Origin of the sequence: Cedecea sp. NFIX57 (assembly GCF_900177785.1) — a bacterium.
Lineage (GTDB): Bacteria > Pseudomonadota > Gammaproteobacteria > Enterobacterales > Enterobacteriaceae > Cedecea > Cedecea neteri_C.
Genome location: NZ_FXAS01000009.1, coordinates 1 through 56744, shown reverse-complemented (window position 1 = coordinate 56744; position 56744 = coordinate 1). Strand labels below are relative to the sequence as shown.

Genomic DNA, 56744 nt, shown 5'->3' with positions numbered 1-56744 from the left:
AGTAGCTCTGGAAAAGTCGTTTTCGAAGCTAACCCTGACCAAAAACCTTACATAGTTTTTGACGATCATCGAGATTCGCCTGTTGGTTTCGGTGTGAAGGTCAGTTTGACGAAAAAAACCTATGTAATCCAGCGAAGAGTAGCCTCGTCAGATCGTAATGTCAGTGAGGGTAAGAAGCCAAGCTCTGTCTTGAAAGTAAAGGTTGGAAATGTGTCTGATTTTCCAAGTATCGATCAAGCCCGTGAGGCAGCTCGGCAGCTGGTTCAGACAATGATTGCAACAAAGAGAAATCCCAACAAGATTAAAAGGGAACTCGATCTGGCTGAATTGACTGTGAGTGAAGCTTTTGCCCAATACAGGAGTCACTTACTTGGCAGAACCAAACCTGCTAAACCAAACACTCTCAATGTGTTAGACAAAGCTGAGAGTCGGTTAAAAGAATGGCAGAACCTTCGAATCAAGGATCTTACTGGTAATGAAATCCTTCGGAAGTTTGACGAGATTGCTTCAAGAGCCAGAACAGCAGCAGAACAGACTTTTAGGTGGGCCAATGTTGCTGTAAAACACGCAATCGAGATAGAAGCTGGGAATGCTCAGACCCAGCAACGACAACCTTCGTTGTCCTATAATCCTTTTTCAATTTTAAAGGTACAGAAGAAGTTCAGAACACGATCTGAGCTGGAAGATAGCTATCGTGCCAAGGGCGTACGAAATCCATTGTCCCCCAAAGATACTTTGGGACGGTTTCTAGGTGCATTACACAATAAGCGAGGTTTTAATCGCTTGGGTTGTGATTATCTGTTGCTGACCATTTTGACAGGAGCCAGGAAAGAAGAGACAGCAACACTGTGCTGGCGAGAGGCCCTGACAGAAGAGGAAGTCAGAACGACAAGCTATGTCGATCTCGAAAACCGGGTTATTCGCTTTTACGACACGAAAAATCGTAACGACCATGAGCTTCCAATCTGTGATGCTACAAAGAGAATTCTGGAAGACCGACGAGATATCGTCAACGATACCGAAATACGGGCAGATAAACGCAAATGGGTTTTTCCGGCTCGTTCATCACGAAGCAAGGTTGGACATTATTCTGACAGTAAAAGCTTGCGCGAGTATATCTGCCAGGAAGCTGGAATAATGAAGCTGGGAATGCACGATCTAAGAAGAACCTTTGGTCGAGTTGCAGAAGGGCTTACTTCGTATGCAGTGGTGAAAAGATTGCTTAACCACCGTAATACCACAGACCCTACTGAAAGATATGCTGAGCCTGATAAAGAGCGGGTATTTGAAGCTCTTCAACTGATTGAGCTACATATGCTGATGACGTCACCAGAATTGTATAATACACTTTTGGCTTCGGCGAAGTACCCACCATTGCCAGAAAATCAGGAGAATAAGGAATGAGTACTATTGATACTTTAAGGGAATACGCCGAAGTATGGCGGCTATTTGGTAGTATGCCAGATGATGCAACCCTGAGTGCTGAAGTTTCGGCCCTTTATCTTGGTGTAAGTGTCAAAACATTGGCTCGTTATCGCCAGACTGGTAATGGCCCTGCTTATATTCAATACCAGGCAGAAGACAGCAAGGCAAGGAATCAACGAGTAAATTATCTTTTAGGTGATTTAAGAACATGGCGGGATCATCATAAAGTGAACAGCACAATGGAAGCAGCACAGATCCGTGGGTTGGCTTTTGCTTCTTTGACTGATTTTACCAAGCCAGAGCCTTTCTGGACTATTGATAATAAAATCTATTCTCATGCTCTTACTGTATCTGACGAAGTATTCAAGGAGCTATTAAATACCTCTCGCGCAGAAGTTATTTGGATCTCTCTTGAAAAAGTGTTGTTTGAGAACTGGCATACTTCGAGAGAGCGTCAGAAATGGAATGACGTTTTTGTTAGAGTACTAAGTGGGATGATTAAATCATGTGAAGTTGAACAAGAACGTCATATACTTAATGATATCTTATGATTAGTTTTATTCCCAATATAAAGTTGAATTTGTATTGGGAAATCATTATCTGCGGAAGTGTAAATTTTCAACAGCATTGTTTATTATTTCAATCAAATGGAATTCCGTCTTCAGGATATCTTCTTCTGGATTTTTTAACCGGCTTTGTTTTACTCCCGGCACGATAAAAATTAAAAGAATTGGCAAAGTCTTCTGTCTCCAGTCTGGATTTTCTGAATTTATCCATCAGATCTTCATTGAAACGACGAGGAATTCCCTTAACGCACAAGTTTGAATTCAGATATACCTGATTATCTATGGTGTCACGAATAAGTATTTTCCTACCAAATAACTCTTTGAATGCACGTGAAACATTTGATTTATTCAGTCCAAGCTCTTTAGCAGTACGTGACTGTGAAAAATCAGGAATAATATTACCGTAATCAATGGCTGAGAAGAGATAAAGCACAATTTTAAATGCTGTGGGCGTCAAATCCATTCTGGCGAGTGTCGCCATATTACCTTTAAAGATCATTGAGAAATCGTCCCTGAAGGACGTCTTTTTATAGCTGGTTGCTTTAATTTTTATCTCTTCCAGATCTTCGGGCATAACCTCTAATGCTTCTGCAATAATGGATTTCTGTTCTTTGGTTAATACAACACTTGTGATTGACATAATGGCTCCTTTTTTATTTTTGTAATTACAGATATGGCATGTTTAATTCATTTGTCAACTTGGTTAGTGATATTATTTTAATTATATTTACTTTTAAATTTTAAGTTTATTATTTAGTAGGGGGTAATGGGTTATCAGATTTAAAACAAGGGGTACTAAATTTCTCCATCACCTGGTATGTAATTAATAATTTTTGGTGCTGAAATTAACAACAGCAGAATTTGCGTAATGATATGATTTTATTGATTAATTTCCTATTTTGATCTGCAAGATAAAAGAGTGATAAAGAAATAAGAAACCACAGTTTTACATTAGATCGACACTCAAGGCCTTGGTGTACCTGATGAAAATACTTTTATTGTTGTTTTTCTTACATAATATCATTTCTGAAATGAAGCCTGCGCAACTGTATGTTGCGCCATTGGGCTTCAGAACATTACTACAGTATTTTCTGAAAGTATAAATACGCTTCGCGCAAAAAAATCAGGAGTCTGAGTTGATCGGGAAAGCGAACACAGATACATGATTTTACCCTTCTGCTGACTACGGCTCACGCCGGGACCCTTCGGAAAAATCCTTTCTGCTTCAGCGAGTGAGTGCTGTGGGCACTCAGCGGCGCTGCCAGGGAGACAAAATTACGATTTTTCAACTGTTTGGTAAAAATAATTAACATTTATCGGTAGTAGGGGCGTAAGCCAGTGCGTAGCACGCTCTCAAAAAATATTCCTGTGGGTTTCTTATCAGCAATAGGGAAATAACTCTGATAATTGAAATATGAAATAGTAATACAGTCGGGAAGACACACCATAGTACAGTAAAAGCTATTTTTACTTATGGGGGGGTAAAATATATATCAATAATAAAATATTTTAATTTTACTATTGATTTTAATTTTTAAGATGATAGTACTTAATTATAAAAACAAAAGAATGGAGGAAATCATGAGTGCTATTAATGTTTTATCACAGGAGGAAAAATTTATACATGTTGTTGATAAATTTATAACCCATCATCACAACAGCGTTAATAACAATGCCTTTTATAAAAAACTTTATGTTCTCTTCGCAGGGTATCATCTGAAGTATTTTTATTCACGGGCGCAGTACCGTAATTCATGTTATCACGTAGATAATATTATGCAGATGTTTACAGGAGTCGTTTCGACTCTGAACACAACGCTGCTCAGGAAGCTTGCAAATAGCGACACGTTGCTGCATTGCCTGAATTCACTTGTGAATTATATTTCAGGCAATCTGGACGAAGCAGAGCATATTTATGCTGATTTGCTGGCTCAGTATGAAAAGAAACGCATTGCAGGCTCTCTGGCTTATACTCCGCCAGTCTCAGTGATCAGGAAAAGACTTTGATAGCGGCAGCAGCGTGTACAAGGAATGGGATGCTGAATGGTGGAGAGAAATGGAGCTGGCGTTTCCGGCAGGTCGTAAGCGAGTATTAAAAAGGCAGGAGCCACCCAGTTGGCGTCCCGCCTGTCGTGATGGCTTTAAGGTGGGTTTACTTATCAACGACCTGCCAGCCATCATCCGTTTTGACAAGGGTTACAGCAGCAGTACGCTTTTCGTTATCGACAATAGCCGTCACATTGCATTTATAGCTTTTATCAGAGACTTCTACGCAGTCATGCTTTTTGACTGATTTTAATTCGCGCAGTGCGTCTTTCGGGACATCTTTACCTGCTATGGATTTAACGATGGCATTCGTCTGCTCCACGACCTTATTCATCGCAGTGTAAATATCCTGCTCAGACGGTTCACCGGTACAGCCACTCAGCAAAAAAATGGACGCAATGAGTGTGGTAAATGCATATGTTTTCATAAAATAATCCCAGACTGTAGAGTACGTTATTGAATAAGACCGGTTTTCATCTTGCTGCTGTTTTTAGAGAACGTCCAATTGCTGACCGTTTCGCCTTTAAATTCGATTTCCAGCGTTTTGGCCTGCGTCTGTGAACCCCCTGTCAGCAGTCCAATCACGGGAATGAATGTAGTGGTATCAAACTGATTGTTATCCATCGAATAAATCCATTCCTCATTGCCACTATCAAGTGTGGTTCTGGTTTCGGGCTCACCTAATGCGGTAATGATTTCTGATTTCGTTGTTTTATTTTTGATGATTTTAGACTGCAGACTTTGTGATGTTTCTTTTTTCAGTTGCTGATTGCCTGATATTGAACAACCAGAAATAAGGAAAGAAGAAATAAAAAACACAGAAATCATGAATCTGTTCATAAGTTATCTCATATTAGTTTTTTATGTTTGCGGTGGTGTAAAATTAATATCACCGTATAAAAATAACTCTGTCTGCATATTTCTTTTTAATAATGCAGATAAGAATAATGACGCTGGCAAAAAACGTAATGACTGAGACAGGAGTGCTGCCGGTTAATGAAAATACTAACCAGGCGATAGCTAATGCCACGAATTGAAACAAGAATGCCACACTGAGCGGGCTTTCACCATAGGCCACTTTTGCATGACAGCCTTTGCAAACCCGCACACCATGTGGGCTTTGTGTAAAGCAGAAGGGGCAGCTAATCGTTTTATTATCCATCGTGACTCCAAGGACTGATTTAAGATGATGTATTTTTGAACATTTTCGATGAATGACCCGCTTTAGTAAAATTGCTTGTACCGATCGATGATTACTTCGTGATAGCTCATGACTATCATAATTGCATTATCGATCTATACAAACGATCAATAATTTATTGACTATCATTTCGTTATGGACTATCACACCTTATGGTGTGTGGTGCTGGTTATTCCTAACTGATTGTTCCTGAGGAGAATGACTGGCTGTGAAAGGAACGGGCGCTAACAGGTGCAGATGAAGAATCTTGCGGAAAGGATGTGTTGTGGCATGCAGCAGTGACATTCCCCTGCGCCTTAGAAGTACAACAATTTGGTTGAGTAATAAAAGCCACACCTTCAGGCGACGCTGGCGGGGTATCTGGCGGGTTGTATTGTACAGTTTGCTCCTGAGTTGAATGACACTGACTGTTTCCATTTGTCTTTCCAGACGAATTTTTTCATCAAGCTGATGGATTTTCTCCAGAATCGTTTTCCGGTTTGCAGCCTGTTCTTCAGACTCGCATGATGGCACTGGCACTGGCACTGGCACTGGCACTGGCACTGGCACTGGCACTGGCACTGGCACTGGCGCAATTTTAGGTTCTGTCGGCTTTTGTGCTTCTTTCAGTACAGTAAGATGCTCTGGCGTAAAATCAATCAGTGCTTGCAGGGAAGGCCAGCCATATTTTTTACCCAATTGAGAGGCTTTAAAGGCGATGCCCTGGTACTGAAATGAAAATCCATTCATTTTACCCGTTGTGGCGATATTGGGTTTGCAGCTCACTCCCTCCTGTTCCAGTAATCGAACAAAGGATAGTAAATCGGGACGGGGGGTTAATGCATTGTCGATAAGGGCCTGCAACTGTGACTTAGGGCAGGGAGCTGCTGTGCGTTCTGCCATCATCAGTTCATTACGGGAAGGCTTCCTATTATCCTGGCGGTGACTACCCGTTACACTCGTAGTTTCGGTGAGACCGTGTACTCTCTCCAGCTCACTGATAATCCGCGTGCTGATAAGATTTTCATTTTTCCCCAGGTAGAGTTTTCCACCGACCATGTTAATACGACTTGCAATGATATGAATATGCTGCCCATCCGGATCATCGTGCATGATATAGCAGCGAAGATGGGTGTCAGTGAAGCCCATTCGGGCCATATAATCGTCAGCGAATGCTGCCCACTGTCTGTTTGACAGATTCTCACCCTTTGGCAGGCGAAGCGAATTATGCCAGACAGGTTTGGCGACATCGGGACGCAGCAGTCGGGTGCCTTCAAATTCACTTATAAGCTCAGCAGCAGTGCTGCCCGTCATGTTGCCACCGATGACATAAGGCGTGATTTTGTGGTGAGAACCTGACTTCAGGCTATAAATAACCACACCTGTGAATTGTTTACCCCTTTTTATTTTCTGCATGCCTTTCATCGGTCTGGCTCCAGAAAGGTTGTAGGAATAAGGTGATCGCGAAGAGTTTTTATTTGTCTGCGCAGGGCAAAGAGTTCTGTACGGGTCAGTTCGCTGTCAGGGCTTTTGCTGTCGAGATGGTTCAGCAGGTGGTTTAAATCCTGCGAAAGGTTGCCGAGTTTAACCCATGCTTCACGATTAATTTCAGGCAGAACCGGTGGGAGTTTATTCAGAGATGCCATTCTAAGCCATTCTCCTTTTTTATACTGGCCTCTCTTACTGTCGAGAATAATTAACTCTTCCTCATTTAATCTGACACTGATGCAGTGAGTTCGTATTTCATTATCAGGAAGTTTGTCAGTATGGAATTTACCGCGTTTTGATACTCTGGTTATATCATCATCATTACTCATGTCACTGTTCATAGTTATCCTTTTATTGCATGTTTATTACTACAGATAACTGATGAGGTGAATAAGTCAAGTTGTTGTGGGGTAAATATTTTAATTGGCTGGATTAAGAAAGGTATACCATTTAACAAATAGTATACCCAAGAGGACTTATAAACTGAGTTATCATGAAATAAAACCTTTCAGACTTAGAAGAAGGGTGTTCACTTCTGAATTTTAGAGTCTTTTTCGCACAGGCGCACGGGGGAACTCTGGCTTCATTTCTTTTAACAGATCTTTTTTCTCTCTTCCTGCGATATAAGAAAAAATCTTATCGGAGTCAGAACGCTGTCTGAGTATATCGTCGTCCATTCGGATACCATTTCGGATAAACCATTTCACTCTCTCTATGCCGGTGTAGATACCAATATGCTCATTGCGACAATTATAAAACTGTGTGTGCTTTATTTCGATATGTTGTTTTATTTCGTTAAAGATTGATCTCATGTCTTTAACATATAATTCAACTGTACAATGCTCTGCAAGCATGAAATTAACACCATTTTGTTTGAGGAATTTAATAAGCTCTAAAGAGTTATAGGTGATATGTCTGATTAAAACAGGTGTGCTATCGATTTTATCTATATGACGGATAAGAGCACCGACGTTTGATTTGTAATGCCACTTTCCATTGTCCACAGACAAATCGAGTACTGATTTACCATTATGATCAGTGTGATTAATATTACAGCCTTTTTTTATCCAGTAATCAAAAATATCCTCGAAGTAGAGATTATACAGAATGGTCTGGCCTTTATTATCGATACTGTGAATATCTACTCCTGAGTTAAAAAGGATCTCCGCGCACTTTATATCATTGCGCTTCGTGTGAAGGCAGGATTGACCTTTATTATTCTTATGCTGAATATTAATGCCTGAATGGATTAACAATTCCAGAATTTTGGGGTTAGTGTTACAGAACAGTGCGTTATTACCATAACGGTCTGTGAGGTTTATTTCTATGCCTGCTTCAATCATTGCTTTTACAGCGTCCACATGATTACAAAAGAAAAGAGCATTACGACCATCTTCATTTAATGAATTAATGTCGATTCCTGCTTTGATACAATCATGGACGTTCTCTCTGGTCCAACTGCAAAACAAATTATCTATTGTATACATTGTCATGGCTATTCTCCTTTATTAAGCTGCGAATTTGTTATAAATTTCATTGTTAGCACTATACTCTTTGATTTTGACGATATCGTCATAGATCCGTGAGAATGAAAACCATGAGATCTCTTTAACTTCTCTTTTCTTGTTTTGATAAATGATATTGCACCCGCGAAACTGGAATGCATTGTTGAAGGCGTCATGGTTTGCGTTTCTGAGAAAATGAACAAATGATTTAATTGTCTCTTTCTTGCTTATGTTGTAAGAGAGAAAAGTATGAATAGAAAAGAGGGTTAAGATATTTCTCTGAGTAATCATATGTCTGGAGAAGTAACAAAAATAAAAATCCTGCTCTTCACTTACTGTTTTTCCGAATACAGAAAATTGTGGGTTATATAATCTATAGAGATCTACATTCTTTTTGGTTTTGGCAAGATAGTTTGTCAGTGTTGGGTAATTGTGTTTTTTCATTTTTATTCTCCTTTATTGTTTTGGTTAAATGAATATATATTATTAAATAAGTATAAATCAAATTTATTTTTAATATAGAAAAATTACGCAAGCGTTTTCTTTTTATTATATTAATTTAATTTGATGTTTTATATAAGAAAAATAACATTTATCAAAAAGTGCTATTTTGAATTGTTTTATTTCTATTGGATGGTATTAGTTTCGATAAATCGATAATTCTGACAATCTTATTTTTTACGATTGCAATGCATATAAATGAAGGATTCGGTTTTTTAATTATTTTCTATTTGCGCGAATTTTTTTTTCGAGGTATGATAAGCTTAACTTCTGGTTACCGGATTTTTCAAAATGGCTGTTGGGTTGAATAAGAAAGAAATTGATGGGCCTGCTTCTCAGAGAGCAGTTGCATGTGATTTAGAACCCGCACTCCCTCCCATTGGCGCACGGGTTACTCTCAACTATCCAGGTAAAATGGATGAGTCAATCATTCTGCAAAAGAAAGATACAAAATATCTAAGAGTTGGAAGTGATTTTGCTAAAGAAAGTTCTCTGATTTTACCTAATAGTTTTATCTGGTCTGATAATTCGCTTGCTTTAAATCGTCTCATGGTAGAAGGGAAAAAAGCGAAACTTATTTATCTTGATCCTCCTTATGCCACAGGGATGGGGTTTTCAAGTAGATCAAATGAACATGCCTACGATGATTGTTTGACCGAAGCTGCCTATTTGGAGTTCATGCGTAGAAGATTGATTTTGATGAGAGAAATTTTGGACGATGATGGTACTATTTATGTCCATATAGGTCATCAAATGTTGGGAGAGTTAAAATGTCTCTTAGATGAGATTTTTGGTAGAGAAAGATTTATTAATCTAATCACTCGCCGAAAATGTAGTAGTAAGAATTCAACAAAAAATAATTTTGCAAATTTAAATGATTATATTCTTTGCTACAGTAAAGGGAAAAAATATATATGGAATCGTCCCCTCAAGAAACCAGATGCTGAATGGCTTGCCAAAGAATACCCTAAAACTGATAGCAAAGGACAATTTAAACTTGTTCCTATCCATGCTCCAGGAGTTCGCCATGGTGCAACTGGTGGTGAGTGGAAGGGAATGCTACCTCCACCAGGAAAACATTGGCAATATACACCTGAAAAACTCGATATTTTAGATGCCTCAGGTGATATTCATTGGTCAAAGACTGGAAATCCTCGGCGTAAAGTTTATTTAACTGACGATAAATCAATTGGTTATACTGATTATTGGGAAGAGTTTCGTGATGCTCATCATCAATCAATTCTAGTGACTGGTTATCCGACTGAAAAAAACTTTAACATGATGAAGTTGATTGTTGGAGCAAGTAGTAATCCAGGAGATTTAGTTATTGATCCTTTTTGTGGTTCTGGATCAACACTACACGCTGCAAGTTTATTGCAACGTAAATGGATTGGGATTGATGAGTCACTTTTTGCTGCTAAAACAGTTATGAAAAGATTTGCTATTGGTCGCGCTCCAATGGGGGATTATGTGAACACATCCTTGAATAAGCAAACGGAGCTGCCGTTGTCACTTAACGAAACAGCCCGTCATGAATATGTATCAAATGACTTTAATATTTATGTGGATGAATTAACCGCTTCGGTGTCTAAAAATGAATTGGCGGAAATTCAGAAGGCGTATCGAGACCTAAAAGCCAATCAGCAGTAATTCGATAAGGTGCGGTTTTGAGTGTAGTGACTCTTACCGCTCCATCCCAAGAATTATCTAATCTGCAAGCCTCAGTCCATGTGTCATTATGAGCCAACCCAGGACCATCAGAAAGGAATATAATTCTGAACCGGTGTCCATATGTAGCACAAAATTGAGAAGCTTTTGATACCTTATCGGCATTTCCTCCGGTACGATCATCAGACTGTGCACCACCTCTCGTCGCATCGTATCGAGCAAATCCGATCGCGCAAACATTATTATTATTATCAGTGATTACAAAGTCACAAGGGAAATCTCCCTCATAAGTATCATACAATGTCCTGAGTTCAATATCTCTGCCTGCACCACGAGGGCCACTTATACTGAATTGGCCTGAAAACGTTTGGTTAAACCAATCAAAAAACCAGCCAGTAAGTATGTATCCTGATTGTCCACGTGTATCATATTCACCTACTAAAGCAGCTAATGCCGCTTTATGTGCGGGGGAAAAATTATTGAACTGATTTTGCACAATTGTGATATCTTTGAAATATTCACCATAATTTAATACAAGAGTTGCTGTAGCGACTTTGAGTTTTTTCGCCATCTCCGTATCAACAATTGGACAAACACACCTGCGAAATATTTTTAACAAAGTCATCCTTTGCTTCGCATTGAATCCACTTTCCCTGATATATTTGAGTAATTCATGGCTACTTGAAGAATTGTTAGCTAATTGTCTGAATAAATCAATTTCTGTATTATATCTACTAATTGAAATATCAAGAACTTCAGGGAATCTTGTTGCTAAATCAATTGGAGTAATGACTCTATGGCGATCATTTGAATACTGAGATAGATTAAATGTATTGTTTTGCATCCATACCTCCCATATAAGATGCTATAGAATAGCAAGCAAATTGTAGTATGTACATACAAAGAATTGATATAAATCAGTATTTTAATTAGTGGTGATTAGAGGTGGCTCGTTCTTTGAGTAAGTTTTCATCTTGATATAATTACTCTGTTATCTCCCCGCCAGATGGCGAGTATTGCATGATCAATAAAATATGAGAGTATTTAAATTTCATGGCTTTTAATCAGAGGTATGTCTTCCTCTAATTTTGGTAGTGAATAGTATATTTGTGATTACACCCTTAATTATTGAATATACATGATATTTAAGCAGCATGAGTTCATGCTGCTCACAGTGAAAATATTCATTACTGACCAACAAAAAGCTGAACTTGAACCTTTTCATTATTCCAGTCGTGGCAATAAGTCAGATATCGTATGAAAGCCATTATTCTGGCTTCAGAGGCTGAAGTTCGGACATGATTGCTCTGGCTTTGCACCTCCATCAGATGACCGTTGACCATCATATCAGCGAGTTTCTGAATAAAGGCAAGTCAAAGCCTGAAAATGGCGGATCGGACAGTAATCTGAGTGCTGAGAAAACGGCTCTGTTAATCAGTAAGTTAACCGATGATTTATATCGCTATGACCTTGATTTTATTGAGTTTGTCGCCAAATCATGGAACATTGTTTTCAGTGTTCCGGTAATGATTAATTGGCGGAAATTATAACGGGTTCAACTATAAAAAGCGTAAGGTTCAGCTTGAATTAACGATGTGAAAATTGGAATAATAATTACGAATCGCATGAATAAATGCAGGTTCGGTTTTACTCTGTAATAGTTAATTTTATTAAAGCTTGACGAGTAGGCTTGGTTTTCCTTTTCTAACCGAAGGGCAGAAAAGCAAGGGGAACTCGAAGAAGCAAGCGCAGCGGCTTCGCAGGGTTAGCCCTTGCTTCAGTTATAATAAAGAAAAAATAATGTAGCAGTTGTGTTTTCAAAAATGCTGAAAGCTTCGCTTGTAATGTTTTTAAAAGCTTCTCCTGTAGTGCAGGCGAAGTGCTGAAATTTCTGCTTCGATTGTGTGCATTACGAGCAAAAAAAACATTTATATATGATATCTGGATCAGGGTGTAAAACCAAAGGAGGCTATCCATATGAGATTATACCTCAATTAAGATTTTGTATTTCATGTCTGTAATAATGAAAAGATTTATAAATTTTTTATTGTTTTATACTTGACATTTAAAATATATCCTCTATCTAATGTTTGGCAAAAATGAAAATAAAAGGAGCGCCATGATGGGTAAATATGAAAAAGCATTCAATGAGGTTAATGTACTTATGAGTGAGATACTTGATAACTTAAATATTACCTTGGAAGAAACTGATTTGTTTCCTACAGAAGATATATTTATAATAGTTGTAAGGAAAATCGAAGTTGATAACTTGAAGTTAATATCCTCTATTTTTACTAATGATGAATATCATGAGGTTAAAGAGGGTATGACACCTGCAGTGAACAAATTCATGCATTGGTGGGGAGATAATCTTGATTGTGATAATATAAATATACCGGCTTTAATTGCAAAAAAAGAAGAAAGCGTTCTTTCTCCAGTTATGTCAGAAAATTTAAAAAGTGAAATAAAACAGAGCAAGAAAAGACTTTGATATTTTTTTGATAAATATTTTCTGAATCCATGGAGAATATCATACTCATAATTTAATAAAACCTATGTAAAAGCGATATGTATATCGCTTTTGTAATTTGTAGCTCATTTGTAGCTTGAATTTAATAATGGAATTTATCTTAATTTAAAATCAATAGGTTAAGATTGTTGATTTATACTGCTGCATCATTGGGGTGTGCGAGTCTAAATTTTCTATTGTACTCATCGGTTTGTGATATCCATCTTATTAATTTTTAATGAGTTAGTGATTGTTGTAGTTATCATTAGGTTTCACGTTGTCTCATCGAATATCATGAAATTTTGCATTTAAATGTAGGTTAAAGTGTAACTTGCCAACCTATGGCCTGGTAAAATATGGGCACATACAGCGCAACCTACATTTATGTTCATGACTGCATAAGGTGCATGATAACGGAGTCTTTATGGCAGGAAAACAAGAGGGAAAGCCACTTTCGTTTAAAGCGGTAGAAATTGAAGCCGGGCGACAAAGATAAGGCTGATGTAGGCGAAAATCGAGGCTTACGTGTCTCCTGTGGTGCAACTGGGGTTAAGTCTTTTTTCTAAGCCCTCTGACTGGCAAGCTTGCTCAGGTTAAAACTGGTAACTTCCCGCAGGCTTCTCTCGCCGCTGCACGCCTTAAACTCCACGAATTAAAGCATCTCCGACAGGAAGGTCGGTGCCCTGCGACTGAACTCAAAAAAGATAAGCTCCAGCGTGCGATTGAAGCTGAACAAGCTAAGATCCCCGAATTGACCGTACAGGGATTAGTTGAACTGTATCTTACCGAACGTATTGAGGATCGTAAAACGAAGGACGGGAAGATCATTCCCGGTGCCAGAAAGCCGAAAGGGCAGGCTGAGGGGGCGTTTGAGAAACATTCATTTGCTTACCTGTCTGATAAGGATGTTGCCCGTTTAGCTAACCGTTTCATTCTTGATGTACTACTTAAAGGGCTTGGCCGATGAGTGAGTCTTTGACGGGGCTTGATGTGAATTTGCGTAGAAGTTTTGGTATACTGTTTGGACGATGTCTTTCAGCCCAGATTCTGCTTTTCAGGAGTAATTATGAGCAATAGCAAAAAAACGCAGGCGCATTATGTTAAGCCATCTCGTGCTGACATTGTTCGCTCAGTAGCAACATCTACGGCTGTTGAAACAGGGCAGTCCTCCGCGAAGATCGAAGCATCGCTAGAAGCGACGCGCAAAAAGTTCGCTCATTTACGTCTTGCGGTTTAACCCCTTCTCAATGCTTCTCTCACCCCGTGTTTCATCGGCTCGTAGTCCATTGATACGCCTGCATGGATAGCCGAGATATACTGGGTTTTGTTCTGCTCCCAGCTTTGATAATCCAGTGGTTTGTATCCTCCCTGAACGGCCATCACGTCGGCTAATAGTCGCGACAGGCGTCCGTTTCCCTCTCTGAATGGATGGATGAGTATCAGCTCGACATGGGTGATGGCGATGGCAGTGATGAGTTGTTCTTCGTCCATGCCGCTACACGGCGTGTATTGAGCCAGATATTTGCTGTCAAATTCGTTCAGCAGTTTAGGCAACTGCGCTGAAGGGGCAAACATAAAGCCGCCCTTGCTGATGTTTACCGTTCTTTCTTGCCCGGCCCACTCGTAGAGGTTACCTAACCAACGGCGGTGCCAGCTTTTTAGCAGGGCTACGCTGAGCTGTCCTTCCGGGAACTGTTCTTCAAAAACAGACTGGTAGAGTTGTTCTAACAGGACAAGTTCCGCTTCATCCATCTCATCGGAAGCAGCGATACCCAGTTTATTAGCCAAAACCTGCTCGCCAGAGTCTTTCTCATACTGACCTTCACTGCTGGATACATGGTATCGGCTCATGGAGATGCCCTGTGTTATTAGAGGGATGGAAAAACAGAGGGAGTATAACGCTGGATGAGTATAGCAAACAATGTTCGTAAAATCATATGGTTACAAAAGTATAGGTTGAAATGTGGTTTTTATTCTCTGGTGGGAAATAATCGTTAATAATCAGTGTTAACACACCAATGTATCATGGGAGTGTGGGCGTCGAAGGTTTCGCTAGTGCTCATGGAGTGATGATATCCATTTCGTTGAATTTTAAGTGGTTAGTGATGTTTCTGGTTCTCATTATCGCTCACTAATACGGCGTAAACTGTGCGTGGGAATCGTCCCGCAGATGGCCCATGATAACGGAGTATCAAAGACAGGAAAACAGCGGTTAAACGACATTGCTTAAAGCCTCGCAACGCGTTGCCATTCTGATATGTTCTGGCGGCGGTGGGATGCAATACCGCAATTTGGCGATCATTTTCGCCTTCATTCTGCTTAAACGGTTAAATCCCAGGGTGTCTATGAAAAAGTGGGTACTGGCGGGCGTGTTGGTGGTGACGGGATGCGTTTCTTTTCAACAGCTTGATGATGGTTTACGTGGCCTGGTGGGCCAGGATAAAACCGTCGCATTTAAAATTCTTGGCTACCCCGATAATCAGCAAACGTTCGACAACACAAAAGTTTATACGTGGGTAACGAACAGCACGGGGGCCGAGCCTTATGTCTCGCCGCAAACGACCACTGGCACGGTAAACGGCAAACCGTTTGAGGCCACGACAACACAAACCACGTTTGTGCCGGTTAACTATAGCTGCAAAATTCAGATCTCTACCGACAGTAAAGGCATCATCAAGGACTATAAATATACCAGCACGGATCCCAGCGTGATGGGCTGTATGAACTACATCAAAAGCCTGAATAATTACTATAAAAGATAGAACCCGCCCGATCCGGCAACGTAGTTGAGTTGCCGGGTGTTGCGTTTAGACACATCTTTTTCATCCTGTTTTCAGGAACTCAATTTTCAGTGACCCACTTACCAGAAAACATCCCAACATCGGAGATAACCATGTTTTCTGCAGTCGGTCAGTCGAATCGCGTTCAGCCCGCCGCCCCTAACGTCAGCGGAAGGATCCATCCTGATATTAAAATTAAGCCACCGGTAAACGATCCCGTTCAGGCCCTGGCTAACCTGTTCCGTGATAACAAGCTTGCCTATCTGGGCGATGTGCATGGTCAGCTTGCGATCCCTGAATTTGTCGGGCATGCCATTCCCGAGTTGAAAAAGGCTGGCGTGGATCTGCTGGCGGTAGAGTTTGTGAAGTACAGCGATAACGCCTTGTTTCGCGAAGCGCTGGCTCATGGCAAAGAGGCGACAAAAAACTTCATCATGAACGCCTGGTCAAAACACGGCGAGGCCTGGGTGGATAAGGTTGCCGGGGCGCTTTATGAAGCGCACAAAGCCGGCATTTCCGTCGCCGGCATTGACCGCCATATTCCCGGCGCTGCGCCAAAAACGCCGATGGAAGCCATCAAATACATGAACAAACGGCTGGCACTCAATATTGCCTGGAACGCTGCGGCAGAAAAAGAAGAGCGTGCCATTGGCGCTCGTAAAACGCTGGTTTGGGGCGGCGGCGGTCATTTTCACCATAGCCGTGAGCAAGGGCCTAAAGATATGCGTCCCGGCCCTGTGGTGTCCTTCGACTCGAGCGGTAAAGCCCCGGGCTGCTCGCTAAACGATAAGGACGACAACAGCCACCTGGTGATTAATTTCCCGAAATAAAAAAACGGGGAATGACGATTCCCCGTTTTTTCTCAGGACGCGACCTGGAAAACGCTGACGGTTTCCCGCAAAACGCGAGATTGCGTATCGAGAGAGGTTGCTGTCGAGGACGTCACCTCGACCAGCGCGACGTTCTGCTGCAGGTTTTTATCCATCTGCGCCACGGCCTGGGCAACCTCATTAACGCCGGTCGCCTGTTCGGCAGAGTTATGCGCAATTTCGTTGACGATGCTGTTCACCTGGCTGACGGTGGTTAGAATCTTGCTCATGGTTTCCGCCGCCTGGTCGATCTCCTGCGCACCGCTATTTACCCGCTGCACTGAGCCGGTAATCAGGCCTTTAATTTCTTTCGCGGCGCTGGAAGAACGTTGGGCGAGCGCGCGAACCTCAGTGGCGACAACGGCAAAACCCCGCCCCTGTTCACCCGCTCTGGCGGCCTCAACGGCGGCGTTCAGCGCCAGAATGTTGGTCTGGAAAGCAATGCCTTCAATCACCGAGGTGATATCCGCAATACGCACGGATTCCTGAGTAATTTCCTCCATGGTGCTGACGATCCCCTGTACCATTTCACTCCCCTGGGCGACTTCGCTGGCGGCAGAGCTGGCAAGCTTGCTGGCGTACTGCGCGCTTTCTGCATTGTTCCGCACCGTGCTCGCCACCTGGTCCATCGCCGCTGAAGTTTGCTGCAGTGCCGCGGCCTGGTTTTCCGTCCTTGCAGAAAGTGAGCTGCTTCCTTTGGCTATTTCTGCGCTGGCGCTCGCCACACCCTCTGCGTTCTGGCGTACTTCAAGCACCAGCTGGCGCAGCGCATTTTGCATATGGCTGAGCGAGGCCAGAATACTGCTGGTATCTTTTTTACGCAGCTCAGGTGTTTGCGTCAGATCTCCGGCGGCGATGGCGTTGGTCATCCGTAGCAAATCAACCGGCTCACCGCCGAGGGAAAGTGTGATTTTGCGCGTGGTTGACCAGGTGATTAGCAGGCCAAGCGCGACGGCAACCAGCGCCAGCGTGAGCATCAGAAGGTGGAATGTGCGGGCGATCCCGCGTGCAGTGTTAGCCAGCGCGTCGTTGAGCTGCGTCTCCATGTCGATAAAACCATTAATGGTAGCCAGCCAGTTAACAAAAGCTGGGCGAGCCTGATTGAGGATGACCTGGCGCGCACCTTCCACATCGCCTTTTTGCTGCAGAGCGATAATCTCATTCACCAGCGGCAGCGTTTGCTGTTCAGCCTCTTTTATCTTTTCGTACTGAGCTCGCTCTTCGGTTGTCACGTCGCTGCCTTGGGTAAAGATGCCTTCCATCGGCTGGACGGAGGCCTGGTAATCCTGCTCCAGCTTGCGGATGTGTTCGATAACGCTCTGCAGCTCGCCTGCCGGAACCAGTGTCACGTCCCGTATGGCAATCGAACGATCATGCACGCTGCCCCGAAAATTAACGGCGTAGCGCTGTTTGACGTTATTGACATCGTTGATGGCGATCAACGCGTTGTTTATTTTATTCACCTGCATAATTGCCACCAGAGTCAGCACAACCAGCGTTAATAAAATAATGATAAAGCTGCCGCTTATTCGCGAGCCTATGGAAAGATTTTTAAACATAATAACTCTCTTTTAATTAATATTGAGCGTGATGTTAATGGTGTTGTCGGAGTATTTTCCTGCAGTGGATACAGGAGGGTAAGTTGTCTTGCAGGCTTACAGGGTGGAAAGGAAATTAATCTGCAGGCCAAACGTTGTCAATAGGGCAGCTTTGCACCGATGCTTGCAGCGTTGACTATGGCGGAATGCTTTATTCCATAAATAACAATGGTGTTTATTTTTGTTCTCCCTAAGTGAAATGGTTTTGTCTTTAACTTGCAGTTTTACTTTGTTTCTATATTTTAAACCTGGCTGTGTGAGACTGCAATAATTACTCTGGCACATTCGTTACGTCTGCTAACAAATGTTTATTCTTTATTTAAGATTTAAATTATTGCCTATTAATGTAAAAGGCTGAGCCCATGTTTTTAAAATTATCATCCCCGGAACATATGAAAATTAATAATGGCGATTCCCCTGCTTTTAATGGTGGAATGCGGCGGTAAAAAAATTTTAAGACCTGGGAATAAATGGTCATTTCGTTCGTCCTATGTGCTCAAAAGCCAAATGCCATTTCATTATTGTGAGCCGAACCTATGCGAGAACCCCGCCCGTCTTTCTGCGCGATGTTTAAAAATTTGCGCTACCCGCAGCAATTTTTACTGCGGGGCACCGTGATAGTCGCCATTCCGTTAGCCCTTTGTCTGCTGTTTGCCTGGGCGTGGGGTGCGCTGACGCCGGGGCGTTTATCTCCCGATAAGCTGGTTAATGCGCTGGAAAAAACGGGTGGAGAGCACCCCGGTTATCGCCGCAATCATGCCAAAGGTGTCTGCGTGGTGGGGTATTTTGACTCCAACGGTAGCGCCAGCGCCCTGTCAAAAGCCACGGTGTTTCTGCCGGGCAATACGCCGGTCATTGGCCGCCTGGCAATTGCTGGCGGTAACCCCAATGCACCTGATGGTGCGGTGCCAGTGCGCAGTATGGCGCTGCAGTTTATCACCCGTGATGGCCAGGAATGGCGAACCGGGATGAATGCGCTGCCGTTCTTTAGCGTCGCGACGCCTCAGGGCTTCTACGATCAGCAAATGGCGGGTATGCCCGATCCTAAAACGGGCAAACCCGATCCGGCCAAAATGAACGCTTTTATCAGTGCCCACCCGGAGGCGAAGCCGTTTTTTGCCTGGGTGAAGAGCTATGTGCCAACGTCAAGCTGGGCGAGCGACAGTTACAACAGCCTGAACGCCTTCTTATTTACCAATAAAACTGGGGACGTTCATGGCGTGCGCTGGAGTATGCAGTCGCAAACCCCCGGCGTGCCGGTGACGGCGCAGGACAAAGCGAACCCTTTGTTTCTTCAGCAGGACATCAAGCAGCGCTTGCAGCAGGAGCCACTAAAATGGGATTTAATTATCAGCGTGGCTGAAAAGGGCGACGCGACCAATGACGCGACAAAAGCCTGGCCCGACAGCCACCAGAAGCTTAACGCAGGCACGCTGGTGCTGACGTCCGCACAAGATCAGGCCGACGGCAACTGCCGGGACATCAACTACGATCCGCTGATACTGCCAGAGGGCATTTCGGGCTCGGACGATCCATTGCTTAGCGCGCGCTCTGCGGCTTATTCGTCATCCTTCAATCGCCGCACGCACGAAGAAGCTCAGGTAAATAAAGGGGCTGGTTTATGAGCAAAGTAACTTTTTTTCACCCTCTGCTGCGCGTCGTTCACTGGGCGATGGCGCTGATGATCGTGGCGATGTTGTTTATCGGCGTGGGGATGGTGTCCACGGTGTCGGCATTACACGCTTTTTTATACTCATTGCATAAACCGCTTGGCGTCGCCATTCTGCTGCTGGTTATTCTGAGGGTGTATCTCCGCCTTCGCCATAAAACACCGTCGCTCCCGGCGCACCTGCCGGGTTTTCAGGTGGCGCTGGCGCATTTATCCCACTGGCTGCTCTATCTTCTGATGGTGGCTCAGCCGCTGGTGGGCTGGGCCATGCTTTCTGCTGCTGGCTACCCTGTGACGCTGGGAGCAGGCATCACGTTACCGGCGCTGGTGGCAAACAATATTGAGCTTTATGCCGTGCTTCGGCCTTTGCATACCTGTCTTGCGCTGCTGCTGTTCGTCACCGTGGTGCTGCATCTGACCGCTGCTTTATTCCATGCGCTGCTATTGCGTGATGGCGTGTTCAGCAGCATGACGGGCTACAAAGGCCGGGGCTAACATCGCGCAGTGGAGTAAATCATGTCAAAACTGAGCGAACAGGAAATACGGGAAATGCTGCCGCATCTGCAGCGTTTCGCCCTATGGCTCACGCGCAATCCTCATGCCGCGGAGGATCTGGTGCAGTCCTGTCTTGAGAAAGCGTTTACCCGCGAGAGGGATCTGGCGGCCAGAGAAAGCCTTCGCAGCTGGCTGTTCTCTATTCTCTACCGGCAATTCATTGACGGCGAGCGGCGAAAAAGACGCTATCAGCGCATTTTGTCGCTGTTTACTGGCGATGAAAACCCAGTGGCCGCGTCAACGGAAGAGATGCTGATCAACGACGATATGCTGGCGATGTTCAGCCAGCTTCCCGTGGAGCAGCGTGCGTTACTGCTGCTCATCAGCGTGGAAGGGTTGAGTTATAAAGAAGCGGCGGAGTCGCTGGATATCCCGTTGGGAACAGTGATGTCGCGTTTGTCCCGAGCCAGAAAACAGCTGCAAAAATGGGATGAAGGCACGCCATCCACCCCGGCGTTAAGGAGATTAAAATGAAATCGCGCATACCTGACGAGCAGGATCTTCATGCCTGGGTTGACGGGCAACTGGATGACGAGCGCAAAAAGTGGGTTGAACACTATTTGCAGCAGCATCCTGAGCAGGCAGCACAGGTCAAAAAATGGCAGGCCGATGCCCGGCGCTTACGCCTTTCTCTGGATGAATTTGTGCCTCAGGTTTCTGCTCCGGCTCTGGAAGTGCAGCGGGCGCGCCAGCAGATTCAGCGCACCCGTCGGTGGCGTTTAGCCGTTGCTTTTAGCCTGCTATTCTCCGTCGGCATGGGCGGAGTGGCCGGGTGGCAGCTGCATGCCAGCGAAGTTATGCGGCAAATTCTGCCGATGGAAGATGCCGTGCAGGCCTATCGTCTGGTGAACAGCGGTAGCGTGAAAGCGCTGGACGTTGTGGCCAGCGATCGCGCGGAGGTGAACAACTGGATGAGCCGCTACTTTATTAACGGGGCGCTGGCACCAGACCTCGATAATTACGGTTTTACGCTGGTGGGCGGGCGCTTGATGGTGACCGAGCAGGGGCCGGCGGCGCTGGTGGTCTATCAGGACGCTCAGGGCACACGCGTGGCGTATTACATCCGGCCTTCCGGCATGTTTATGCTGGGGAAAGGGGAGCGCCAGGCCGATAACCTGACGGCGCAGTACTGGAGCGATCGCCGCTATAACTACGCGATGATAAGCCCGGCCAATGACAGCCAGACGGCGAGGTTACAACAGGCGGTAGCACAGTACGCGGGGGATGAGCGAGCGATTTAATGCAGGCGCCATTTTATTCGCCAATGTCAGAAAAAATATACCATTTTTGCCTGAAGGTCTTATCCTGAATGGAGTGAGGCGGCACTCGGATCCCCCGAAGCTGCCTCCGTCATTCCTGAAGGATAAAACATGGTATCTACACATATTGGCTTCCCGACCGAAACGGTAGCGGTATTTCTTGCGCTTTCGGTGGGTGCCATTTTTATCGACCTCTTTATGCACCGCAAAGACGAGCCCATCTCGCTGAAAAGTGCCGCATTGTGGTCGATATTCTGGGTTGCAGTGGCAATGCTTTTTGCCGGTTTTTTATATCTTCATCATGGCGCTGAAGTCGCCAGCCTGTTTGTCACCGGCTATGCGCTTGAGAAGGTGCTTTCCGTCGATAACCTGTTTGTGATGATGGCGATTTTTGCCTGGTTCGGCATTCCCGATCGCTACCGGCACCGCGTGCTCTACTGGGGCGTTATCGGTGCGATTGTTTTCAGAGGCGTCTTTGTGGCTATCGGCACCGGGCTGCTGTCGCTGGGGCCTTATGTTGAAATCGTGTTTGCGCTGATTGTGGCGTGGACGGCGGTGATGATGCTCAAAGGCAACGATGGAGAGGACGAAGTTGAGGACTACTCTCAGCATCTGGCTTATCGGCTGGTAAAACGCTTTTTCCCTCTCTGGCCAAAGCTTGCCGGGCGCAAATTCCTGCTAAACCAGGCTGAGGTTGACCACGAGCTGGCGAAACCAGAAAACCAGGCCATCACCGTTGGGCGAGTAAAAAAAGCCACGCTGTATGCTACCCCGCTGATGCTCTGCGTGGCGGTGGTTGAGCTGTCTGACGTGATGTTCGCTTTTGATTCTGTCCCGGCCATTATTGCCGTCAGCCGTGAACCGCTTATCGTCTACAGCGCAATGATGTTCGCCATACTTGGCTTGCGTACACTCTATTTCGTGCTGGAAGCGTTAAAACAGTATCTTGTTCACCTGGAAAAAGCGGTGGTGGTGTTGTTGTTCTTTATCGCCGCTAAGCTCGGGCTTAACGCCAGTGAACACATCTGGCATCACGGTTACAGCATCTCGGCCACCGCCAGCCTGTACGTTGTGCTGGGCGTGCTGGCCGTAGGCATCATCCTCAGCGTGATGTTCCCGGCAAAAGCGGAATCAAGCGACAGTAAGAACTAAAATGTTGAAGGACGCCTTCGGGTGAGGGCGTCCTGATGACCAGACTCAGAGATGTTTGTCGAGGCGTAATCTTTCGACAGGTGAGCGACGACGAGACCAGGTGCGATGGAAGTGGCGCCAGTGGTAATCCCTGGCTGCGGTCAGCAGTTCATAATCCCCTCTCGAATCCCCCCAGGCGCGCAAATGCAGCTGGTTGAGCGGGCCATAAACCTGTTCCAGTCGCTGAATTTTCTGATCGCAGCGGCAGTTATGACCGTTAATGCGGCCGGTTAACACGCCGTCCACGACTTCAAGCTGAGTACCGATGAGCTTCACGCCCAGGCGTTCCGCGAACGGCAGCAGCACGATGGCCGGTGATGCGGAGCACAGCGTCACTTCAGCGCCAGAACGCAGTTCAGCGGCAACCGCCATCAGTCCACGCGGGCGCATCATTTTTTCGAAGTTTTTCGCGCAATACACTTCGGCTTTCTCCTTAACCCACTGCTCATTCACGCCGGTTAAGAAGGTTGAAATCAGTATTTCTTTTAATTCATCGCGGGTCAGTTTCCGGCGCAGGCATTTGAGCGTTGGGATGACCATACGCATCATCTTGCGCGCGAAGGTTTTGCGCCCGAAGGCAAACCGCAGGAACGGGACAAAGCTATCGCTATGGGTCAGCGTACCGTCAAAATCGAAAACCGACAGGACGCCTGGCGAAGGATCATTCATAACAACCATAGATTCCCAACTTTCCTTTTTATCTGTTTGTCGCGAGGGCATCTTGCGAGCGATGGGGAAATTATAAACTTTTAAATCCCGCTACGGAAACCGCCGCGAAATGTGGTAGGGTAGCCGAATGAACAGAAATCACACCTTGCTTATGGTTAGCCGCTGGTGGCTGTCTCTTTAGAGGCGGCAGGAATTCGTTCACCCTTTTCTAATAGCCGCCGGAAGGCGGCTATTTCGTTTTAACTGTTCGCCCTCCGGCAAGATTTATCAGCCTCAGGAGGCCTTTATGAGCAGTTCACACGCTTTGCAGCAAACCATCCTTACCGGTGACCGTCCAACCGGCCAGCTTCACCTTGGGCATTACGTCGGTTCACTGCGTAAGCGCGTCCAGCTTCAGGATGAGCATCAGCAGTACATTTTGGTGGCCGACCTCCAGGGGTTAACTGACAACGGTAGCCGCCCGGAGAAAGTCGCCGAAAACATTCTGCAGGTGATGGCGGACTACCTGGCCGTCGGCATTGATCCCCAGAAAACGACCATTTGCCTGCAATCTTCTCTGCCAGCGCTGGCAGAGCTCACCATGCTGTATATGAACATCGTGACCGTTGCCCGCCTGGAAAGAAACCCGACGGTAAAAAGCGAAATTGCCCAGAAGGGTTTTGCCCGCTCTCTGCCTTCCGGTTTTCTGGTCTACCCGATAAGCCAGGCCGCGGATATTACCGCGTTTAAAGCCAGCCTGGTGCCGGTGGGGGACGATCAGCTGCCGATGATCGAGCAGGCCAATGAGATTGTGCACAAGATGAATAGCCTGACGCCGACGCCGATATTAACCCCCTGCAAAGCGTTGCTCAGCCCGGTCAGCCGTCTGCCGGGCATTGACGGTAACGCTAAAATGTCAAAATCCCTGGGCAATACGCTCACCCTTTCCGCCAGTGAACAACAGATTCAACAGGCTGTGAGCGCCATGTTTACCGACCCGGATCATCTGCGCGTGAACGATCCGGGAAAAATTGAAGGCAATGTGGTGTTTACCTGGTTGGATGCTTTCCATGAAGACAAAGAGAAAGTCGAAGCGATGAAAGAGCACTACCAGCGCGGTGGGCTGGGGGATCGTCAGTGTAAAAACGAGCTGGAGACCTGCCTGCAAAATCTGTTGGCGCCAATAAGAGAGCGGAGAAATCGCTTTATCAAAGATAAGCCTTATTTGCTTGAGGTGCTGAAAGCCGGGAGTGAAAACGCACGAGCGCTGACTCAGCAAACGGCGGATGAAGTCAAACGTGCGCTGGGATTGCCAGTGTTATTTTAACGGCAGAAGGGCGCCAGAGGCATACTCAGATGAGTGATTATGGATTACCATTATTGCGAAACTTTCGCGAACATTCACAGGGACAGCCCATCAGATGCGTTATTCAGCCGCAGCACTTCTTCCTATGCTGGTTTTACTCTCTGCCTGTAGCAGTAAGCCGAAAACCGCCGAACAGCAGCAAACCAGCGGCACGCCGTCGGGCGGTTTCCTGTTGCAGCCACAGCACGATGTCTTTATGCAAACCGGTGATTTTGCCTACAACCCGGAAGCAGAGAAGTTCATCGACAAAATGGTGAATGACCATGGTTTTGACCGTCGCCAGTTGCATGAAGTGTTGTCCCAGGCCAAACGTCTGGATTATGTGCTGCGCCTGATGGATCAGCAGGCACCGACGACCGCGCCGCCTGCCGGGCCGAACGGGGCGTGGCTACGCTACCGGGCTAAATTCATCACCCCGGATAACGTACAAAACGGCGTGAAGTTCTGGAACCAGTATGAATCTGCCCTGAACCGCGCGTACCAGGTTTATGGCGTACCGCCGGAAATCATCGTTGGGATCATCGGGGTTGAAACCCGCTGGGGCCGCGTGATGGGGAAAACGCGCATTGTGGATGCTCTCGCGACGCTCGCCTTTGCCTACCCGCGCCGCGCGCAGTACTTTGCGGGGGAACTGGAAACCTTCCTGCTGATGGCGCGCAATGAAGGGGACGATCCGCTGGCGCTGAAAGGTTCCTTCGCCGGAGCAATGGGTTACGGGCAGTTCATGCCTTCCTCATTTAAAGAGTACGCGGTGGACTTCAACGGCGACGGGCACGTGAACCTGTGGGATCCGGAAGATGCTATCGGCAGCGTGGCGAACTATTTCAAAGCGCACGGCTGGGAGAAGGGAGACATGGTTGCCGTGCCGGCCAATGGCCAGGTGCCGGGACTGGCTAACGGCTTCAACACCAAATACTCCGTGGCGGCGTTGGGGCAGTCTGGCCTGAGTCCGCAGGGCTCTTTAGGCAACCATCAGGAAGTGAGCCTGCTGCGCCTGGATATGGGTGACCGTTACCAGTACTGGTACGGGCTGCCAAACTTCTACGCGATTACCCGCTACAACCACAGCACCCATTATGCGATGGCGGTGTGGCAATTAGGGCAGGCCGTCGCGCTGGCTCGCGTTCAGTAATACGTTTTATCGCCCCCGTTTGGGGGCGATAAAGACGCCGATTAAATACCTGCCTGGTGAAAATCATGCAGGTTAATTGCTCCCAGCAGCCTGCCGTTTTCATCCACGACCGGCGCCGCGCTAATGCGTTTTTTCATCAGCATCTCTTTGGCATCTATCGCCCGGGTTTCAGCATTCAGCACCGTGCCATTCTTCGTCATGGCATCTTTGATCCCGGCTTCCAGTTTGCCACCGCCCACCAGCCAGCGGCGCAGGTCGCCATCGGTAAAGACGCCTGCAACGTGCTGCGCTTTGTCACAGACGGCAACTAACCCCAGCCCTGTGCGGCTTAGCTCCAGCATCGCATCCATGACGGAGGCGCTGTCCGCCACCTGCGGGAGCTGCTCGTGGGTGCGCATCAGATGATGAACCCGGTTTAACAAACGGGCGCCTAACGCACCGGCAGGGTGTGAACGCGCAAAGTCCTCTTCGTTAAAGCCGCGCTCCTGCATGACGGCCATGGCCAGTGCATCGCCCATCATTAATGTATTAACCGCGCTGGAGGTCGGCGCAAGGCGCATCGGGCAGGCTTCACGCTCGACCGAAATATCTACGGTGGCAAAGGCCGCTTTGGCCAGCGGCGACTCCGCTTTGCCGGTAATGGCAATCAGCTTAACGGCCTTTTCCTGCAGGCGAGGAATAATTAAGTCCAGCTCTTTTGCATGGCCGGAATAGGAGATAAACAGCAGGATGTCGCGGCTTTCGATCATCCCCAGATCGCCGTGTAACGCTTCGGCGGGGTGAACGAAGAAGGCGGGCGTGCCGGTGCTGGCAAAGGTGGCGGCAATTTTCTTCCCGATATGCCCGGACTTGCCCATGCCGGAAACAATCACTTTCCCCTGGCAGGTGAGCACGGCGTTGGCGGCGGCGACAAAATCTTCGCCAAGTCTGTCCGGCAGGCGGCTTGCTTCCTGCAATTCCAGCAGCAGGGTTTCTCGTGCGGCATTAATCATTCGCTGATTCATCTTCTTCTCCGGTGACAATCACTTTCACGCTCTTTTCACGCAGCGCGGTGAGGAATTCGTGGCTGATGCCGCTGTCGGTGTAAACCTCGTTATAGGCCGCGATCCTGGCGCTAAGAGCGCTACCAGCGACACTTATCAACAGCCAGTCAAAGCTGATTTGGGTCTCATTGTGAAATATAACGCTATCGAGATAAAAGGGTTTGGCATCCGAAAGGTGCGCTGAAATTTTTACTTTACGGGCTGGAGAGCAAAAAAGAGGTCGATTGAGGGTTTGTTTATGCCTGGGCGTAAAACAGAAATTTACAAGGGCTATTGAGTAGATTATGTTATGTTATAACGAAACAATATTGGTGCCGGTATGCCTGCTGTTGCTCCCTCTTCCTTATTCAGCCTTTCCGGGCTGCTGCGCGTGGCCCTTGTGGCAGCGCTGATCCTCATACTTTGGGGCGCCATTCACTGGGCGGTTATCCTGCCATGATCGAATTGAAGGACCTTGAGCTGGGCTATTACGGCAACGTGGTTGTGTCGGCGCTCAGCGGCCAGTTCCGGCGTGGCAGCATGACGGCGGTGATCGGGGCCAACGGCTGCGGTAAATCGACGCTGTTAAAAACCCTGGCCGGGCTACTTCCTCCCATTTCCGGCGGCGTAAAGTTTCAGGACAATATGCGCCCACGCATTGCCTGGCTGCCGCAATTAGGGGAAATGGATCGGCAATTTCCTGCCACGGTTTATGACGTAGTTTGTATGGGGAGCTGGCCGGGACGCGGGCTGTTTTCCGGCCTTCGTCGCCAGCACCGTGAACGCGTGATGGAAGCGATTGAACGCGTGGGATTAAGTGAGCATTACCTGCGGCCTATTGATGTGCTCTCAGGGGGACAGTTTCAACGCATGCTGTTTGCCCGCCTGCTGGTTCAGGACGCGCCGCTGGTGCTGCTTGATGAACCATTCACCGGCGTGGATGCACAAACCAGCGAATTTTTAATGGAACTGATGTGCCAGATGCATCGAGATGGCAAGACGCTTATTAGCGTGCTGCATAACAACGAGCTGGTACGTCGCCATTTTCCAGAAGTCTTGCTGCTCACCCCGGAGGGTTACCAGTGGGGCAGCGCCGACGAAGCCTTAGCGCAATATGCTTCCTTTCGCCCACGTCTGGTACAAACTGCATGATTTATCACCTTTTTATTGAGCCGTTTGTGGCTTACGGCTTTATGCGCCGCGCGCTGGTGGCCTGCCTGTCGCTTTCCCTGAGTACCGTTCCGCTTGGCATTTTTCTCCTTCTGCGCCGCATGAGCCTGGTGGGGGATGCGCTTTCGCACGCTATTTTGCCCGGCGTTGCCGTGGGCTATCTGGTTGCCGGTATGTCGCTGGTGGCGATGGGCATTGGTGGGTTTGTCGCTGGCGTGCTGGTGGCTTTACTTTCCGGCTGGGTTAGCGCCCGGACGCCGTTAAAAGAAGATGCCAGCTTTGCTGGATTCTACCTTGGTTCTCTGGCGCTCGGCGTGACGCTGATTTCGTTGCGCGGTTCAAGCGTTGACCTGCTGCACCTGCTGTTTGGCTCAATTCTCGCCGTGGATGGTGAAGCTATTAAGTTTGTAGGTCTCATTGCAAGCGTGACGCTGGTTGCGCTGGCACTGCTTTACCGTGGTCTGGTGCTGGAGTCGTTTGACCGCAGTTTTTTACAGGTGAACAACCGGCTGCTGCCGTCGCTTATTCACGGCACGTTTTTAGCGCTGCTGGTGCTTAACCTGGTCGCCGGTTTCCAGATCCTCGGCACATTAATGTCCGTTGGCCTGATGATGCTGCCCGCCATTGCCGCGCGCTGCTGGGCTAAGACATTGCCGGGTTCGATCGCTCTTGCCGTGGTGTGTGGCCTGATTTGCGCCTGGTTAGGGCTGGTGTGGTCTTTCTATGCCTCTTTACCGGCCGGGCCGGCCATTGTGCTTACCGCGAGCGTCGCATTCTTTATCTCAATACTTTTCGGACCGCGCAGCGTGCTTGCAGGGAGCCTGCTGCGTAGGAAATTGGCAATCATAAAGGGGGTTAAATGAAACGTTTAGGGATTGGTATTGCGCTGGCTCTGGCGCTCTCCAGCCAGATGGCTGCAGCGAAAACGCTGAATGTAGTGGCAAGTTTCACCGTGCTGGCTGATATGGCTAAACAGGTTGGCGGCGACCACGTCAAAGTCACCAGCCTGGTGGGGCCGGATGGCGACCCGCATAGCTTTGAACCATCGCCGAAAGACAGCGTCGCGCTGCGTAATGCGGATGTGGTGATTGTGAGCGGGCTCGGCATGGAAGGGTGGATGGATCGCCTGGTGACGGCGTCCGGCTACAAAGGCAAAGTTATCGTGGCTTCCCAGGGGATTAACACCCGCAGTATGGAAGAAGACGGTAAATCAATCACTGACCCACATGCGTGGAACAGTGCGGCAAATGGGGCTATCTACGCGGAAAATATCTCTGCTGCGCTGGTTGCTGCCGACCCGCAGGACGCTGCGGCGATTCGTAAAAGCGGTGATAGCTATGCAGCGCGCCTGAAGCAGCTAGACGGCTGGGCGAAAAAGCGCTTTGCGGATGTGCCGCAGGCTAAACGCAAAGTGCTGACCAGCCACGACGCGTTTGGTTACTTTGGTGAGGCTTACGGTGTCACGTTCCTGGCGCCAGTCGGCTTTTCCACTGAAGCCCAGGCCAGCGCCAGCGACGTGGCGTCTCTGATTAAACAGCTCAAAGAAGAACATATTTCCACCTATTTCATCGAGAATCAGACCGATCCGCGCCTGGTGAAGCAAATTGCCAGCGCGACCGGCGCTAAGCCAGGCGGTGAGCTTTATCCAGAGGCGCTTTCAGGCCCTGGCGGCCCGGCAAGCACCTACGAAAAGGCGTTCAAACATAACGTGAACACCATCGCCAACAGCATGAAGTAGTTTTTCTCCCGGCCAGCTTTTGCTGGCCGTTCCATTTCTGGAACCCTTCCCGAGTATCCCGATGTAATCCCCTGCAACGCCCGTAAAGTGCTATCGTGTTGGCTAATGATATGTCTACAATCGGAGCCAGCATGACAGACAGCGCATTGTTTAAGCTAAGCCAGCGGGTAGGGAATGGCCTTGGGCAGCTTGGGGCCACCGTGACTACTGCAGAATCTTGTACCGGCGGCTGGATCGCGAAAGTGATTACCGACGTTGCCGGCAGCTCAGCCTGGTTTGAGCGGGGCTTTGTGACCTACAGCAATGAAGCCAAACATCAGCTAATTGGCGTGAATGAAACCACGCTGGAGGCCTATGGCGCCGTCAGTAAAGGCGTGGTGCTTGAGATGGCTCAGGGAGCGCTTGCCGCCGCGAAAGCGGATTATGCTGTTTCTGTCAGCGGTATCGCCGGGCCGGATGGTGGCACGCCTGAAAAACCGGTCGGTACGGTGTGGTTTGGTTTTGCGGACAAGCATGGCAGAGCGCTGGCAAAAGTGCAGTGCTTTGACGGCGACCGCGATGCCGTCCGCCGCCAGGCCACGGAATTCGCCCTGCAGAGCCTGTGGGACGATTTTCTAAAAAATAAACTTGATACTGTATGACTGTACAGTATAATTGCCTCAACGAAACAGTATTGAGAACGCAGGGTTGCGAATCATCGCATCACTCAGCATGACAGGAGTAGAAATGGCTATCGACGAAAACAAACAGAAGGCGTTAGCGGCAGCACTGGGCCAGATTGAAAAGCAATTTGGTAAAGGCTCCATCATGCGCTTGGGTGAAGACCGCTCCATGGATGTGGAAACGATCTCTACCGGTTCACTTTCTCTGGATATCGCACTGGGCGCAGGCGGCCTGCCAATGGGCCGTATCGTAGAAATCTACGGGCCTGAATCTTCCGGTAAAACAACGTTGACCCTGCAGGTTATTGCGGCCGCGCAGCGCGGCGGTAAAACCTGTGCGTTCATTGATGCGGAGCACGCGCTGGATCCGGTCTATGCCAAAAAGCTGGGCGTTGATATCGATAACCTGCTGTGTTCCCAGCCGGACACCGGTGAGCAGGCGCTGGAAATCTGTGACGCGCTGGCACGTTCCGGTGCGGTTGATGTCATCATCGTTGACTCCGTTGCGGCGCTGACGCCGAAAGCGGAAATCGAAGGTGAAATCGGCGACTCTCACATGGGTCTTGCGGCACGTATGATGAGCCAGGCAATGCGTAAGCTGGCGGGTAACCTGAAGCAGTCCAACACGCTGCTGATCTTCATCAACCAGATCCGTATGAAAATTGGCGTGATGTTTGGTAACCCGGAAACCACGACCGGCGGTAACGCACTGAAATTCTATGCGTCTGTCCGTCTCGACATTCGTCGTATCGGTGCCGTGAAGGATGGCGAAAACGTCGTCGGTAGCGAAACCCGCGTGAAGGTAGTGAAAAACAAAATTGCCGCGCCATTTAAGCAGGCTGAATTCCAGATCCTCTACGGCGAAGGCATCAACTTCTACGGTGAGCTGGTTGACCTGGGCGTGAAGCACAAGCTGATTGAAAAAGCGGGTGCCTGGTACAGCTACAACGGTGAAAAAATCGGTCAGGGTAAGGCAAACGCCAGCAACTTCCTGAAAGAGAACAAGCCGATGGCAGAAGAGATTGAGAAGAAACTGCGCGAAATGCTGCTGAATAACCAGGACAGCACGCCGGACTTCACGGTAGATGACCACGACGAAGACGCGGTCGAAACCAACGAAGACTTCTAAAACAAGACAAAGGGCTGCTAACGCGGCCCTTTGTGCTTTATCTCCCTCTTATATCGATCTTTGTCACACGACTCTATGCCCGACAACACCGCTTCTCCCCGCCGTAGCCCTTTTGCCCGCCTTTTAGATAAGGCGACCCGTATTCTTGCCATGCGTGACCACAGCGAACAAGAACTTCGCCGTAAGCTGGCAACGCCTTCTGCCTTTGCGGCAAAATTTGCTAAAGAGGACGAACCTGAGGTCACTCAGGAAGACATTGATAAGGTTATTGCCTGGTGTTACGAGCACCGCTGGCTGGATGACGTGCAGTTTGCGTCACGTTTTATTGCCAGCCGCAGCCGGAAAGGGTACGGACCGCAGCGTATTCGTCAGGAACTGAAGCAAAAGGGCATAGACCGGGCTATTGGTGAGTCGGCGATGATGGCCTGTGAAATTGACTGGCAGCCGCTGGCGCGGGAACTGGCCGAACGCAAGTTTGGCTCGCCGCTGCCAACAGAGTGGCAGATGAAGGCGAAAGTGCAGCGTTTTCTTCTCTATCGTGGCTTCTTTATGGAAGACATTCAGGAGATCTGGCGAAATTTTGCTGATTAGGGCCACACTGGATTTTACTTCCCTCGCCAGAAAACTTATCTTATTCCCACTTTTTTCCAGGTAAGCTGGCCTGAGCCGTCTGCGTTACGGCTGTCATGGCAGCTTTACAACTCTTCGTTAGCTTGATTCCAGGATAATTATGAGCAAGAGCACCGCTGAGATCCGTCAGGCGTTTCTCGATTTTTTCCATAGTAAAGGTCACCAGGTTGTAGCGAGTAGCTCCCTGGTCCCGAACAACGATCCGACTTTGCTGTTTACCAATGCCGGGATGAACCAGTTCAAGGATGTTTTCCTGGGCGTCGACAAACGTAACTATTCCCGCGCCACAACGTCTCAGCGTTGCGTCCGCGCAGGCGGCAAGCACAACGATCTGGAAAACGTCGGTTACACCGCGCGTCACCATACTTTCTTCGAGATGCTGGGTAACTTCAGCTTTGGCGACTATTTCAAACACGATGCCATTAACTTTGCCTGGGAACTGCTGACTGGCGAAAACTGGTTTGCGCTGCCGAAAGAACGTCTGTGGGTGACCGTCTACGAAACCGATGACGAAGCCTATGAGATCTGGGAAAAAGACGTGGGTGTACCGCGTGAGCGCATTATTCGCATCGGCGATAACAAAGGCGCAGCCTTCGCATCCGATAACTTCTGGCAGATGGGCGATACCGGTCCTTGCGGTCCGTGTACCGAGATTTTCTACGATCACGGCGATCACATCTGGGGCGGCCCTCCGGGAAGTCCTGAAGAAGACGGCGATCGCTACATTGAGATCTGGAACATCGTGTTCATGCAGTTCAACCGTCAGATCGACGGCACGATGCTGCCGCTACCAAAACCTTCTGTCGATACCGGTATGGGTCTGGAGCGTATTGCGGCTGTGCTGCAGCACGTTAACTCCAACTACGATATCGACCTGTTCAAAAAGCTGATTCAGTCCGTTGCTGAAGTGACCGGCGCGACCGATCTGTCAAACAAATCCTTGCGCGTTATTGCGGACCACATCCGTTCATGTGCGTTCCTGATTGCCGATGGCGTAACCCCTTCTAACGAAAACCGTGGCTACGTTCTGCGCCGTATCATTCGTCGTGCCATTCGCCACGGCAACATGCTGGGTGCGAAAGACACGTTCTTCTATAAGCTGGTTGGCCCATTAGTCGAAGTCATGGGGTCTGCAGGCGAAGAGCTGGCCAAACAGCAGGCGCTGGTTGAGCAGGTTCTGAAAACTGAAGAAGAGCAGTTTGCCCGTACACTGGAGCGTGGTCTTGCACTGCTGGATGACGAACTGGCGAAGCTGAAGGGTGATACGCTGGATGGCGAAACTGCTTTCCGTCTGTATGACACTTACGGCTTCCCTGTGGATCTGACGGCAGACGTGTGCCGTGAGCGCAACATCAAAGTTGACGAAGCGGGCTTTGAAGCCGCAATGGAAGAGCAGCGTCGTCGTGCGCGTGAGTCCAGCGGGTTTGGTGCAGACTACAACAGCATGATCCGCGTGGATTCTGCTTCTGAATTTAAAGGCTATGACAGCCTCGACCTGAACGCGAAAGTGACCGCGTTGTTCGTTGACGGCAAATCCGTTGACCAGGTTACTGCCGGGCAGGATGCCGTGGTGGTGCTGAACGCGACGCCGTTCTACGGTGAGTCCGGCGGTCAGGTCGGTGATAAAGGTGCTGTGAAAGGTCATGGCGCTGACTTCGCAGTCAACGACACTCAGAAATACGGCCAGGCTATCGGCCATCTGGGCAAGCTGGTTTCCGGCGTGCTGAAAGTGGGCGACAGCGTGGAAGCGAAAGTTGATGAAGCTCGTCGCGCTCGTATTCGTCTGAATCACTCCGCAACGCACCTTCTGCATGCTGCGCTGCGCCAGGTGCTTGGTACCCACGTTGCTCAGAAAGGCTCTTTGGTAAACGACAAAGGCCTGCGCTTCGACTTCTCTCATTTTGAAGCGATGAAGCCGGCTGAAATCCGCGCCGTAGAAGATATCGTTAACGCACAGATTCGCCGTAACCTGCCTGTCGAAACCAACGTTATGGATCTGGAAGCGGCAAAAGCGAAGGGCGCAATGGCGCTGTTTGGCGAGAAATATGACGACCATGTCCGTGTTCTGAGCATGGGGGACTTCTCCACCGAGCTGTGTGGTGGTACTCACGCTTCACGTACGGGCGACATCGGTCTGTTCCGCATCGTTGCGGAATCGGGTACGGCGGCTGGCGTGCGTCGTATTGAAGCCGTGACCGGCGAAGGCGCACTGGCCAATCTCCATGCGCAAAGTGATCAACTGCACGACATCGCTCAACTGCTGAAAGGCGACAGCCAGAACCTGAACGAGAAAGTCCGTTCGGTACTGGAACGTACCCGTCAGCTGGAAAAAGAGCTGCAGCAGTTGAAAGAACAGCAGGCTTCGCAGGAGAGCGCAAACCTCTCCAGCAAAGCGGTTGAAGTAAAAGGCGTTAAATTACTGGTAAGCGAGCTGAGCAACGTCGAGCCTAAGATGTTGCGCACCATGGTCGATGACCTGAAAAATCAGCTTGGCTCCGCCGTGATTGTTCTGGCCACCGTGGCAGAAGGGAAAGTGTCTCTGATTGCTGGTGTCTCCAAAGATGTGACCGACCGTGTGAAAGCGGGGGAACTGGTGGGGATGGTTGCACAGCAAGTTGGTGGCAAAGGGGGCGGTCGTCCTGATATGGCTCAGGCGGGTGGTACAGATGCGGCGGCATTGCCGGGCGCACTGGCCGGCGTTGAGGCCTGGGTTACGGCAAAACTCTGAAAATAACTAAAAGTGTAATTGCGCCATAACTGTTCTCAGTTATGGCGTACTACCATTTACACACTATCAATAATGATAAAGTCAGGTTGAAGTTGTGTATATCGGCTAAACTTAGATATAACAGAGTGTAATGCTATGACAGAGTGCGTCTTATCTATTTGTCATTCGTTACGATTTCGCGTTATATGATGGATAATGCCGGGATACAGAGACCCGACTCTTTTAATCTTTCAAGGAGCAAAGAATGTTAATTCTGACTCGTCGAGTTGGTGAGACCCTTATGATTGGGGATGAGGTGACCGTGACTGTGCTTGGAGTAAAGGGCAACCAGGTCCGTATCGGTGTTAACGCCCCGAAGGAAGTCTCTGTACACCGCGAAGAAATCTACCAACGTATCCAGGCTGAAAAATCCCAGCAAACGAATTTCTAAAAATATCGCGCCTCGCTAATCTACAGCGAGGCGCATCTCTCTTCTTCCAGCTTTTCCCTTTCTCTCCCGTTAACACCATTTTGCTTCGCTTATCCGTGTGCTGTTTCTGCGCGCTTATTGCCGTTTGCCTGTTGATAAAACACTCTTTTTGCCTCCAAATTACGCTAATCGAGCGTGATTTGTGCAATCGATAGCGAGTAGGGAAAAATTGTTTGACTTATAAGTCCCAGAAAGTAATATGTGCGCCACGCAGCGACGAGAAGCTCTTACGAGTAACTCGAAGCACTCGAAAGAGGCGTGTGGTGAGGTGGCCGAGAGGCTGAAGGCGCTCCCCTGCTAAGGGAGTATGCGGTCAAAAGCTGCATCCGGGGTTCGAATCCCCGCCTCACCGCCATTTTGCATCCGTAGCTCAGCTGGATAGAGTACTCGGCTACGAACCGAGCGGTCGGAGGTTCGAATCCTCCCGGATGCACCATCTTCATCAGTGTTGCGGCATGATGAGCGACATTGAATCAGCAGTAAAAGCAGTAATCCCGATGCATCCGTAGCTCAGCTGGATAGAGTACTCGGCTACGAACCGAGCGGTCGGAGGTTCGAATCCTCCCGGATGCACCATCTTCATCAGTGTTGCGGCATGATGAGCGACATTGAGTCAGCAGTAAAGCAGTAATCCCGATGCATCCGTAGCTCAGCTGGATAGAGTACTCGGCTACGAACCGAGCGGTCGGAGGTTCGAATCCTCCCGGATGCACCATATTCTCCTTCAGTACTTCATTTAAATTCCCCTGTTACGAACATCCCGTTTAGCTTTCACTCCGCCTTATTCGCAATACCGCCTCTCCCAGCAGACAGCGACAATTTCAGCCATTTACGCTAAAGTACCCGCTTCGACATTCAGTGAAGTGAGGGTGAGATGTACGATCGCTATGACGGTTTAATCTTTGATATGGACGGCACAATTCTCGATACGGAGCCGACTCACCGTAAAGCCTGGCACGAAACCCTTGGCCGCTATGGCATGAGCTTCGACGAGCAGGCGATGGTTGCCCTGAACGGTGCGCCAAGCTGGAAAATTGCCGCGGCAATTATTGAAAGCCACAATGCCGATCTCGACCCTCACAGCCTGGCGGCTGAAAAAACCGTTGCCGTTCGAGCCATGCTGCTTGATACCGTCCGTCCGCTGCCGCTGATTGAAGTGGTAAAAGCCTGGCATGGCCGCCGCCCGATGTCGGTCGGCACAGGGAGCGAAAGCGATATTGCAGAAGCATTGCTTAAGCATCTTGGTTTGCGTCAGTATTTTGCTGCGGTAGTGGCAGCAGATCATGTTAAACACCATAAGCCAGCACCTGATACCTTCTTACGCTGCGCCGAGCTCATGGGCGTGGCACCGGAAAAATGTGTGGTGTTTGAAGATGCTGATTTTGGTCTTCAGGCGGCGCGCAGTGCGGGAATGGATGTCGTGGACGTGCGCTTACTGTGAGCGACACGCTATCGCTCCTGTCATTGTTCACCAGCAGTTTCCTGAGCGCGACCCTGCTGCCGGGGAGTTCGGAAGCGGTACTTGTGGCGCTTCTGGTTGCCGGTAGCGGTCCGGTATCGGTTCTTGTGATAATAGCAACAATCGGTAATAGCCTTGGCGGTATGACTAACGTTATTCTGGGGCGCTTTTTCCCGCAGCGTATACAATCGCGCTGGCAGGGGAAAGCAACCGACTGGTTGACTCGTTTTGGCCCGGCGACGTTGTTATTGAGCTGGATGCCGCTGATAGGCGATCTGTTGTGCCTGCTGGCCGGGTGGCTACGCCTGAGCTGGGGGCCGGTGGTATTCTTTTTATGCCTTGGTAAAGCGCTACGCTACATCGTTGTCGCGGCTGCAACGGTACAAGGCATGGCGTGGTGGCACTAATTGCGTGGGATGAGTCTTCATCACCGGCGAAAACAATTATGCTTATTAAAATAAATTCGACAGGCGGGAGGTCAATTTGATCCCGGACGTATCACAGGCTTTGGCCTGGCTGGAAAAACACCCTGAAGCAGTAAAAGGCATTTGCCGTGGTCTTGAGCGTGAAACGCTGCGCGTGACGCCAGAAGGCGATTTAGCCACCACCGGGCATCCTGAAAGCCTTGGCTCAGCGTTTACACATAAATGGATTACCACGGACTTCGCCGAAGCCCTCCTGGAATTTATTACCCCGGTTGATGGTGACATTGACCATATGCTGACTTTCCTGCGCGACATTCATCGCCACACGGCGCGTGAACTGGGCGAGGAACGTATGTGGCCGCTGAGTATGCCGTGCTACATCGACGACGGTCAGAACATCGAGCTGGCGCAGTACGGTTCTTCCAATGCGGGGCGCTTTAAAACGCTGTACCGTGAAGGATTGAAAAACCGCTATGGCGCGCTGATGCAGACCATCTCCGGCGTGCATTACAATTTCTCCCTGCCGATGGCTTTCTGGCAGGCAAAATGCGGCGTACAGGATGCAGAAAGCGGCAAAGAGGCGATTTCTGCCGGCTACTTCCGCCTGATCCGCAACTATTATCGCTTTGGTTGGGTTATCCCTTACCTCTTCGGTGCCTCTCCGGCTATCTGCTCTTCATTCCTGCAGGGCAAAGAGAGCGCGTTGCCGTTTGAGAAAACCGAATGCGGCATGTATTACCTGCCGTATGCCACGTCATTGCGCTTGAGTGACCTGGGTTACACCAACAAGTCGCAGAGCAATCTGGGTATTACCTTCAACGATCTGAACACCTATGTCGATGCGCTGAAGCGGGCGATTAAAACCCCGTCAGAAGAGTACGCTGAGATTGGTTTGATGAAGGACGGCAAGCACCTGCAGCTCAACACCAACGTACTGCAAATTGAAAATGAGCTTTATGCGCCGATTCGTCCAAAACGCGTGACGCGTGACGGCGAATCACCGTCGGATGCGCTGCTGCGCGGCGGCATTGAATATATCGAAGTGCGTTCGCTGGATATCAACCCGTTCTCGCCAATCGGCGTGGATGAGCAGCAGGTTCGCTTCCTCGACCTGTTTATGATTTGGTGCGTACTTGCGGATGCGCCAGAGATGAGCAGCGATGAGCTGCTGTGCACCCGTACCAACTGGAACCGCGTGATTCTGGAAGGGCGCAAACCTGGGCTTACCCTGGGTATGGGCTGTGAAACGGCCCAGCACCCGCTGTCAAAAGTAGGCAAAGATCTGTTTACCGATTTACGTCGCGTGGCGGAAACGCTCGACGGCATGACCGACAGCCAGGAATACCAGCAAGTTTGTGACCAACTGGTTGCCAGCTTCGACGATCCGGAGTTAACGTATTCAGCCCGTATTTTGCGTTCTATGATTGATAACGGGATTGGCGGCACGGGCCTTGCGCTGGCTGAACAATACCGTCAAATGTTGATTCAGGAGCCGTTGGAGATTTTAACCGCAGATGCCCTGCAGAAAGAGCATGATGCTTCATGGCAGCGTCAGCGGGATATTGAGGCGGCGGATACGGAGTCGTTCGAGAGCTTTCTGGCGAAGACGGCCTGACAGAAAAGAAAATGGCCACATACTTGTGGCCAAATATTCATCTCTGAATAACAGGGATGATGATAACAAATGCGCGTCTTTCATATACTGAGACTCGCGTGCGTAAAAATAGTTTCAATTATTTTTAAAAAAAAATCATTTTATCGGAGGTGACCAGATGCCGTTGTTGGATAGCTTCACAGTCGACCATACTCGTATGGGTGCGCCTGCAGTCCGTGTAGCCAAAACTATGCACACGCCACACGGTGACACCATTACGGTGTTTGACCTGCGCTTTTGTGTCCCAAACAAGGAAGTGATGCCGGAAAAAGGGATCCATACTCTGGAGCACCTGTTTGCCGGCTTTATGCGTGACCACCTGAACGGGAACGGGGTAGAGATCATCGATATCTCCCCAATGGGCTGCCGTACCGGGTTCTACATGAGCCTGATCGGTGTACCTGCAGAGCAGCGCGTGGCGGATGCCTGGAAAGCGGCGATGCAGGACGTGCTGAAAGTGAAAGAGCAAAACCAGATCCCTGAGCTGAACGTTTACCAGTGTGGGACGTATCAGATGCACTCTCTGCAGGAAGCGCAGGATATCGCGCGCCACATCATCGAGCATGGCGTCAGCGTCAACAGCAATGATGAGCTGGCTCTGCCGAAAGAGAAGCTTCAGGAGCTGCACATCTAGTTTTGTGCACACAGTAAAAAGGAGCCTCCCGGCTCCTTTTTTTATGCCTGCGGTATGCTATCGTCATCTTTTTGCTCACGAAATAAACTATGTCCACCAGCCTGAAGTTCAGTTTTGCCACGCGGCCGCTGGTTCCTTTTGCCCATGATTATACTCATGGCGCCTCGGAGCCCTGGCACAGTCACGACTGCGCACAGCTGCTGCATACCCTGAGCGGCGTCGTGCGCGTCGAAACCGGGCAGGGGATTTGGGTGGTTCCGCCGGGGCGGGGCGTCTGGTTACCCGCTGGCACTCCGCACCGCCTGCAAATCACCGGTCACGTAGCGGCGCGCACTTTGTTTATTGATCCGTTTGCCCGGGCTGACTTACCGTCGGTTTGCCAGGTCGTGCAGATATCCACATTGCTGCGCGAGCTGATTATCTGCTCGCTCCAGTTACCGGAAGCTTACCCGGCGGGAAGTCGGGCAGAGAGAATTTACGAGCTTATCCTCGATGAGATTCGGGGCATCGCCGTGCTGCCGTTTAATCTTCCTGAGCCGCAGTCTCCGGGCTTACTGGCGCTGTGTCGTCAGATTCAGGCAGAGCCCGGTCAACCCTGGACAAACGCGCTGGCCGCTGAACGGCTTAACGTCAGTGAGAGAACGTTGCTGCGCCATTTTCGTCAGCAAACGGGCCTGGCGTTTAGCGAATGGCTGCGCAGGGCAAGGCTGATGGAGGCGCTCGATCGTCTTGCCCAGGGGCAGTCCGTACTGCGCGTTGCGCTGGACCTGGGGTATGAAAACCACAGCGCCTTCAGCGCCATGTTTCGCCGAACGCTCGGCGTTTCACCGAGCGAATACTTCTTTTCTGACTAACCTACCGGCAGCGCGTTTAACAGCGCCTGGAGCGACGCGCGTGAGACATCGTTATCAATGCCGGTTCCCCAGCGGCTTACGCCCTGCCTGAACGTGCAGCGGATATAAGCCGCTGAGCGGCTTTCGCTGTGCCTGCCGAGCGTATGCTCATGATAATCCTCAATAGAAAACGCCAGGTTAAAACGAGATTTCAGGGCATCTGCCGCGGCGGAAAGCAAACCGTTGCCTTTGCCCTGCAGGGCAATCACGCCGTCGTGCGTCTGAACGTTGGCGCACAGCTGGAGCGAGCCATCGGCCTGGCTCTCTGTCCGGTAATCCAGCAACTGGCGCGGGGCGGTTTGATGCGGGCCGTAAAGTGAGCGGAACAGTTGCCACAGCGCGCTCAGCGTCATCTCGTTACCCTCTCTGTCGGTTTGCGCCTGCACATGGCGGCTAAAATCCTGCTGTAAGCCTCGCGGCAGCACCAGGCCGTGGTTTTGCTCCAGCATCCAGGCGGCACCGCTTTTCCCGGACTGGCTGTTGACGCGAATAACCGCTTCATAGCTGCAGCCAATATCGTTCGGGTCAACCGGAAGGTAAGGCATCTCCCACACCGCTGAGCCGGATGCGTCCCGCGCGGTAAAACCTTTCTTAATGGCATCCTGATGCGACCCGGAAAAAGCGGTAAAAGCGAGCTTTCCTGCATAAGGATGGCGAGGATGCACCGGTAACTGATTACATTGTTCGACCAGTTCCACCACCTGCTTCATATCGCTGAAGTCCAGCTGCGGCGAAATCCCCTGGCTATAAAGATTCATCGCCAGCGTGACCAGGCAGACGTTCCCGGTGCGCTCCCCGTTGCCAAACAGGCAGCCTTCCACCCGATCCGCGCCGGCGAGGATGGCGAGTTCAGCGCTGGCCACGCCGCTGCCGCGATCGTTATGCGGATGTACGCTGATGCACACCGCCTCCCGGCGGGAAAAGTGGCGGCAGAAATACTCAATCTGGTCGGCATAGACGTTGGGCGTATTCACCTCCACGGTGGCAGGTAAATTGATAATCATTGGCCGCTCGGGAGACGGCTCCCAGACGTCCGCCACCGCCTCACAAATTTGCAGGGCAAAGTCCGGTTCGGTGAAGCAAAAGGTTTCCGGGGAATATTCATAGCGCCAGCGCGTCTGTGGGTTAGCCTCACACAGCGCCCGTATCTGGCGCGTGGCGGTCACCGCCAGCTGAACGATCTCTGCTTTGCTCTGGCGGAAGACCAGCCTGCGGAACAGCGGGGCCGTGGCGTTGTAAAGATGCACCGTGGCGCTGTGGGCACCTTCCAGTGAGGCAAAGGTGCGTTCAATCAGGTCACTGCGTGCCTGGGTCAGCACCTGAATGGTGACATCTTCAGGAATACGATTTTCTTCAATCAGCTGACGCACAAACTGGAAGTCGGTTTCTGAGGCAGAAGGGAAGGCGACTTCGATCTCTTTGAAGCCGCACTGCAGCAGTAAATCCCAGAAGCGCAGCTTGCGGGCAGCGTCCATCGGTTCAGCCAGTGCCTGATTGCCGTCGCGCAGGTCAGTGGAAAGCCAGCGGGGAGCGTGCGTCAGGGTTTTATCCGGCCACTGGCGATCGGGCAACTGAATTGGCGCATGGGCGAGGTATTTTTGCGATGGGTGGGTCAGCATCAGGTTTCTCCAGGTCATGTGGTCTGTTTATCCTGGCGAATAATCTCTGCCGGGGCTGGCGCAAAGCTGACAACCTGTGTGGCGAAACCGCCAGCTTCAGGCAAAGAAAAAGGAGCCCGAAGGCTCCTTTCGTGAGGAATGTCAGTGCGCGCCACCGCCGCCACCGCCCGCCCCGAAAGGCGGTTTGGCAAACCACACCAGGCCAAGCAGCAGAATAAACACCCCTGCCGAGAACCAGAAAATCTCGTTGGCGGAGATGATCAGCCCCTGGTTGGTGATCTGCTGGGCGATGTAGCCGGAAGCCTGCTGGTGCGACATGCCTAAGCCCTGAAGCTGGTTGTAGGTTTCAACCGAGTTCGGGTTAAACGGCGTGACAGACTCCGTCAGTTGCGCATGGTGCAGCGACTCGCGGTTCGTCCACAGCGTGGTGGTTATCGACGTCCCAATCGACCCCGCCAGCGTACGGGTGAAGTTCGACAGACTCGACGCCGCAGCAAGGCGCTCCGGCGGCAGACCGGACAGGGTAATTGTGGTCAGCGGCATGAAGAAGCACGCCACCGCAAAGCCCTGAATAAACTGCGGCCAGGCCGACGCGGCGAAGTCCATCCCCGGCTCAAAGGTATACGCGCGCCAGTAGAAGCACACCGCATACATAATGAAGCTGAAGGTCACCAGGCGGCGCATATCGAGCTTGTGCGCGAAGCGGCCGATGATCGGCGACAGCAGCACCGGGATGACCCCCACCGGCGCGGACGCAAGCCCGGCCCAGGTCGCGGTGTAACCATACACTTCCTGCAACAGCTGCGGCAGCAGCACAATCGCGCCGAAGTAGAGCATGTAGGCGAGACTGATACACAGGCAGCCGATGGTAAAGTTTCGCGACTTAAACAACGACAAATCGACTATCGGGTTATCGTCGGTCAGCTCCCAGACAATCAGGAAACTGATGGTGACCACCGCAATCACCGTTAACACGATGATCTCCGTCGAATTGAACCAGTCCAACTCTTTACCCCGGTCGAGCATGATCTGCAGGCTACCAATCCCTAACACCAGCAAGGCCAGCCCCACGCCGTCAATACGGCGCTGCTCGGTGCGGGTTTCGCGGCCTCGCAGGGCCTGCAGGCTCATCAGCACCACGACGATACCAATTGGCACGTTGATGAAGAAGATCCAGCCCCAGTGATAGTTGTCGCTGATGTAGCCGCCCAGAATCGGGCCGCAAATTGGCGCCACGATCACCGTCATCGACCACAGCGCCAGCGCAATGCTGCGTTTGGCGGGCGGGTAGTTGCTCAGCAACAGGCTCTGCGACAGCGGGATCAGTGGCCCGGCAACGATCCCCTGGATAACGCGGAAGAAGATCAGCATCGTCAGGCTGTTCGACATGCCGCACGCCCAGGAGGCGATAGCAAACAGCACGGTCGACCACAGGAACAGTCTCACTTCCCCGAAGCGTTTTGCCAGCCAGCCGGTGATTGGGATTGAGATGGCGTTCGCCACCCCAAACGAGGTGATAACCCACGTCCCCTGGCTCAGGGATGAGCCCAGGTTACCGGCAATCGTCGGGATAGCCACGTTAGCGATGGTGGAGTCCAGCACCTGCATAAAGGTCGCCAGCGACAGAGCGATGGTCATAATGACCAGCTGGGCGCCTTCTAGCGGTTTTTGTTGTGCCATACACCCTCCGCTTTATTAACCCGCATTGGCCTGAATAATCTGGTCAATAAGCTGGTTAGCCGGCGTCAGATTCAGCTCACGCGCGTTACTTTCGTAAACCGGCGTGGTGCGGGTCTGAGAGGACAGTACGCTCCCGTCGCGGTTGCTGGTATCCACGTTCACCAGCGTGGACAGGCCGATACGCAGCGGATGCTGTTCAACCTGTCTGGCGTCCAGTTCGATACGCACCGGCAGGCGCTGAACCACTTTGATCCAGTTTCCGGTGGCGTTCTGCGCTGGCAGCAGCGAGAAGGCGCTGCCGGTGCCCATATCCAGGCCGACAACTTTCCCGGTGTACTTCACGTCATCGCCGTAGATATCGCTGACGATGGTGGCCGACTGGCCAATGCGCATATGCGCCAGCTGGGTTTCTTTAAAGTTAGCATCAACCCACATCCCGCTGGCTGGCACAATGGCCATCAGCGCCGTGGACGGGCTAATTTGGGCGCCAACCTGCACGGCACGGCGGGAAACATAGCCGGTCATTGGGCTGACGATGGTGGTACGCTGCAGCGCCATCCAGCTGTTACGCACTTCGGTCGCCGCCTGTTGAACCGCAGGCTGTTCTTCCAGTCTGGTACCGAGAATCATTGCCTGGTTAGCGTTGTATTGCTGCACGGCGACATCCAGTTGAGCCTGAGCGCTGGTGACGGCATCACGGGCGTGCTGCAGTTCTTCGCGGCCAATCAGGTTGGCGCTGCCCAGCGGAATACGGCGGTTCAGGTCGCTTTGCGCCTGCGCCAGAGCCGTTTTCTGCAGTTCGATATTGGCCTGATACTGTTTGCTGTTGATCATCAGCTGGCGAGTCTGCCGCACGCTGGAGGCCAGCTGGGTTTTAGCCTTTTCAAACGCCTGCTCGGCGTCGGCGCGGTCGAGGCTGACCAGCACATCACCCTGTTTGACAAAATCGGTATTGTCTGCCCAGACTTTGGTCACGCTACCGGAGACCTGGGCCATGATCTGCACCTGGTTTCCTGCCACATAAGCATCATCGGTCTCTTCAAAGTGACGCAGCACCAAAAACCAATAGATTCCATATGCCACAGCAATAATGACAAAGAGCAAGGTCAACAAGATCAGAGCACTTTTACGTTTGCCTTTCTTGTTAGCCGGTTGCTGCGGGGCTTGAGTCTCCGCATTTGTGCTCATGCTAATCTCCACCTGTTTATTATTATTTCCGGTCAGCTGAGCCGACCTGTTAGACCTGACAGGCCAGCAAGGAGATTGCTGGCCTGAGAGTAGTTGCGAAATCGGATTGTTGTTGGACGTGCAGACGATGAAAGCTTAGCTCAGCGCTTCAAGGATCACCTTGTCTTCTTCCATCTGGTCGAGGCGGTTGAGCAGCTTACGGGTAATCATTTCCAGCTGCTCTTTTTCGCTGGCGTCAAGCGCGGACCACAGTTGATGCAGGCAGTTATGCTGCGGGGGCAGCACCTGGCGCAGGAATTCGTGACCTTTTTCGGTCAAATGCAGGTGCAGGCAGCGGCGGTCATTGTCGCTTTCACGGCGCTCAATCCAGCCGCGTTTTTCCAGCTCATCCGCTATACGCGTGGCGTTGGTGCGGGATGAGCCCAGCGCACAGCTCAGTTCAGAGGGCTGAATGCTGTGATTTTCCTGGGACTCAAGGGTAATGAGTGCCATGAATAAGGTCTCGTTGATCCCCTGCGCCTTCAGCATCTTATTGCGGTTTTCCAGCAGTTTACCCTGCATGTGCATACAAAGACGCGTCAACAGAACCTCCTGGTACGGGAACTCCTGATAACGTTTGGCGCGGAACTTCAGCATTTGTTCTATGGGCGTGAACGAACTATCCATTTTGGCATAACCTCATTAGTTGCAGCCGATATAGTAACGATGGTGACAAATAAAGTAAATGCATTATTTATACGTTTGTATACGTTTATATACGTTTGGTTGTTGCCACCATCGGCGTAAACCACGCTAAGCCGTAGCCCAGAGCGCTAAGCAGCGTGGGGGAAGAAAATGGGTTTCGAGTGGGGTAACGACGTTTAACGGCAGCGAAGCCGGAGGCTGATGCCTTGAGGACAGAAGAAATGGCGATGGAAAAGCTGCTTTTCAGTCTGACGAACAGTTTCGCCCTGTGGCGATTGTCGGCTGAAACAGTTGCGGGTTTATCCATATAAGGTGTTAATAAATAACCTGCGTTAATGTCACTCGAATTAGTAAACGGGGACAACCTTAACAGACTGTCCCCGCCATTACATCTTCAATTTCCCTTACGGGGAGCGACGATACCGCGCTAATCGGCCTGCCGCTGGTATCCGCGCCACCACACTACCAGATTTAGTAGGGCGACGCTGGCACCGGCAATACACACCCCGTTCCAGCCGGCATGTTGGTAAGCGCTCGCTGAAATCAAAGAGCCTGCCGCGCCGCCGATGAAGTAGCTGGTCATGTACCCGGCTGTCAGTCGGTTACGGGCTTCCGGCATCATGCGGTATATCAAGCTCTGGTTGGTGATGTGGACGCCCTGGACGGTGAGATCCAGCACCAGGATACCCACAATCAGGGCGAGGGCTGAGAACTGACCAAAAGCGATCGCGGCCCAGGAGAGCAGCAACAACAGCAGGCCGATGGTGGTGGTGTGGTGCCCTTTACCCTTATCAACCAGCCCGCCTGCCGGGCGAGCGCCGAGTGCGCCAGCGGCACCTGCAAGGCCGAACAGGCCGATAACCCCTTCGGAATAGTTGAACGGCGGTGAGGCCAGCAGGAACGCCATCGAGGTCCAGAGAATGCTGAAGTTGGCAAAGGTCAGACAGCCCAGCAGGGCGCGGGTGCGCAACAGGCTATTTTTAATAAACAGGCTGAAGATGGAGGTCAACAGCTGCGGATAGTTGAGGTGACTGTCTTGTTTCACCTGTGGCAGCCCGCGCCACAGGGCCAGCGCCATGAGTGCCATCAGCACGCTGGCAACCCAATAAACAGTGCGCCAGCCGCCAAGGCTTGCGAGCAGACCGGCGACGGTACGCGCCAGCAGGATCCCGAGCAGCAGCCCGCTCATAATTGTCCCGACCACTTTCCCGCGCTTTTCCGGTGCCGCGAGCGTCGCGGCAAACGGCACAAGGATCTGCGCCACCACGGAGAAAAGCCCGGTCAGCGCGGTGCCCAGAATCATCATCCACAGGGACTGGCTGGTGGCGGTGATCAGCATCCCACCTGCCGCCAGCAGCGTCATAAAGACGATAAGCCCCCGGCGCTCGAACATATCCCCAAGTGGAACCAGCAGCAACAGCCCTGCCGCATAGCCAAGCTGGGCGGTGGTGACGATAAACCCAGCCTGATTCACCGAGAGCGAAAAGGCGTTTGCGATGGTGTCGAGCAGCGGCTGCGCGTAGTAGTTGCTGGCAACCGCGAGGCCGGTTGCGACGGACATCAGGACGATCAGCGCCGGACTGAGTCCGTGAGTATTGTTTTTCATTATTATCTTCAACTTGCCAAAGAGAGGTTTGAATCATAGCGAAAAACAATGACAGCTGAAGGAGAGGTGGGTGTCGGATCGTGCGGTTATAGACCCTGACGCCCGAAAGCTCAACCTCGCCTGAGTTGGGTCGTAGCCGGGGGGATGAGAGCAGGGGACAAGCTCATCGCGGTGAGCATTAACGCGATGGTGATGTTCAGTGTGGCTGTGGGTTAAAAGCGAGGCTGTCTGTCCCCTCTCCACTTTGGGGAGAGGGGGAGGGGCGTTTATTTCGCCGCCAGTGCCTCTTTCACCCAGTCGTCAAACTGCGCCTGGTGTGCCTTAATCCAGCCGTCCACATGGCCGTTAATGTCTGCCTCAGAAGACTTACCGTTATGCATCATCGCGTTCTGGGCGTTAATGTCCGCCAGCGGCAGCTTCATGATGGCAAACAGCTTCGCCGCCTGCGGGTTCTTCTCGGCCCATGCCTTGTTGGCCACAATGTGCATGGTATTCACCGGGAAGCCGTAGTTCGCGCCGTTAGGCAGTTTGGTATCGATATCTTTCTGCTCACCCGGCAGGGAAGAGAACGGGACCTGCAGCCACACCACGTCTTTACCCGGCTTCAGCACGTCGCTCACCCAGTACGGCGTCCAGGTGTAATACAGCACCGGTTTACCTTCTTTAAAGCGGGCGATGGTGTCAGCCATCATCGCCGAGTAGTTGCCGTGGTTGACGGTCACGGTGTTCGCCAGCTTGTAGGCTTCATTCTGGTGATTAATCACCGCCTCGCAGCCCCAGCCCGGTGTACAACCCATCATGTCGGCTTTGCCGTCGCCGTTGCTGTCGAACAGTCTGGCGATTTTCGGATCCTTAAGTTGCTCGATATTGGTGATGTGGTACTGGTCGGCGGTTTTCTTATCGATAAGGTAGCCCTGAGCCGCGCCGGTCACGAAGGTGCCTTCACGGTAGAATTTCTTGCTCCCGCCCGCGGCGGCGTACATATCATCATGCAGCGGCTGCCAGTTAACGGCGGTAAAGGTGGCGTCGCCGGAAGCGATAGAGGTGTAGCCGACGTTATAGTCCACCTCGCTTGGCTTATTCACGGTGTAGCCCATTTTTTCCAGGGCGCGGCTGACCAGCAGCGTCTGGAAGGTTTCTTCGGCAATGGTGCTCTGTACGGGCTGAACGGTAATGCCTTTGCCCGGCAGGTCCGCGGCAAAAGCGCTGGTGGTAACGAGTGTCGCAAGAGCTGTGGCTAAAATAGCGTTGTGTCGCATCGTTATTCCTTTTTTATGAGGGATGGGGCGAGGGGCGACCGAAGCCGCCGCCTGGCTTATTTCATGAAGGGACGGGTCACAAGACCCAGCGGGCCGGTGGTAAACCAGCGGCGGTTGCCACGGGAGCGGGAGTCGCGTCCAATGGACTGAGTCAGGCGGTCGAGAATAATGGCCAGGATCACGATCCCTACGCCCCCGACCGTAGCCAGACCCATATCGAGGCGGCCAATGCCGCGCAGAACCATCTGGCCGAGTCCACCGACGGCAATCATCGACGCGATAACCACCATCGACAGCGCCAGCATCAGCGTCTGGTTAACGCCGGCCATAATGGTTGGCATCGCCAGCGGGAGCTGCACTTTGAACAACATCTGGCGCGGACTGGCGCCGAATGAGCGTGCCGCCTCGACCAAATCTTCCGGCACCTGTTTAATGCCCAGAATCGTCAGGCGTACAATCGGTGGCAGGGCAAAGATAATGGTCACCACCACGCCTGGCACGTTGCCGATACCGAACAACATCACGATAGGCACCAGGTAAACAAACGCCGGCGTGGTTTGCATGGCATCCAGCAAGGGGCGAACGATTTTTGCCGCACGTTCGCTGCGCGCCAGCCAAATCCCGAGAGGCAGGCCGAGGACCATACAAAACAGCAGCGCCGTCAACACCAGTGCCAGGGTGACCATCGCCTGCGACCAGGCGCCAATCGCCCCAATGGCGACCAGCGAGACTAGCGTGGCGACGCCCATTCCGAGGCTGGACATTTGCCAGGCAATCAGCGCAAAGACAATAATCGCGACTGGCGCGGGCATCCCTAAAAGCAGCTGCTGGAAGCCGCTGAGAATATAATCCACCGGCACGCGAATGCCCTGGAACACCGGACGGAAATGGGTCACCACCCAGTCGATCCCCTCCGTCACCCAGCTGTCCAGAGGGATCAGCGTTTTATGGAACGGATCCAGAATACTGAAATGCTCAGGCGCGGCTGCCGGGGTCGAATTCAGCCAGTCAGCGCCCCCGCTGGTGGCCGCATCCGACGCCGGAGCGCCCCATGCGTCTGCAGAACTGGCTGCCTGACTGGTTGCGGCATCGGTTGCCGCGCTGCCGGTATCCCACGGATTAATTGCGTCACTCATTGACTTGCCCCCTCACGATCTAATGCCTGCAGCAGCACCCCTTTCGAGATGATGCCCACGTACTGCCCCTCTTCACTGACCACCGGCACCGCGCACGGAGCCTGGCCGACATGAGAGAGCAGATCGCTCAGCGAGGTTTCGGCAGAGACCGCCTCCGGGGAGGTCAGGAACGCATTGTCCAGACCTTCGCCCGCCGCCAGTGCCGTTTTCAGCGAATCGGTGGAGACAATACCGAGGAATTTCTGCCCACGCTCAATGACATAGCCAAATTCGCGGTCGTCATCCTGCAGCAGTTTCAAGGCCGAGCGAGGGCCAAAGCCGCTGGTTTTACGCAGCAGGCCCGCCGGACTACGGCGGGCGATATCTTTGGCGCTAAAGACCTGGCTGATGTCCACGCCGCGGAAGAAGGTGCGTACGTAATCGTTAGCCGGATTATTCAGGATTTCATCCGGCGTACCGACCTGCACCACTTCACCGCCCTGCATAATGGCAATGCGATCGCCAATACGCATGGCTTCGTCGAGATCGTGGGAAATAAACACGATGGTGCGCTGATGTTTTGCCTGCAGCTTAATTAATTCGTCCTGCATCTCGGTCCGAATTAAGGGGTCAAGCGCGGAGAATGCTTCATCCATAAGTAATATGTCTGGATTAATGGCCAGCGCGCGGGCTAAACCTACGCGCTGACGCATCCCGCCTGACAATTCATCGGGATAAGCATGGGCATAATTCTCAAGCCCGACCTGACGCAGCGCATCCCGCGCTTTTTCATGCCGTTCTTTGACCGGAATTCCCGCAAGCTCCATGCCGAACGCGGCATTATTTAACACCGTCATATGCGGCATTAAAGCAAAGGACTGGAAGACCATTGCGATCTTTTTTTTGCGCACCTCGCGGAGTTCTGATTCCGATATTTTGGCAATATCAATGCCGTCAATCAGCACCTGTCCACGGGTGGGTTCAATCAGGCGATTGAGAAGGCGAACCATGGTAGATTTTCCTGAGCCGGATAACCCCATGATGACAAAAATCTCGCCTTCTTCAATGGCCAGACTGGCGTCTTTTACGCCAAGCGACAGACCCGTTTTTTCCAGTAATTCACTCTTGGAAATGCCCTTTTCAATGTATTTGAACGCACGCTGCGGATGTTCGCCAAATACTTTATATAAATTCTTCACTTCTAATTTAATTGCCATGCAATAAACAGTTTCCTGTATTTAATTTATTTATAGGTGATTCCTGGTGGAAATATTGACCGGTATATACCCTAACATACTAAGAATCTGAGGCAACCCTCGATTCTGTGATGTCAAAATATCCGCGTGATGAAAGTGGGTGAAATTCCCCATGAGCACTGGTCTGAGCGTGAATTAATGCAGTGGAATATTTTTTGTCAATGAAGTGAATATTCAGCCTGAATCTGGGGGATTCAGGCTGAAATGACAGGCATATTACGGTTGTGCAATTAAATTAATAACGGCAGTTTTATTCCTGTTAAGCAGCCATTTGGCTTTGTCTTTAAATGTATTATTTTCCCGCCAGGCATGTGCGGCGGTAACAATATTCTCCAGGGCTTCATCGGGCTTGAACGGCTCCATATTGGGGTAGGGCCACGGCGTTTGGCTATCGACAAACTGGGCGATATACAGGTAGCCATTTTGCAGGCTGTGTTCACCGCTTTTGGCTTGCCAGACGTTGACCCCAACTTTTTCACCCAACAGCCCTAACGGGTTCCAGGCATCCAGAATAAAGTTGCTGTAATGCCAGGATCTCGTGCGCTCAATTTCGGTCACCGGCACACCTTTGGCGTCAAACTGTACCGGGATACGCTGGGTGGCAGAAATCAAACGCTGTCTGGCCGCCTCTTTATCCCCCAACCACAGGGCAATCGCGGCCGCCTGAACGTCATACCAGGTGCCATGGTTATTTTCAGCCGCGGCCTCTTTTTTGCCGTTTTCGCTGGTGGTCAGCCACTGGTAATAATCCCGATACCACTGCCTGAGCGAGCGCCAGGTTTTATCATCCAGCTTGCCGCCGTCGTGCAGCAATTCAATGGCGTCGATCAGCCGCACAAAGCCGCGTCCATCGAGGATACCGGTGCCGCGCACGCCTTTTCGTCCGGGAATAGTTTGGGCGTAGGCGAGATTCGGCGTCATCCGGGTTTCCGGCGTGATAAACCAGTTCACCAGCTGCTGGCGGGCTTTATCCGCGTAGGCATCTTTGCCGGAAAGTTGCCAGGCCAGCGCCAGATTCCATACGTCATCTGTCATGCTGTTCAGGCGGGCTTTGTCACTTTGTTTGCCGACGGCGGCGGGATTGATCTGGCCATCTTTTCGCACCCACGGCAGGCCATCGGGGCTTTTAGGATCAGGCCACCAGTAGTCAGAAAAGCTGTAATAATCGTGGGGATCGCCTGCCGGCGCACCGGGGCTTTTTTGGGTGATGCTGTAGAGTGGATGAATCAGCGCCTGATCGGCCTTATGCTTGAGGGCTTGCCAGGCGGGCATGAGCGCCGGATTTTGCTGGGTAATCTCTTGCTTACTGTGCGCCAGCTGTGCCGTGTCCAGCAGCAGTGGGGCGCCAAAGGCTAACGGTGCGCTGCCGCAAAGCAGCGCTAAAACAGAACAACGAAATAACGACATAGGCCACCTCGCAACATGCTCAGCGGCCAGATTACTAGAAATTCCAGTCCTCGTCCTCGGTTTCTACCGCCTTGCCCATCACGTAAGAGGAGCCTGAACCGGAGAAGAAATCGTGGTTCTCATCGGCATTGGGGGACAGCGCGGCGAGAATCGCCGGGTTAACGTCCGCCATCTCCGTCGGGAACAGCGCCTGGTAGCCCAGGTTCATCAGCGCTTTATTGGCGTTGTAGCTCAGAAACGCTTTCACTTCGTCTTCCCAGCCCAGTTCACGGTAAAGCGTTTCGCTATACGCCAGCTCGTTATCATAGAGATCCATCAGCAGATCGAGGGCAAAGTTTTGTAGCTCGGTCTGGCGTTCAGGACTCTGCTGCGCCAGCGCTTTCTGATATTTGTAGCCGATGTAATAGCCGTGCACCGCCTCATCGCGAATGATCAGCCGGATGAGATCGGCGGTGTTGGTCAGCTTGCCGCGGCTGGAGTAATACATCGGTAGCCAGAAGCCAGAGTAAAACAGGAAGGACTCAAGGAACACGCTGGCAATTTTCTTCTTCAACGGGTCGCTGTCCCGGTAATGGCCAAGAATAATCGAGGCTTTACGCTGCAGGGCTTCGTTCTGCTCGCTCCAGTCGTAGGCGGCGTCCACGTCTTTGGTCTGGCAGAGCGTGGAAAATATCGAGCTGTAGGAACGGGCGTGTACCGCTTCCATAAAGCTGATATTCGACATCACCGCTTCTTCGTGTGGCGTCAGCGAATCGGCCATCAGCGCCGGGGCACCCACGGTATTCTGAATGGTGTCCAGCAGTGTCAGCCCGGTAAACACGCGGATAACGAGCTGCTGCTCCTGCTCGCTGAGCGATTGCCAGGCCGGCATGTCATTAGAGAGCGGGACCTTCTCCGGCAGCCAGAAGTTACTGGTCAGGCGGTTCCAGACCTCGAGGTCTTTATCGTCCTCGATTTTGTTCCAGTTGATGGCGCTTACGCGCGTCAGTTGCGTCATTTTCTTTCCTTGTGCTTTCGCGTTATAGCGCGCAGGACACGCAGCCCTGCACCTCGGTGCCTTCCAGCGCCAGCTGCCGCAGACGAATGTAGTAGAGCGTTTTAATGCCTTTCTTCCAGGCATAAATCTGCGCTTTATTAATGTCGCGGGTGGTGGCGGTATCACGGAAGAACAGCGTCAGCGAAAGCCCCTGGTCAACGTGTCGGGTGGCCTCGGCGTAGGTGTCGATGATCTTTTCCGGGCCGATATCGTAGGCGTCCTGGTAAAACTCAAGATTGTCGTTGGTCATAAACGGGGCAGGGTAATACACACGCCCCGTTTTGCCCTCTTTACGGATCTCAATCCGGGAGACAATCGGGTGGATGCTCGAGGTCGCGTGATTGATGTAAGAGATCGATCCCGTCGGTGGGATAGCCTGCAGATTCTGGTTATACAGGCCATATTTGCGCACGTCGTCGCATAGCTGCTGCCACTGTTCGCGGGTTGGAATCGCAATCCCCGCTTTGGCAAACAGCGCCCGCACTTTCTCCGTTTTGGGCTCCCAGGTCTGCTCCAGGTACTGGCAGAAGTATTCGCCGCTGGCGTAGCGAGACTGTTCAAAACCGGCAAAACGCTGCTGCCGCTCGCGGGCTAACGCACTGGAAGCGCGAAGCGCGTGCCAGGTGATGGTGTAGAAATACATATTGGTGAAATCCAGCCCTTCCGCTGAGCCGTAGGCAATGCCCTCGCGCGCCAGGTAGCCGTGCAGGTTCATTTGCCCGAGGCCAATGGCGTGGGAGGCGGCATTTCCGGCTTCGACCGACGGCACCGAGCGAATATGGCTCATATCAGACACCGCCGTCAGGCCGCGAATGGCGGTCTCCACGGTGCGGCCAAAATCCGCAGAATCCATGGTATGGGCGATGTTCAGTGAGCCAAGGTTGCAGGAGATGTCTTTGCCCGTTTGGGCGTAATCCAGGTTTTCATCGTAGGTCGATGCGCTGTTCACCTGCAAAATTTCCGAGCAGAGGTTGCTCATGTTGATACGCCCGGCAATCGGGTTGGCGCGGTTAACCGTGTCTTCAAACATGATGTACGGGTAGCCGGACTCAAACTGGATCTCCGCCAGCGTCTGGAAGAAGTCGCGGGCATTAATCCAGCTTTTGCGAATGCGCTCGTCGTCCACCATTTGCTGATAAAGATCGTTGACGCTGATGTCGCCAAACGGCTTGCCGTAGATTCTCTCCACGTCGTAAGGCGAAAACAGCGCCATCTGCTGATTGGTTTTGGCGAGCTGGAAGGTAATGTCCGGAATAGTCACCCCGAGCGACAGCGTTTTAATGCGGATCTTCTCGTCGGCATTTTCCCGCTTGGTATCGAGGAAGCGCAGGATATCCGGGTGGTGTGCATTAAGGTAAACCGCTCCCGCGCCCTGGCGTGCGCCAAGCTGGTTGGCGTAGGAAAACGCGTCTTCCAGCATCTTCATGACCGGGATCACCCCTGAAGACTGGTTTTCAATGCGTTTGATGGGCGCCCCGGCTTCACGCAGGTTCGAAAGCAGGAAGGCAACGCCACCGCCACGCTTGGAAAGCTGGAGTGCCGAGTTAACCGCGCGGCCAATCGACTCCATATTGTCCTCAATTCGCAGCAGGAAGCAGGAAACCAGTTCTCCCCGTTGCTTCTTACCGCAGTTGAGGAACGTTGGCGTGGCGGGCTGGAAACGGCCGCTGAGCATCTCTTCCATCAGGCGTGTGGCAAGCGGCTCATCTCCCTGTGCCAGGGTGAGCGCCACCATGCAAACGCGGTCCGGGAAATGTTCCAGATACTGCCTCCCGTCCCAGGTTTTCAGGGTGTAGCTGGTGTAATACTTCCAGGCCCCTAAAAAGGTCTGGAACTGGAAGCCGCTGCCGTGGGCTCTGTCGAACAGTTCAAGGATAAACGGGCGTGAATAGCGAGTTAGCACGGCATCGTCGTAATAGTGTTCTGCCACCAGATAGTCCAGCTTCGCCTGCAGGCTGGGGAAGCTGACGGTGTTCGGCAAGACGTGCTGCGAAAAGAAGCTTTCTACGGCCTGTTTGTCTTTATCAAACTGGATGTTTCCCTCTTTGTCATAGAGGTTGAGCATGGCGTTGAGCGCGTGGTAATCCACGCTTTCCGTCGCTAAACGGACTGCTTCTGTCGTTGCCAAAATTCGCTTACTCCCTTACGCACGTTGTCGATGTCTTGTGGGGTGCCCAGTAGCTCAAAACGGTAGAGATAAGGCACCTGGCATTTTTGTGAAATGACGTCCCCGGCCCGGCAAAATCCTTCGCCAAAGCTGCGGTTGCCGCTGGCGATCACGCCGCGTATCAGCGCGCGATTGTTCGGGTTGTTCAGAAAGCGGATCACCTGCGGCGGTACCGCCCCGGCAATGCCGCCGCCACCATAGCTGGGCACGATTAAAATGTAGGGTTCCGTCACTTCCAGGCGCGCTTTTACCTCCAGGGGAATGCGTAAGGCGGGCAGTCCCAGGCGTTCGATAAAACGCAGGGTGTTTTCCGACTCGCTGGAGAAGTAGACGAGGGTGCTCATACGCTGGCGGCAACGCAGAGACGATTGATCATATCCGGGCGAAAACCACTCCAGCTTTCGGCTTCTGTTACCACCACCGGCAGCTGGCGGAAGCCCTGGGCTCTCAGGTCGTCAGCCGCCTCCGGACACTGATCGAGATTAATCATTTCGAAGGCAAAACCCCGGCTCTCCATCGCCCGTTTTGTAGCATGGCACTGAACACAATCATCTTTAGTGTAAATAGTAATGCGCATGATTCGTATTTCCCTTTAGAATAATGGAACGCCGCATAAAGTGGACAGCGGGTGGTGTGTTCTTACTGAAAGAAATACTAGATGTTGATTTTAATTTTTGCAACCACGCAAGATATAGTATTTTTGTGATTTTTTGTAGGGGGTTGAAAAGTGTAGGGGAAGGGGGATCTGATTCGGCACAAAGTGCCTTCATCTGTGAAAGAACGGTTGAGATTCCGTTCACTCGTTAATCAGTATCACATGGTGGACATGCCAAAGAGATTACGCCATTCCGCTGATAGCCCCTCCCCCTCTCCCTGTCAGGGAGAGGGGGAAAAACCAGAAGCACTGCTGCGGTTTAAGCCTGTGCAGGACATACATTGAGCCGTGCACGGCCTTTGTGGTGGCTTATAAAGCAGCCCTGGAACAGAACGAAACATGCTCCAGGCCACACAGAACGTGTTTATGTCTAAAAGACAAACCCTCGCTTACCCGGTGTGCCTTATATCCCCGTCCTTCAGGGCGGGGATATAAGGCACGGTTTTCCACCTAACCTGGTGTTTGCTGTTGCTCAATATATTGCCGGATGATCGAAATCGGCGA

The 56744-nt window shown here is 50.8% G+C and carries 55 protein-coding genes, 4 tRNA genes and 3 pseudogenes (1 of these 62 running past the window's edge); 34 read left to right on the top strand and 28 right to left on the bottom strand.

All coding sequences use genetic code 11. The annotated features are described in order from the left end of the window. Both B9Y90_RS09600 and B9Y90_RS09595 read left to right on the top strand, forming a co-directional pair. Positions 1–1404, top strand: the 3' portion of a protein-coding gene (locus B9Y90_RS09600) for a tyrosine-type recombinase/integrase (RefSeq protein ID WP_080916715.1). It extends 66 nt beyond the left edge of the window; only the last 1404 of its 1470 coding nucleotides appear in the window; the start codon falls outside the window, past its left edge; its stop codon occupies positions 1402–1404. Continuing rightward, positions 1401–1976 (top strand): hypothetical protein, encoded by a 576-nt coding sequence (locus tag B9Y90_RS09595; RefSeq protein ID WP_016239676.1) that lies wholly within the window; start codon positions 1401–1403, stop codon positions 1974–1976. The genes B9Y90_RS09600 and B9Y90_RS09595 overlap by 4 nt, the downstream gene beginning before the upstream one ends. Positions 1977–2064: 88 nt before the next feature. On the opposite strand, the gene B9Y90_RS09590 is transcribed toward B9Y90_RS09595, so the two are convergent. Next, entirely contained in the window at positions 2065–2631 is a 567-nt protein-coding gene (locus tag B9Y90_RS09590; protein ID WP_080917262.1) for a helix-turn-helix domain-containing protein, read from the bottom strand. A 941-nt stretch (positions 2632–3572) separates the two neighbouring features. Between B9Y90_RS09590 and B9Y90_RS09580 the strand changes: the two genes are divergently transcribed. Beyond that, positions 3573–3998 carry a hypothetical protein gene (locus B9Y90_RS09580; RefSeq protein WP_080917259.1) on the top strand — a complete coding sequence of 142 codons (426 nt, stop codon included), beginning with the start codon at positions 3573–3575 and terminating at the stop codon, positions 3996–3998. 145 nt (positions 3999–4143) lie between these two features. On the opposite strand, the gene B9Y90_RS09575 is transcribed toward B9Y90_RS09580, so the two are convergent. The 7 genes from B9Y90_RS09575 to B9Y90_RS09545 form a co-directional block, all read right to left on the bottom strand. Continuing rightward, positions 4144–4464 (bottom strand): hypothetical protein, encoded by a 321-nt coding sequence (locus tag B9Y90_RS09575; RefSeq protein ID WP_057058078.1) that lies wholly within the window; start codon positions 4462–4464, stop codon positions 4144–4146. Between the two features lie 26 nt (positions 4465–4490). Beyond that, positions 4491–4877, bottom strand: a complete 387-nt coding sequence (locus B9Y90_RS09570; protein ID WP_085541087.1) for a hypothetical protein — start codon at positions 4875–4877, stop codon at positions 4491–4493. A 49-nt stretch (positions 4878–4926) separates the two neighbouring features. Further along, positions 4927–5199, bottom strand: coding sequence for a hypothetical protein (locus B9Y90_RS09565; RefSeq protein WP_016239672.1), 273 nt, complete (start codon positions 5197–5199; stop codon positions 4927–4929). A gap of 189 nt (positions 5200–5388) precedes the next feature. Beyond that, positions 5389–6642: a relaxase/mobilization nuclease domain-containing protein gene (locus B9Y90_RS09560; RefSeq protein WP_085541086.1), complete on the bottom strand. Its 1254-nt coding sequence runs from the start codon at positions 6640–6642 to the stop codon at positions 5389–5391. Then, positions 6639–7046, bottom strand: a complete 408-nt coding sequence (locus tag B9Y90_RS09555) for an ATP-binding protein (RefSeq protein ID WP_085541085.1) — start codon at positions 7044–7046, stop codon at positions 6639–6641. Before B9Y90_RS09555 ends, B9Y90_RS09560 begins: the two co-directional genes overlap by 4 nt. A 201-nt stretch (positions 7047–7247) precedes the next feature. Continuing rightward, positions 7248–8198, bottom strand: coding sequence for an ankyrin repeat domain-containing protein (locus B9Y90_RS09550; RefSeq protein ID WP_085541084.1), 951 nt, complete (start codon positions 8196–8198; stop codon positions 7248–7250). Positions 8199–8213: 15 nt separating this feature from the next. Then, positions 8214–8654, bottom strand: a complete 441-nt coding sequence (locus B9Y90_RS09545; protein WP_085541083.1) for a hypothetical protein — start codon at positions 8652–8654, stop codon at positions 8214–8216. A 348-nt stretch (positions 8655–9002) separates the two neighbouring features. On the opposite strand from B9Y90_RS09545, the gene B9Y90_RS09540 reads away from it, so the two are divergent. Further along, positions 9003–10361 (top strand): site-specific DNA-methyltransferase, encoded by a 1359-nt coding sequence (locus B9Y90_RS09540; RefSeq protein WP_072071920.1) that lies wholly within the window; start codon positions 9003–9005, stop codon positions 10359–10361. On the opposite strand, the gene B9Y90_RS09535 is transcribed toward B9Y90_RS09540, so the two are convergent. Continuing rightward, positions 10300–11223, bottom strand: a complete 924-nt coding sequence (locus B9Y90_RS09535; protein WP_085541082.1) for a hypothetical protein — start codon at positions 11221–11223, stop codon at positions 10300–10302. The two genes, B9Y90_RS09540 and B9Y90_RS09535, sit on opposite strands and share 62 nt — an antisense overlap. 318 nt (positions 11224–11541) lie before the next feature. On the opposite strand from B9Y90_RS09535, the pseudogene B9Y90_RS27290 reads away from it, so the two are divergent. The 4 genes and pseudogenes from B9Y90_RS27290 to B9Y90_RS26910 all read left to right on the top strand — a co-directional run. Next, positions 11542–11948 (top strand): annotated as a pseudogene (locus B9Y90_RS27290) (IS630 family transposase); the annotation flags it as partial. A gap of 550 nt (positions 11949–12498) precedes the next feature. Beyond that, positions 12499–12870, top strand: coding sequence for a hypothetical protein (locus B9Y90_RS09520; protein WP_254902692.1), 372 nt, complete (start codon positions 12499–12501; stop codon positions 12868–12870). A gap of 442 nt (positions 12871–13312) precedes the next feature. Continuing rightward, positions 13313–13750, top strand: a pseudogene (locus tag B9Y90_RS27285) (Arm DNA-binding domain-containing protein); the annotation flags it as partial. 204 nt (positions 13751–13954) lie between these two features. Beyond that, complete coding sequence (locus tag B9Y90_RS26910) at positions 13955–14125, top strand: hypothetical protein (protein WP_164671858.1); 171 nt, start codon at positions 13955–13957, stop codon at positions 14123–14125. Here the strand turns inward: B9Y90_RS26910 and B9Y90_RS09505 are convergent. Beyond that, positions 14122–14739, bottom strand: a complete 618-nt coding sequence (locus B9Y90_RS09505) for a Fic/DOC family protein (protein WP_085541078.1) — start codon at positions 14737–14739, stop codon at positions 14122–14124. The two genes, B9Y90_RS26910 and B9Y90_RS09505, sit on opposite strands and share 4 nt — an antisense overlap. 494 nt (positions 14740–15233) lie before the next feature. On the opposite strand from B9Y90_RS09505, the gene B9Y90_RS09500 reads away from it, so the two are divergent. Both B9Y90_RS09500 and B9Y90_RS09495 read left to right on the top strand, forming a co-directional pair. Beyond that, complete coding sequence (locus B9Y90_RS09500) at positions 15234–15650, top strand: hypothetical protein (protein WP_085541165.1); 417 nt, start codon at positions 15234–15236, stop codon at positions 15648–15650. A gap of 131 nt (positions 15651–15781) precedes the next feature. Then, a complete protein-coding gene (locus B9Y90_RS09495) occupies positions 15782–16498 on the top strand; it encodes a Type III secretion system effector HopBA1 (RefSeq protein ID WP_085541077.1) in 717 nt (238 codons plus the stop codon). Positions 16499–16530: 32 nt separating this feature from the next. On the opposite strand, the gene B9Y90_RS09490 is transcribed toward B9Y90_RS09495, so the two are convergent. Beyond that, positions 16531–18096 (bottom strand): methyl-accepting chemotaxis protein, encoded by a 1566-nt coding sequence (locus tag B9Y90_RS09490; protein WP_085541076.1) that lies wholly within the window; start codon positions 18094–18096, stop codon positions 16531–16533. A 575-nt stretch (positions 18097–18671) separates the two neighbouring features. Between B9Y90_RS09490 and B9Y90_RS09485 the strand changes: the two genes are divergently transcribed. The 5 genes from B9Y90_RS09485 (at position 18672) to B9Y90_RS09465 (ending at position 22770) form a co-directional block, all read left to right on the top strand. Then, positions 18672–19760 carry a catalase family peroxidase gene (locus B9Y90_RS09485; RefSeq protein WP_441302651.1) on the top strand — a complete coding sequence of 363 codons (1089 nt, stop codon included), beginning with the start codon at positions 18672–18674 and terminating at the stop codon, positions 19758–19760. Further along, a complete protein-coding gene (locus B9Y90_RS09480; RefSeq protein WP_085541075.1) occupies positions 19757–20299 on the top strand; it encodes a cytochrome b in 543 nt (180 codons plus the stop codon). Before B9Y90_RS09485 ends, B9Y90_RS09480 begins: the two co-directional genes overlap by 4 nt. Before the next feature lie 21 nt (positions 20300–20320). Continuing rightward, complete coding sequence (locus B9Y90_RS09475) at positions 20321–20833, top strand: RNA polymerase sigma factor (protein ID WP_039297598.1); 513 nt, start codon at positions 20321–20323, stop codon at positions 20831–20833. Continuing rightward, on the top strand, positions 20830–21600 hold the full coding sequence (locus B9Y90_RS09470; RefSeq protein WP_085541074.1) for an anti-sigma factor family protein: 771 nt from the start codon (positions 20830–20832) through the stop codon (positions 21598–21600). Before B9Y90_RS09475 ends, B9Y90_RS09470 begins: the two co-directional genes overlap by 4 nt. Positions 21601–21729: 129 nt before the next feature. Further along, a complete protein-coding gene (locus B9Y90_RS09465) occupies positions 21730–22770 on the top strand; it encodes a TerC/Alx family metal homeostasis membrane protein (RefSeq protein ID WP_085541073.1) in 1041 nt (346 codons plus the stop codon). A 45-nt stretch (positions 22771–22815) separates the two neighbouring features. On the opposite strand, the gene B9Y90_RS09460 is transcribed toward B9Y90_RS09465, so the two are convergent. Next, the gene (locus B9Y90_RS09460; protein WP_139827376.1) at positions 22816–23487 is read right to left on the bottom strand and encodes an HAD-IB family hydrolase; all 672 of its coding nucleotides are present in this window, start codon (positions 23485–23487) and stop codon (positions 22816–22818) included. 277 nt (positions 23488–23764) lie between these two features. Here B9Y90_RS09460 and trpS point away from each other — a divergent pair, with 277 nt between their 5' ends. Beyond that, positions 23765–24784: a tryptophan--tRNA ligase gene (trpS, locus tag B9Y90_RS09455; protein WP_085541072.1), complete on the top strand. Its 1020-nt coding sequence runs from the start codon at positions 23765–23767 to the stop codon at positions 24782–24784. Positions 24785–24878: 94 nt separating this feature from the next. Next, positions 24879–25955: a lytic murein transglycosylase B gene (gene mltB, locus B9Y90_RS09450; RefSeq protein ID WP_085541071.1), complete on the top strand. Its 1077-nt coding sequence runs from the start codon at positions 24879–24881 to the stop codon at positions 25953–25955. A 41-nt stretch (positions 25956–25996) separates the two neighbouring features. Here the strand turns inward: mltB and gutQ are convergent, their stop codons facing one another. Both gutQ and B9Y90_RS26905 read right to left on the bottom strand, forming a co-directional pair. Continuing rightward, positions 25997–26959, bottom strand: coding sequence for an arabinose-5-phosphate isomerase GutQ (gutQ, locus tag B9Y90_RS09445; protein WP_085541070.1), 963 nt, complete (start codon positions 26957–26959; stop codon positions 25997–25999). Next, the gene (locus tag B9Y90_RS26905; RefSeq protein WP_176227857.1) at positions 26940–27098 is read right to left on the bottom strand and encodes a hypothetical protein; all 159 of its coding nucleotides are present in this window, start codon (positions 27096–27098) and stop codon (positions 26940–26942) included. Before B9Y90_RS26905 ends, gutQ begins: the two co-directional genes overlap by 20 nt. Positions 27099–27433: 335 nt before the next feature. On the opposite strand from B9Y90_RS26905, the gene B9Y90_RS09435 reads away from it, so the two are divergent. From B9Y90_RS09435 to B9Y90_RS09355, 17 genes are all read left to right on the top strand, one after another. Continuing rightward, positions 27434–28129: a metal ABC transporter ATP-binding protein gene (locus B9Y90_RS09435; protein WP_085541069.1), complete on the top strand. Its 696-nt coding sequence runs from the start codon at positions 27434–27436 to the stop codon at positions 28127–28129. Continuing rightward, a complete protein-coding gene (locus tag B9Y90_RS09430) occupies positions 28126–29010 on the top strand; it encodes a metal ABC transporter permease (protein WP_039287077.1) in 885 nt (294 codons plus the stop codon). The genes B9Y90_RS09435 and B9Y90_RS09430 overlap by 4 nt, the downstream gene beginning before the upstream one ends. Beyond that, entirely contained in the window at positions 29007–29885 is an 879-nt protein-coding gene (locus tag B9Y90_RS09425) for a metal ABC transporter substrate-binding protein (protein WP_085541068.1), read from the top strand. Before B9Y90_RS09430 ends, B9Y90_RS09425 begins: the two co-directional genes overlap by 4 nt. A gap of 131 nt (positions 29886–30016) precedes the next feature. Further along, positions 30017–30526, top strand: a complete 510-nt coding sequence (gene pncC, locus B9Y90_RS09420) for a nicotinamide-nucleotide amidase (protein WP_039287073.1) — start codon at positions 30017–30019, stop codon at positions 30524–30526. 85 nt (positions 30527–30611) lie between these two features. After that, positions 30612–31676, top strand: a complete 1065-nt coding sequence (gene recA, locus B9Y90_RS09415; RefSeq protein ID WP_039287071.1) for a recombinase RecA — start codon at positions 30612–30614, stop codon at positions 31674–31676. Between the two features lie 75 nt (positions 31677–31751). Next, entirely contained in the window at positions 31752–32267 is a 516-nt protein-coding gene (locus B9Y90_RS09410; protein ID WP_085541067.1) for a regulatory protein RecX, read from the top strand. 139 nt (positions 32268–32406) lie between these two features. After that, positions 32407–35034, top strand: coding sequence for an alanine--tRNA ligase (gene alaS, locus B9Y90_RS09405; RefSeq protein ID WP_085541066.1), 2628 nt, complete (start codon positions 32407–32409; stop codon positions 35032–35034). 244 nt (positions 35035–35278) lie between these two features. Then, positions 35279–35464 carry a carbon storage regulator CsrA gene (csrA, locus tag B9Y90_RS09400; RefSeq protein ID WP_008458257.1) on the top strand — a complete coding sequence of 62 codons (186 nt, stop codon included), beginning with the start codon at positions 35279–35281 and terminating at the stop codon, positions 35462–35464. A gap of 301 nt (positions 35465–35765) precedes the next feature. Further along, a tRNA-Ser gene (locus tag B9Y90_RS09395) sits at positions 35766–35858 on the top strand. A 4-nt stretch (positions 35859–35862) separates the two neighbouring features. Next, positions 35863–35939, top strand: a tRNA-Arg gene (locus B9Y90_RS09390). 63 nt (positions 35940–36002) lie between these two features. Then, positions 36003–36079, top strand: a tRNA-Arg gene (locus tag B9Y90_RS09385). Between the two features lie 62 nt (positions 36080–36141). Further along, positions 36142–36218, top strand: a tRNA-Arg gene (locus tag B9Y90_RS09380). A gap of 159 nt (positions 36219–36377) precedes the next feature. Then, positions 36378–36944: a fructose-1-phosphate/6-phosphogluconate phosphatase gene (yqaB, locus tag B9Y90_RS09375; RefSeq protein WP_039297558.1), complete on the top strand. Its 567-nt coding sequence runs from the start codon at positions 36378–36380 to the stop codon at positions 36942–36944. Then, the gene (locus B9Y90_RS09370; protein WP_085541065.1) at positions 36941–37369 is read left to right on the top strand and encodes a YqaA family protein; all 429 of its coding nucleotides are present in this window, start codon (positions 36941–36943) and stop codon (positions 37367–37369) included. Before yqaB ends, B9Y90_RS09370 begins: the two co-directional genes overlap by 4 nt. A gap of 76 nt (positions 37370–37445) precedes the next feature. Next, positions 37446–39002 carry a glutamate--cysteine ligase gene (gene gshA / locus B9Y90_RS09365; protein ID WP_085541064.1) on the top strand — a complete coding sequence of 519 codons (1557 nt, stop codon included), beginning with the start codon at positions 37446–37448 and terminating at the stop codon, positions 39000–39002. 157 nt (positions 39003–39159) lie between these two features. Further along, positions 39160–39675, top strand: a complete 516-nt coding sequence (luxS, locus tag B9Y90_RS09360) for an S-ribosylhomocysteine lyase (RefSeq protein WP_008458247.1) — start codon at positions 39160–39162, stop codon at positions 39673–39675. A gap of 89 nt (positions 39676–39764) precedes the next feature. Continuing rightward, entirely contained in the window at positions 39765–40529 is a 765-nt protein-coding gene (locus B9Y90_RS09355) for an AraC family transcriptional regulator (RefSeq protein WP_085541063.1), read from the top strand. Here B9Y90_RS09355 and leuA read toward each other — a convergent pair. The 14 genes and pseudogenes from leuA to B9Y90_RS27280 form a co-directional block, all read right to left on the bottom strand. After that, entirely contained in the window at positions 40526–42187 is a 1662-nt protein-coding gene (gene leuA, locus B9Y90_RS09350) for a 2-isopropylmalate synthase (protein ID WP_085541162.1), read from the bottom strand. The genes B9Y90_RS09355 and leuA overlap by 4 nt on opposite strands. A gap of 141 nt (positions 42188–42328) precedes the next feature. Next, complete coding sequence (gene emrB, locus B9Y90_RS09345) at positions 42329–43867, bottom strand: multidrug efflux MFS transporter permease subunit EmrB (RefSeq protein WP_085541062.1); 1539 nt, start codon at positions 43865–43867, stop codon at positions 42329–42331. 15 nt (positions 43868–43882) lie between these two features. Continuing rightward, positions 43883–45055 carry a multidrug efflux MFS transporter periplasmic adaptor subunit EmrA gene (gene emrA, locus B9Y90_RS09340; RefSeq protein ID WP_085541061.1) on the bottom strand — a complete coding sequence of 391 codons (1173 nt, stop codon included), beginning with the start codon at positions 45053–45055 and terminating at the stop codon, positions 43883–43885. 135 nt (positions 45056–45190) lie between these two features. Then, on the bottom strand, positions 45191–45721 hold the full coding sequence (gene mprA / locus B9Y90_RS09335; RefSeq protein ID WP_039287045.1) for a transcriptional repressor MprA: 531 nt from the start codon (positions 45719–45721) through the stop codon (positions 45191–45193). 445 nt (positions 45722–46166) lie between these two features. Beyond that, positions 46167–47345 (bottom strand): MFS transporter, encoded by a 1179-nt coding sequence (locus B9Y90_RS09330; RefSeq protein ID WP_008458239.1) that lies wholly within the window; start codon positions 47343–47345, stop codon positions 46167–46169. A gap of 266 nt (positions 47346–47611) precedes the next feature. Continuing rightward, complete coding sequence (proX, locus tag B9Y90_RS09325) at positions 47612–48604, bottom strand: glycine betaine/L-proline ABC transporter substrate-binding protein ProX (protein ID WP_085541060.1); 993 nt, start codon at positions 48602–48604, stop codon at positions 47612–47614. A gap of 56 nt (positions 48605–48660) precedes the next feature. Then, positions 48661–49740 carry a glycine betaine/L-proline ABC transporter permease ProW gene (gene proW, locus B9Y90_RS09320; protein ID WP_085541059.1) on the bottom strand — a complete coding sequence of 360 codons (1080 nt, stop codon included), beginning with the start codon at positions 49738–49740 and terminating at the stop codon, positions 48661–48663. After that, entirely contained in the window at positions 49737–50936 is a 1200-nt protein-coding gene (gene proV / locus B9Y90_RS09315) for a glycine betaine/L-proline ABC transporter ATP-binding protein ProV (RefSeq protein ID WP_085541058.1), read from the bottom strand. The genes proW and proV overlap by 4 nt, the downstream gene beginning before the upstream one ends. 255 nt (positions 50937–51191) lie before the next feature. Next, complete coding sequence (locus tag B9Y90_RS09310; RefSeq protein ID WP_085541057.1) at positions 51192–52382, bottom strand: alginate lyase family protein; 1191 nt, start codon at positions 52380–52382, stop codon at positions 51192–51194. 34 nt (positions 52383–52416) lie between these two features. Next, positions 52417–53379, bottom strand: coding sequence for a class 1b ribonucleoside-diphosphate reductase subunit beta (nrdF, locus tag B9Y90_RS09305; RefSeq protein ID WP_085541056.1), 963 nt, complete (start codon positions 53377–53379; stop codon positions 52417–52419). A 22-nt stretch (positions 53380–53401) separates the two neighbouring features. Next, positions 53402–55546 carry a class 1b ribonucleoside-diphosphate reductase subunit alpha gene (gene nrdE, locus B9Y90_RS09300; protein WP_085541055.1) on the bottom strand — a complete coding sequence of 715 codons (2145 nt, stop codon included), beginning with the start codon at positions 55544–55546 and terminating at the stop codon, positions 53402–53404. Beyond that, positions 55519–55929, bottom strand: coding sequence for a class Ib ribonucleoside-diphosphate reductase assembly flavoprotein NrdI (gene nrdI, locus B9Y90_RS09295; protein ID WP_008458227.1), 411 nt, complete (start codon positions 55927–55929; stop codon positions 55519–55521). The genes nrdE and nrdI overlap by 28 nt, the downstream gene beginning before the upstream one ends. Continuing rightward, positions 55926–56162: a glutaredoxin-like protein NrdH gene (nrdH, locus tag B9Y90_RS09290; protein ID WP_039287022.1), complete on the bottom strand. Its 237-nt coding sequence runs from the start codon at positions 56160–56162 to the stop codon at positions 55926–55928. Before nrdH ends, nrdI begins: the two co-directional genes overlap by 4 nt. Positions 56163–56549: 387 nt before the next feature. After that, positions 56550–56744 (bottom strand): annotated as a pseudogene (locus tag B9Y90_RS27280) (hypothetical protein); the annotation flags it as partial.

Coding starts and splice junctions, on each gene's coding strand:
- B9Y90_RS09595 (WP_016239676.1), top strand. CDS start 1,401: ATGAGTACTATTGATACTTTAAGGGAATACGCCGAAGTATGGCGGCTA.
- B9Y90_RS09590 (WP_080917262.1), bottom strand. CDS start 2,631: ATGTCAATCACAAGTGTTGTATTAACCAAAGAACAGAAATCCATTATT.
- B9Y90_RS09580 (WP_080917259.1), top strand. CDS start 3,573: ATGAGTGCTATTAATGTTTTATCACAGGAGGAAAAATTTATACATGTT.
- B9Y90_RS09575 (WP_057058078.1), bottom strand. CDS start 4,464: ATGAAAACATATGCATTTACCACACTCATTGCGTCCATTTTTTTGCTG.
- B9Y90_RS09570 (WP_085541087.1), bottom strand. CDS start 4,877: ATGAACAGATTCATGATTTCTGTGTTTTTTATTTCTTCTTTCCTTATT.
- B9Y90_RS09565 (WP_016239672.1), bottom strand. CDS start 5,199: ATGGATAATAAAACGATTAGCTGCCCCTTCTGCTTTACACAAAGCCCA.
- B9Y90_RS09560 (WP_085541086.1), bottom strand. CDS start 6,642: ATGAAAGGCATGCAGAAAATAAAAAGGGGTAAACAATTCACAGGTGTG.
- B9Y90_RS09555 (WP_085541085.1), bottom strand. CDS start 7,046: ATGAACAGTGACATGAGTAATGATGATGATATAACCAGAGTATCAAAA.
- B9Y90_RS09550 (WP_085541084.1), bottom strand. CDS start 8,198: ATGACAATGTATACAATAGATAATTTGTTTTGCAGTTGGACCAGAGAG.
- B9Y90_RS09545 (WP_085541083.1), bottom strand. CDS start 8,654: ATGAAAAAACACAATTACCCAACACTGACAAACTATCTTGCCAAAACC.
- B9Y90_RS09540 (WP_072071920.1), top strand. CDS start 9,003: ATGGCTGTTGGGTTGAATAAGAAAGAAATTGATGGGCCTGCTTCTCAG.
- B9Y90_RS09535 (WP_085541082.1), bottom strand. CDS start 11,223: ATGCAAAACAATACATTTAATCTATCTCAGTATTCAAATGATCGCCAT.
- B9Y90_RS09520 (WP_254902692.1), top strand. CDS start 12,499: ATGATGGGTAAATATGAAAAAGCATTCAATGAGGTTAATGTACTTATG.
- B9Y90_RS26910 (WP_164671858.1), top strand. CDS start 13,955: ATGAGCAATAGCAAAAAAACGCAGGCGCATTATGTTAAGCCATCTCGT.
- B9Y90_RS09505 (WP_085541078.1), bottom strand. CDS start 14,739: ATGAGCCGATACCATGTATCCAGCAGTGAAGGTCAGTATGAGAAAGAC.
- B9Y90_RS09500 (WP_085541165.1), top strand. CDS start 15,234: ATGAAAAAGTGGGTACTGGCGGGCGTGTTGGTGGTGACGGGATGCGTT.
- B9Y90_RS09495 (WP_085541077.1), top strand. CDS start 15,782: ATGTTTTCTGCAGTCGGTCAGTCGAATCGCGTTCAGCCCGCCGCCCCT.
- B9Y90_RS09490 (WP_085541076.1), bottom strand. CDS start 18,096: ATGTTTAAAAATCTTTCCATAGGCTCGCGAATAAGCGGCAGCTTTATC.
- B9Y90_RS09485 (WP_441302651.1), top strand. CDS start 18,672: ATGCGAGAACCCCGCCCGTCTTTCTGCGCGATGTTTAAAAATTTGCGC.
- B9Y90_RS09480 (WP_085541075.1), top strand. CDS start 19,757: ATGAGCAAAGTAACTTTTTTTCACCCTCTGCTGCGCGTCGTTCACTGG.
- B9Y90_RS09475 (WP_039297598.1), top strand. CDS start 20,321: ATGTCAAAACTGAGCGAACAGGAAATACGGGAAATGCTGCCGCATCTG.
- B9Y90_RS09470 (WP_085541074.1), top strand. CDS start 20,830: ATGAAATCGCGCATACCTGACGAGCAGGATCTTCATGCCTGGGTTGAC.
- B9Y90_RS09465 (WP_085541073.1), top strand. CDS start 21,730: ATGGTATCTACACATATTGGCTTCCCGACCGAAACGGTAGCGGTATTT.
- B9Y90_RS09460 (WP_139827376.1), bottom strand. CDS start 23,487: ATGGTTGTTATGAATGATCCTTCGCCAGGCGTCCTGTCGGTTTTCGAT.
- trpS (WP_085541072.1), top strand. CDS start 23,765: ATGAGCAGTTCACACGCTTTGCAGCAAACCATCCTTACCGGTGACCGT.
- mltB (WP_085541071.1), top strand. CDS start 24,879: ATGCGTTATTCAGCCGCAGCACTTCTTCCTATGCTGGTTTTACTCTCT.
- gutQ (WP_085541070.1), bottom strand. CDS start 26,959: ATGAATCAGCGAATGATTAATGCCGCACGAGAAACCCTGCTGCTGGAA.
- B9Y90_RS09435 (WP_085541069.1), top strand. CDS start 27,434: ATGATCGAATTGAAGGACCTTGAGCTGGGCTATTACGGCAACGTGGTT.
- B9Y90_RS09430 (WP_039287077.1), top strand. CDS start 28,126: ATGATTTATCACCTTTTTATTGAGCCGTTTGTGGCTTACGGCTTTATG.
- B9Y90_RS09425 (WP_085541068.1), top strand. CDS start 29,007: ATGAAACGTTTAGGGATTGGTATTGCGCTGGCTCTGGCGCTCTCCAGC.
- pncC (WP_039287073.1), top strand. CDS start 30,017: ATGACAGACAGCGCATTGTTTAAGCTAAGCCAGCGGGTAGGGAATGGC.
- recA (WP_039287071.1), top strand. CDS start 30,612: ATGGCTATCGACGAAAACAAACAGAAGGCGTTAGCGGCAGCACTGGGC.
- B9Y90_RS09410 (WP_085541067.1), top strand. CDS start 31,752: ATGCCCGACAACACCGCTTCTCCCCGCCGTAGCCCTTTTGCCCGCCTT.
- alaS (WP_085541066.1), top strand. CDS start 32,407: ATGAGCAAGAGCACCGCTGAGATCCGTCAGGCGTTTCTCGATTTTTTC.
- csrA (WP_008458257.1), top strand. CDS start 35,279: ATGTTAATTCTGACTCGTCGAGTTGGTGAGACCCTTATGATTGGGGAT.
- yqaB (WP_039297558.1), top strand. CDS start 36,378: ATGTACGATCGCTATGACGGTTTAATCTTTGATATGGACGGCACAATT.
- luxS (WP_008458247.1), top strand. CDS start 39,160: ATGCCGTTGTTGGATAGCTTCACAGTCGACCATACTCGTATGGGTGCG.
- B9Y90_RS09355 (WP_085541063.1), top strand. CDS start 39,765: ATGTCCACCAGCCTGAAGTTCAGTTTTGCCACGCGGCCGCTGGTTCCT.
- leuA (WP_085541162.1), bottom strand. CDS start 42,187: ATGCTGACCCACCCATCGCAAAAATACCTCGCCCATGCGCCAATTCAG.
- emrB (WP_085541062.1), bottom strand. CDS start 43,867: ATGGCACAACAAAAACCGCTAGAAGGCGCCCAGCTGGTCATTATGACC.
- emrA (WP_085541061.1), bottom strand. CDS start 45,055: ATGAGCACAAATGCGGAGACTCAAGCCCCGCAGCAACCGGCTAACAAG.
- mprA (WP_039287045.1), bottom strand. CDS start 45,721: ATGGATAGTTCGTTCACGCCCATAGAACAAATGCTGAAGTTCCGCGCC.
- B9Y90_RS09330 (WP_008458239.1), bottom strand. CDS start 47,345: ATGAAAAACAATACTCACGGACTCAGTCCGGCGCTGATCGTCCTGATG.
- proX (WP_085541060.1), bottom strand. CDS start 48,604: ATGCGACACAACGCTATTTTAGCCACAGCTCTTGCGACACTCGTTACC.
- proW (WP_085541059.1), bottom strand. CDS start 49,740: ATGAGTGACGCAATTAATCCGTGGGATACCGGCAGCGCGGCAACCGAT.
- proV (WP_085541058.1), bottom strand. CDS start 50,936: ATGGCAATTAAATTAGAAGTGAAGAATTTATATAAAGTATTTGGCGAA.
- B9Y90_RS09310 (WP_085541057.1), bottom strand. CDS start 52,382: ATGTCGTTATTTCGTTGTTCTGTTTTAGCGCTGCTTTGCGGCAGCGCA.
- nrdF (WP_085541056.1), bottom strand. CDS start 53,379: ATGACGCAACTGACGCGCGTAAGCGCCATCAACTGGAACAAAATCGAG.
- nrdI (WP_008458227.1), bottom strand. CDS start 55,929: ATGAGCACCCTCGTCTACTTCTCCAGCGAGTCGGAAAACACCCTGCGT.
- nrdH (WP_039287022.1), bottom strand. CDS start 56,162: ATGCGCATTACTATTTACACTAAAGATGATTGTGTTCAGTGCCATGCT.